54 protein-coding genes and 1 tRNA gene (1 of these 55 cut by a window edge) are annotated in these 56,104 nt (G+C 64.4%); 29 read left to right on the plus strand and 26 right to left on the minus strand.

All coding sequences use genetic code 11. From position 1 onward, the window contains the following. Positions 1-155: 155 nt before the first annotated feature. Positions 156-1,067, minus strand: a complete 912-nt coding sequence (locus KMAL_RS07550; protein ID WP_239020014.1) for an MIP/aquaporin family protein — start codon at positions 1,065-1,067, stop codon at positions 156-158. Positions 1,068-1,409: 342 nt separating this feature from the next. On the opposite strand from KMAL_RS07550, the gene KMAL_RS07555 reads away from it, so the two are divergent. Then, positions 1,410-3,263 carry a hypothetical protein gene (locus KMAL_RS07555; RefSeq protein WP_110095137.1) on the plus strand — a complete coding sequence of 618 codons (1,854 nt, stop codon included), beginning with the start codon at positions 1,410-1,412 and terminating at the stop codon, positions 3,261-3,263. On the opposite strand, the gene KMAL_RS07560 is transcribed toward KMAL_RS07555, so the two are convergent. Continuing rightward, a complete protein-coding gene (locus KMAL_RS07560) occupies positions 3,235-3,789 on the minus strand; it encodes a hypothetical protein (protein ID WP_239020015.1) in 555 nt (184 codons plus the stop codon). The genes KMAL_RS07555 and KMAL_RS07560 overlap by 29 nt on opposite strands. A gap of 271 nt (positions 3,790-4,060) precedes the next feature. Between KMAL_RS07560 and KMAL_RS07565 the strand changes: the two genes are divergently transcribed. Beyond that, positions 4,061-4,288, plus strand: a complete 228-nt coding sequence (locus KMAL_RS07565) for a DUF3126 family protein (protein ID WP_110095138.1) — start codon at positions 4,061-4,063, stop codon at positions 4,286-4,288. A 64-nt stretch (positions 4,289-4,352) separates the two neighbouring features. On the opposite strand, the gene KMAL_RS07570 is transcribed toward KMAL_RS07565, so the two are convergent. Next, positions 4,353-4,976 (minus strand): DUF2939 domain-containing protein, encoded by a 624-nt coding sequence (locus KMAL_RS07570; RefSeq protein WP_110095186.1) that lies wholly within the window; start codon positions 4,974-4,976, stop codon positions 4,353-4,355. Positions 4,977-5,138: 162 nt separating this feature from the next. Here KMAL_RS07570 and KMAL_RS07575 point away from each other — a divergent pair, with 162 nt between their 5' ends. From KMAL_RS07575 to pyk, 4 genes are all read left to right on the plus strand, one after another. Beyond that, positions 5,139-5,972, plus strand: coding sequence for a HesA/MoeB/ThiF family protein (locus tag KMAL_RS07575; protein ID WP_110095139.1), 834 nt, complete (start codon positions 5,139-5,141; stop codon positions 5,970-5,972). Between the two features lie 8 nt (positions 5,973-5,980). Next, entirely contained in the window at positions 5,981-6,379 is a 399-nt protein-coding gene (locus KMAL_RS07580; RefSeq protein WP_110095187.1) for a DsrE family protein, read from the plus strand. 68 nt (positions 6,380-6,447) lie between these two features. Beyond that, on the plus strand, positions 6,448-7,452 hold the full coding sequence (locus tag KMAL_RS07585; protein ID WP_408887904.1) for an SH3 domain-containing protein: 1,005 nt from the start codon (positions 6,448-6,450) through the stop codon (positions 7,450-7,452). Between the two features lie 133 nt (positions 7,453-7,585). Next, positions 7,586-9,040 carry a pyruvate kinase gene (gene pyk, locus KMAL_RS07590; protein ID WP_110095141.1) on the plus strand — a complete coding sequence of 485 codons (1,455 nt, stop codon included), beginning with the start codon at positions 7,586-7,588 and terminating at the stop codon, positions 9,038-9,040. A gap of 111 nt (positions 9,041-9,151) precedes the next feature. Here pyk and KMAL_RS07595 read toward each other — a convergent pair whose 3' ends face one another. Both KMAL_RS07595 and KMAL_RS07600 read right to left on the minus strand, forming a co-directional pair. Further along, positions 9,152-10,057, minus strand: coding sequence for a prephenate/arogenate dehydrogenase family protein (locus KMAL_RS07595; RefSeq protein ID WP_110095142.1), 906 nt, complete (start codon positions 10,055-10,057; stop codon positions 9,152-9,154). A gap of 39 nt (positions 10,058-10,096) precedes the next feature. Further along, positions 10,097-11,167 (minus strand): lysylphosphatidylglycerol synthase domain-containing protein, encoded by a 1,071-nt coding sequence (locus KMAL_RS07600; RefSeq protein WP_110095143.1) that lies wholly within the window; start codon positions 11,165-11,167, stop codon positions 10,097-10,099. Between the two features lie 189 nt (positions 11,168-11,356). Between KMAL_RS07600 and hpnA the strand changes: the two genes are divergently transcribed. The 9 genes from hpnA (at position 11,357) to KMAL_RS07645 (ending at position 23,641) form a co-directional block, all read left to right on the plus strand. Further along, the gene (hpnA, locus tag KMAL_RS07605; RefSeq protein WP_110095144.1) at positions 11,357-12,352 is read left to right on the plus strand and encodes a hopanoid-associated sugar epimerase; all 996 of its coding nucleotides are present in this window, start codon (positions 11,357-11,359) and stop codon (positions 12,350-12,352) included. Between the two features lie 10 nt (positions 12,353-12,362). Continuing rightward, positions 12,363-13,598 carry a glycosyltransferase gene (locus KMAL_RS07610; RefSeq protein WP_110095145.1) on the plus strand — a complete coding sequence of 412 codons (1,236 nt, stop codon included), beginning with the start codon at positions 12,363-12,365 and terminating at the stop codon, positions 13,596-13,598. Further along, on the plus strand, positions 13,595-14,461 hold the full coding sequence (gene hpnC, locus KMAL_RS07615; RefSeq protein WP_110095146.1) for a squalene synthase HpnC: 867 nt from the start codon (positions 13,595-13,597) through the stop codon (positions 14,459-14,461). Before KMAL_RS07610 ends, hpnC begins: the two co-directional genes overlap by 4 nt. Positions 14,462-14,561: 100 nt before the next feature. After that, positions 14,562-15,443 carry a presqualene diphosphate synthase HpnD gene (gene hpnD, locus KMAL_RS07620; RefSeq protein WP_110095147.1) on the plus strand — a complete coding sequence of 294 codons (882 nt, stop codon included), beginning with the start codon at positions 14,562-14,564 and terminating at the stop codon, positions 15,441-15,443. Between the two features lie 2 nt (positions 15,444-15,445). Continuing rightward, positions 15,446-16,744, plus strand: a complete 1,299-nt coding sequence (gene hpnE, locus KMAL_RS07625) for a hydroxysqualene dehydroxylase HpnE (RefSeq protein WP_110095148.1) — start codon at positions 15,446-15,448, stop codon at positions 16,742-16,744. A 145-nt stretch (positions 16,745-16,889) separates the two neighbouring features. Continuing rightward, the gene (shc, locus tag KMAL_RS07630) at positions 16,890-18,923 is read left to right on the plus strand and encodes a squalene--hopene cyclase (RefSeq protein WP_239020017.1); all 2,034 of its coding nucleotides are present in this window, start codon (positions 16,890-16,892) and stop codon (positions 18,921-18,923) included. A gap of 2 nt (positions 18,924-18,925) precedes the next feature. Further along, the gene (locus KMAL_RS07635; RefSeq protein ID WP_110095149.1) at positions 18,926-19,621 is read left to right on the plus strand and encodes a phosphorylase family protein; all 696 of its coding nucleotides are present in this window, start codon (positions 18,926-18,928) and stop codon (positions 19,619-19,621) included. 410 nt (positions 19,622-20,031) lie between these two features. Then, positions 20,032-21,237 (plus strand): acetate/propionate family kinase, encoded by a 1,206-nt coding sequence (locus KMAL_RS07640; RefSeq protein ID WP_110095150.1) that lies wholly within the window; start codon positions 20,032-20,034, stop codon positions 21,235-21,237. Between the two features lie 34 nt (positions 21,238-21,271). Continuing rightward, positions 21,272-23,641 (plus strand): phosphoketolase family protein, encoded by a 2,370-nt coding sequence (locus tag KMAL_RS07645; protein ID WP_110095151.1) that lies wholly within the window; start codon positions 21,272-21,274, stop codon positions 23,639-23,641. A gap of 323 nt (positions 23,642-23,964) precedes the next feature. Here the strand turns inward: KMAL_RS07645 and KMAL_RS07650 are convergent, their stop codons facing one another. The 7 genes from KMAL_RS07650 to KMAL_RS07680 all read right to left on the minus strand — a co-directional run bounded on the left by KMAL_RS07650 (position 23,965) and on the right by KMAL_RS07680 (position 30,265). Further along, positions 23,965-25,482 (minus strand): efflux transporter outer membrane subunit, encoded by a 1,518-nt coding sequence (locus KMAL_RS07650; protein ID WP_110095152.1) that lies wholly within the window; start codon positions 25,480-25,482, stop codon positions 23,965-23,967. Between the two features lie 16 nt (positions 25,483-25,498). After that, positions 25,499-26,410, minus strand: coding sequence for a biotin/lipoyl-binding protein (locus tag KMAL_RS07655; protein WP_110095153.1), 912 nt, complete (start codon positions 26,408-26,410; stop codon positions 25,499-25,501). Between the two features lie 29 nt (positions 26,411-26,439). Beyond that, positions 26,440-26,634: a DUF1656 domain-containing protein gene (locus tag KMAL_RS07660; protein WP_003616576.1), complete on the minus strand. Its 195-nt coding sequence runs from the start codon at positions 26,632-26,634 to the stop codon at positions 26,440-26,442. Continuing rightward, positions 26,634-28,859 (minus strand): FUSC family protein, encoded by a 2,226-nt coding sequence (locus KMAL_RS07665; RefSeq protein WP_110095154.1) that lies wholly within the window; start codon positions 28,857-28,859, stop codon positions 26,634-26,636. The genes KMAL_RS07660 and KMAL_RS07665 overlap by 1 nt, the downstream gene beginning before the upstream one ends. Beyond that, complete coding sequence (locus KMAL_RS07670) at positions 28,856-29,329, minus strand: MarR family winged helix-turn-helix transcriptional regulator (RefSeq protein WP_110095155.1); 474 nt, start codon at positions 29,327-29,329, stop codon at positions 28,856-28,858. Before KMAL_RS07670 ends, KMAL_RS07665 begins: the two co-directional genes overlap by 4 nt. Positions 29,330-29,535: 206 nt before the next feature. Next, complete coding sequence (locus KMAL_RS07675) at positions 29,536-29,976, minus strand: hypothetical protein (protein WP_110095156.1); 441 nt, start codon at positions 29,974-29,976, stop codon at positions 29,536-29,538. A 40-nt stretch (positions 29,977-30,016) separates the two neighbouring features. Continuing rightward, positions 30,017-30,265: a hypothetical protein gene (locus tag KMAL_RS07680; RefSeq protein ID WP_110095157.1), complete on the minus strand. Its 249-nt coding sequence runs from the start codon at positions 30,263-30,265 to the stop codon at positions 30,017-30,019. A 99-nt stretch (positions 30,266-30,364) separates the two neighbouring features. On the opposite strand from KMAL_RS07680, the gene KMAL_RS07685 reads away from it, so the two are divergent. From KMAL_RS07685 to KMAL_RS07715, 7 genes are all read left to right on the plus strand, one after another. After that, positions 30,365-31,486 (plus strand): ATP-binding cassette domain-containing protein, encoded by a 1,122-nt coding sequence (locus KMAL_RS07685; RefSeq protein WP_110095158.1) that lies wholly within the window; start codon positions 30,365-30,367, stop codon positions 31,484-31,486. An 89-nt stretch (positions 31,487-31,575) separates the two neighbouring features. Continuing rightward, complete coding sequence (locus tag KMAL_RS07690) at positions 31,576-32,634, plus strand: extracellular solute-binding protein (protein WP_110095159.1); 1,059 nt, start codon at positions 31,576-31,578, stop codon at positions 32,632-32,634. After that, positions 32,631-33,113, plus strand: coding sequence for a hypothetical protein (locus KMAL_RS07695; RefSeq protein WP_146044176.1), 483 nt, complete (start codon positions 32,631-32,633; stop codon positions 33,111-33,113). Before KMAL_RS07690 ends, KMAL_RS07695 begins: the two co-directional genes overlap by 4 nt. Further along, positions 33,110-33,649, plus strand: a complete 540-nt coding sequence (locus tag KMAL_RS07700; RefSeq protein ID WP_239020018.1) for a YcgN family cysteine cluster protein — start codon at positions 33,110-33,112, stop codon at positions 33,647-33,649. The genes KMAL_RS07695 and KMAL_RS07700 overlap by 4 nt, the downstream gene beginning before the upstream one ends. Next, a complete protein-coding gene (locus KMAL_RS07705; RefSeq protein ID WP_110095190.1) occupies positions 33,649-34,356 on the plus strand; it encodes a M48 family metallopeptidase in 708 nt (235 codons plus the stop codon). Before KMAL_RS07700 ends, KMAL_RS07705 begins: the two co-directional genes overlap by 1 nt. A gap of 113 nt (positions 34,357-34,469) precedes the next feature. Next, positions 34,470-34,557 (plus strand) — tRNA-Leu (locus KMAL_RS07710). Positions 34,558-35,131: 574 nt separating this feature from the next. Continuing rightward, a complete protein-coding gene (locus KMAL_RS07715) occupies positions 35,132-35,764 on the plus strand; it encodes a hypothetical protein (RefSeq protein WP_239020019.1) in 633 nt (210 codons plus the stop codon). 37 nt (positions 35,765-35,801) lie between these two features. On the opposite strand, the gene KMAL_RS07720 is transcribed toward KMAL_RS07715, so the two are convergent. From KMAL_RS07720 to KMAL_RS07770, 11 genes are all read right to left on the minus strand, one after another. Continuing rightward, positions 35,802-36,371: a helix-turn-helix domain-containing protein gene (locus KMAL_RS07720; RefSeq protein WP_146044177.1), complete on the minus strand. Its 570-nt coding sequence runs from the start codon at positions 36,369-36,371 to the stop codon at positions 35,802-35,804. 90 nt (positions 36,372-36,461) lie between these two features. Continuing rightward, positions 36,462-38,216 (minus strand): Hint domain-containing protein, encoded by a 1,755-nt coding sequence (locus tag KMAL_RS07725; RefSeq protein WP_110095163.1) that lies wholly within the window; start codon positions 38,214-38,216, stop codon positions 36,462-36,464. Positions 38,217-38,252: 36 nt separating this feature from the next. After that, positions 38,253-38,600, minus strand: coding sequence for a GntP family permease (locus tag KMAL_RS17565; RefSeq protein ID WP_239020020.1), 348 nt, complete (start codon positions 38,598-38,600; stop codon positions 38,253-38,255). Between the two features lie 42 nt (positions 38,601-38,642). Beyond that, complete coding sequence (locus KMAL_RS07735; RefSeq protein WP_110095191.1) at positions 38,643-40,124, minus strand: M81 family metallopeptidase; 1,482 nt, start codon at positions 40,122-40,124, stop codon at positions 38,643-38,645. Between the two features lie 217 nt (positions 40,125-40,341). Continuing rightward, positions 40,342-40,704, minus strand: coding sequence for a RidA family protein (locus KMAL_RS07740; protein ID WP_110095164.1), 363 nt, complete (start codon positions 40,702-40,704; stop codon positions 40,342-40,344). 137 nt (positions 40,705-40,841) lie between these two features. Next, positions 40,842-41,909, minus strand: coding sequence for a D-TA family PLP-dependent enzyme (locus KMAL_RS07745; RefSeq protein ID WP_110095165.1), 1,068 nt, complete (start codon positions 41,907-41,909; stop codon positions 40,842-40,844). Positions 41,910-42,111: 202 nt separating this feature from the next. Continuing rightward, a complete protein-coding gene (locus KMAL_RS07750; RefSeq protein WP_239020021.1) occupies positions 42,112-42,762 on the minus strand; it encodes a Crp/Fnr family transcriptional regulator in 651 nt (216 codons plus the stop codon). A 47-nt stretch (positions 42,763-42,809) separates the two neighbouring features. Continuing rightward, positions 42,810-43,178, minus strand: coding sequence for a hypothetical protein (locus KMAL_RS07755; RefSeq protein WP_146044179.1), 369 nt, complete (start codon positions 43,176-43,178; stop codon positions 42,810-42,812). Positions 43,179-43,320: 142 nt separating this feature from the next. After that, positions 43,321-43,974, minus strand: coding sequence for a TetR/AcrR family transcriptional regulator (locus KMAL_RS07760; RefSeq protein WP_110095167.1), 654 nt, complete (start codon positions 43,972-43,974; stop codon positions 43,321-43,323). 106 nt (positions 43,975-44,080) lie between these two features. Next, positions 44,081-44,542, minus strand: coding sequence for a hypothetical protein (locus KMAL_RS07765; protein WP_180999765.1), 462 nt, complete (start codon positions 44,540-44,542; stop codon positions 44,081-44,083). A gap of 286 nt (positions 44,543-44,828) precedes the next feature. Further along, complete coding sequence (locus tag KMAL_RS07770) at positions 44,829-45,626, minus strand: deaminated glutathione amidase (protein ID WP_110095168.1); 798 nt, start codon at positions 45,624-45,626, stop codon at positions 44,829-44,831. Between the two features lie 271 nt (positions 45,627-45,897). On the opposite strand from KMAL_RS07770, the gene KMAL_RS07775 reads away from it, so the two are divergent. Then, the gene (locus tag KMAL_RS07775; RefSeq protein WP_338043487.1) at positions 45,898-46,743 is read left to right on the plus strand and encodes an SDR family NAD(P)-dependent oxidoreductase; all 846 of its coding nucleotides are present in this window, start codon (positions 45,898-45,900) and stop codon (positions 46,741-46,743) included. 21 nt (positions 46,744-46,764) lie between these two features. Here the strand turns inward: KMAL_RS07775 and KMAL_RS07780 are convergent, their stop codons facing one another. Continuing rightward, the gene (locus KMAL_RS07780) at positions 46,765-47,352 is read right to left on the minus strand and encodes a hypothetical protein (protein ID WP_110095170.1); all 588 of its coding nucleotides are present in this window, start codon (positions 47,350-47,352) and stop codon (positions 46,765-46,767) included. Between the two features lie 330 nt (positions 47,353-47,682). Here KMAL_RS07780 and KMAL_RS07785 point away from each other — a divergent pair, with 330 nt between their 5' ends. The 3 genes from KMAL_RS07785 (at position 47,683) to KMAL_RS07795 (ending at position 51,395) form a co-directional block, all read left to right on the plus strand. Beyond that, entirely contained in the window at positions 47,683-49,056 is a 1,374-nt protein-coding gene (locus tag KMAL_RS07785; RefSeq protein WP_110095171.1) for a purine-cytosine permease family protein, read from the plus strand. An 82-nt stretch (positions 49,057-49,138) separates the two neighbouring features. After that, positions 49,139-50,257: a histidinol-phosphate transaminase gene (hisC, locus tag KMAL_RS07790; RefSeq protein ID WP_110095172.1), complete on the plus strand. Its 1,119-nt coding sequence runs from the start codon at positions 49,139-49,141 to the stop codon at positions 50,255-50,257. 334 nt (positions 50,258-50,591) lie between these two features. After that, positions 50,592-51,395, plus strand: coding sequence for an NAD kinase (locus tag KMAL_RS07795; RefSeq protein ID WP_110095193.1), 804 nt, complete (start codon positions 50,592-50,594; stop codon positions 51,393-51,395). Between the two features lie 124 nt (positions 51,396-51,519). On the opposite strand, the gene KMAL_RS07800 is transcribed toward KMAL_RS07795, so the two are convergent. Next, positions 51,520-52,419, minus strand: a complete 900-nt coding sequence (locus KMAL_RS07800) for a diacylglycerol/lipid kinase family protein (RefSeq protein ID WP_110095173.1) — start codon at positions 52,417-52,419, stop codon at positions 51,520-51,522. A gap of 235 nt (positions 52,420-52,654) precedes the next feature. Between KMAL_RS07800 and KMAL_RS07805 the strand changes: the two genes are divergently transcribed. Further along, positions 52,655-53,596, plus strand: a complete 942-nt coding sequence (locus KMAL_RS07805) for a cation diffusion facilitator family transporter (protein ID WP_110095174.1) — start codon at positions 52,655-52,657, stop codon at positions 53,594-53,596. Between the two features lie 153 nt (positions 53,597-53,749). On the opposite strand, the gene serB is transcribed toward KMAL_RS07805, so the two are convergent. Then, positions 53,750-54,658 (minus strand): phosphoserine phosphatase SerB, encoded by a 909-nt coding sequence (gene serB, locus KMAL_RS07810; RefSeq protein WP_110095175.1) that lies wholly within the window; start codon positions 54,656-54,658, stop codon positions 53,750-53,752. A gap of 30 nt (positions 54,659-54,688) precedes the next feature. Between serB and miaA the strand changes: the two genes are divergently transcribed. Together miaA and ilvB are read left to right on the plus strand one after the other, a co-directional pair. Continuing rightward, positions 54,689-55,687, plus strand: coding sequence for a tRNA (adenosine(37)-N6)-dimethylallyltransferase MiaA (gene miaA, locus KMAL_RS07815; protein WP_239020022.1), 999 nt, complete (start codon positions 54,689-54,691; stop codon positions 55,685-55,687). Positions 55,688-55,757: 70 nt separating this feature from the next. After that, a protein-coding gene (gene ilvB, locus KMAL_RS07820; protein ID WP_110095176.1) for a biosynthetic-type acetolactate synthase large subunit crosses the window boundary here: on the plus strand, positions 55,758-56,104 show its beginning. It continues 1,486 nt past the right edge of the window; 347 of the gene's 1,833 nt are visible here — the first part of the coding sequence; its start codon is at positions 55,758-55,760; the stop codon falls past the right edge of the window.

Consider the following 56,104-nt stretch of genomic DNA (forward strand, 5'->3'; position numbering starts at 1 on the left):
GCGCATCGCCATGCGAAGCGACAAGACAGACAGATCATTCGCAGCAATGATTTATCTCACCGCCGCTATCATCAATTCACGGTAATTCCCAACAGACCCCAAAAAGCTTCGCAAGACACCGCCTTTTCAGAGACAGGGCGGACACCCAAAAACTCCTATTCCCCCGTCTCCACCTGCTTGCGCGTCGGATGCCACAGGGAGGGCACCCGCCCGTGATGGCCGAAATTGACCAGGCGTGCTTCCTCCACCTCCAGATGGCCGAACAGGTGCGTGCGGATCGCCAACACCGACAGCGACGCCCCCGCGAACGGGCCGATGGCGTAGATCCAGAATGACGTCCATTGTCCCGAGAATACCGCCGGGGCAAAGCTGCGGGCAAGGTTGGAACTGTTGCCCGACAGCCATGCGGACACGGGGTTGAGCAGCAGGAAGAACAGCCCGCCCGCCCATGGCGTCCATTCCTTGAAACGCGGATGCCCCGCCAGCCAGTAGAGCATGAGGATCAGCAGCGCCGTCAGCACCAGTTCCGTCACCAGCGGCCACAGGATGGGCACCTGCTGCGCGGGGACCGTCGCCGCGTATCCCGCCGCCGTCACCAGATGGCCCCAGAAGGGGAACAGTGTCGCGGCACAGGCCAGCAGCCATGTGCCAAGGCATGCGCCGATCACCTGCGCGATGATGTAGCCGCACAGGTCGATCCACCCGAGTTTCCCCGCCAGCGCGAATGCCAGCGAGACCGAAGGGTTCAGATGCGCGCCACTGACCTTGCCGAACGGGGTTATGGCCGCGACCGTGCCCGACAGGCCGAAGAACAGGCCGCACAGCGCGGTCTGGATGACGGGATGGGGGGCAAGCAGACGCCCCACCACGCCCTGCGGGACCGTCAGCACCGCGACGGCGACGATGCCGCAGATCATCATGACCGCCGTCGCCACCATTTCGCAGCCATACAGTGTCCAGTGCAGGGGATGGTCGGGATGGGCGGCCCCGGACAGGGGGCGGTCCTCCTGCGCGGGACGGTTCTTTCCGTGGGGAGCGGGGGATGACGAAGCAGGACTGGTGTTCATGCCGCTTCCTTCCATGCAGTGACAGACCCATGCGCCGGAAAACGGGCGCAGGCCCCTTGTCTACAGGAAGAAATGTTATGAAACATATATAATCATGCGAATATAAGATGCTGAATTCAATAATAATTAAATAACAGTTTTTCTTATTTTTATTGATGGGGCTGCATCCCGCAAAGTGTATGCGACAAAAAAACACGATCGTGACATGAAATACTTGTGCGCGCCCATATTGCCCGCGCCTTGCCTGTCGCTGTATCCGTCAGGGCTGTTGTCACACATGCGATGATGTTCTTTTAGCTGCTTTAGGGACTGCGTGCCGGACCGATGTGCTGTTGGCAGAAAATGCATGACCCTGTCCGCAACCGCGATGGGGAAACGCCCCGCCGGGGAGTGGTGCGTGGCGCTGTCGTGGCGCTGTCTGGAATTGTCGCGGCGTTTGCCGCCCTGCCCGCCCATGCCGATGACCTGAGCGAAATCCAGGCCATCCGTGAGGAGATGCGCAGGCTGGAGGCAAAGGTCGAACGGCTGGAGGCCCACCACGCCCATTCCGGGGGCGATGCCGGTGGCCGCATGTTCGCAGGCCACGGCCTGCGGCAGCACAGCCTGTCGGGCAACGCGCCGGCGCCGTCGCATCCCATCGACCCCAGCGCCGTGCCCGACCTGCGCCACCTGTCGATCGGCGGCCCTGCCGTCTCCGCCGACAGCCAGACGGCGGCGGAGGAAGCGAACGAGGCGCTGCAGGACGCCAATGCGCAGCAGCAGCAGCCACAGCTGAACATGGATTCCTCCAGCCCGCTGTCGATCACCCAGACCGGCGTGGACAGCCTGCCGCCCGTCTTCCGCATCGGCGGCGTGTCGGTGCGTCTTGGCGGGTTCATCGACTTCTCCAACATCTATCGCAGCAAGAACCTGACCAGCGGGCCTGCAACAAGCTGGGGCAGCTTCCCCTATGCCAACAGTCCCAACGCCCATACGGGGGAATACCGCCCATCGGCCCAGCTGACGCGCCTGAGCGTGCTGTTGCAGGGGACGCCCACGGACCACCAGGTGCTCTCGGCCTATATCGAGACCGATTTCGGTGGCGCCGCCGGCACCGCCAACAGTTACCAGACCAACAGCTATACCCCGCGTATCCGCCAGGCCTACATGACCTACAGCGATACGAAATGGGGGTTCCATGTGCTGGCGGGGCAGGCGTGGAGCCTGACGACCGGATACACGCAGGGCCTCCTGTCGCGGCATGAGCAGCTGCCCCCCGTGGTGGACAACAACCAGATCCCCGGCATCGTCTTCACCCGTGTGCCGCAGATCCGCTTCATCAAGGATTTCGGCCGCAAATGGTGGGTCGGCCTGTCGTTCGAGGCCCCGCAGGTCGCCTTTGCGGAATCGGATGGCATGCTGGATGACGGCACGCTGCAGCCGGGCGTGGGCATGCGTGGCGGCACGGATGTGCTGTATAACAATTCAGGTTCGGGGATGCTGAACCCCAATGCGAAATACAGTATGGACGTGGCCCCTGACATCGTGCTCAAGGGCGCGCTGGACACCAAGCTGGCGCATTACGAGGTGTACGGCCTGGCACGCTGGTTCAAGGCGCTGGAGAAGGCCTATGGCACCAACTCGATCCGCGAGCGCGTGTCCTTTGCCGGCGGCGTGGGCGGGGACATTACCGTCCATGCCATCCCGAAATACCTGCAGGTGACGGGCAATGTGCTGGCGGGCAGGGGAATCGGGCGCTACGGGCCGTCGATGATCTCCGACGCCACGTTCAAGGCCGATGGCACGCCCGCCCCCATTCCCGAACTGATCGGCAGCCTCGGGCTGATCGGGCATCCGACGGACAATGTGCTGCTCTATCTCTATGGCGGGATCGAGACGGCGGGCCGCAATACCTATCGGGGCCTCGACGGGCGGCAGTACGGCTATGGCGTCAGCGACCTCGACCTCGAATCGTGCGATATCGAGCAGATCACCACCAGCACCTGCAACGCGCAGACCCGCACCGTGGCCGACATGACGGTGGGCGGATGGTGGCACATGCTGCAGGGACGCTATGGCGCGGTGATGACCGGCGTGCAGTACACCTACGTCCACAAGATCGCGTTTTCCGGCACGAACAACGTGGGGCAGCGGATCGACCCGACCACCGGCGGCAATACGATCTACGTCACTTTCCGCTATCTGCCGTTTCAGTAAGCGGGACGTGCAGCGCGGCCAGGCAGTCATCCACCTGGTGGTTGAGGTGGATGTCATGCACCTTGCGCACGCCCGCGATCACGCTGGTGCGCCAGCGCCGGGTCATGCCGGCATCCGCGCAGATGCGCCCACCGCCCAGCACCGGCCCGTTGCCAGGGTCGAGGATCTGCAGCACCGCATGCGGGTTATGCGCAAGCCCCCGCCGCAGCGCCGCCTGCAGGGCGCTGACATGCGCGCTGTCGGCACTGGCGATCAGGTCGGGCACCAGTTCGATCCATCCATCCCACCCGGCGGAGACGGCGCGGATCACATGTGGCCATGCCTGCTGCCGGTCCAGTTGCGCCACGCTTTCGCGTGCGCCGTTGTCGCGGATCTGCATCGCAAGCCCCCGTGCCGTCAGCACGCGTGACGCCTCCACCGGGGCGCCAGGCGTCGCGGGGGTGCCGGCCGCAAGCGCGGTCAGTCCGATGGGCAGCGCAAGCAGCAGCCAGAGCAGCACAAGGCGGGGGAGGGAGCGTATCAGCAAACTTTTTTCCCATGTTGCTGTTGTTGGACGTGTAAATGGCAAAAGACCGGGACTTCGTGGCAATCACGGGGCAGGGATGGGGAAAATCATGGGCACGGGGCGGTTGCGGGGGGCACGCCATGTGCCTATAGCGTGCGGCAATATCCGTATGTCACCATCCGGCAGCACACGGCCCGGCAGGCCGCGCGACAGTTCCGGCTTTCCATCCGCCCTGTCCTGAGGGCATGTCCGTGATCGCGCCATATCCACCCACCAGGGAGAGACAAGACCCATGACCGCCATTTCCACATCTGAAATCAGCCGCCTGCAGACCTGCCTGCGCCGCCTGCTCGGCTCGCCCGGCCTGACCGTCAACGCCCCGCCGCGCGCGGGCCTGTCGGTCGAACTCGCCGTCAACGGGGAAGTCGTGGGCACCATCCACCGTGACGAGGACGAGGGCGAAGTGTCCTATGCCGTGCACATGACGGTTCTGGAAGAAGACCTGCCGCCCGCGCGCTGAAACCCGCCGCGCATTTCCATGCGGGCGGCCATCGCCCGCCTTTCCCCAGCCTGGCCCGGACGGGTCAGTGCCGGGTGATGGCGGGGGGCGCGGCCTGCGTGGCGGAGGCTTCCATCAATGGCTGGCGCGCGGTCGGCAGGTCGATGCGATGGATCTTCCACTGGAACGCGTGGATGCGCATCTGCAGGCGCAGCGGCGTTTCCTTTTCATGGCCCGGCATGACGATGCTCGTCTCGAACAGTCCAGGCTTGACGAATCGCGCGTGCACCCGCTGCACGAAGGCCAGCGGGGTAAAGGCCGCCGTCGCCTGTCCCTGCGGGACGAGGTGATCGACGATCTCGCCAAGGTTGTTTTCGGTCACGTTCGTGTCGATGGCGTTCGACACGGCGGTGGAGGCGAACGAGGCCCCGAATTCCGGCAGGTCGTCATCGGCCGGCTTTTCACCCAGCAGTTCGCTGACCGCCTGCGTCTTGAGGCTGTCGCGCACGGAACCCCAGCGCAGCGTCTGCCCCAGGCCCTGCATGTCGTGGTTCTGGATGGCGGAGGAAATCGACCACAGCGTGACGAAGGGCGAGGCGGCATACAGCGATGTCGCCGCGGCGAACGTCCCGGCACAGATCCAGCGCGCCTGCTGCCGGCGGAGTTCCGACAGGGCCGACGGGATTTTCATGCGGGAAAGAGAAGACATTGATTTATATTCCCCCATGGTGGTTTCGCGGTTGTCCCGCACTATACTGGAAACATATCGGGCATGCATTGGTTTCATGAAATGACACCCATGACATCACGAAATTGTGATTTTATCAGGCGATCGACAGGCCTTGAAACAACATCGGGCCGGGGATGACGGATGGATTTTTCCGAAGACGAGATACAGCGCTACGCACGCCACATCCTCCTGCCGGAGGTCGGGGGCACGGGGCAGGAAACCCTCCTGAAATCCCGTGTCCTGATCATCGGGGCCGGGGGACTGGGCTCTCCGCTCGCGCTCTACCTTGCCGCCGCGGGGGTCGGGCGCATCGGGCTGGTGGATGATGACGTGGTCGACCTGTCGAACCTGCAGCGCCAGATCGCCCATGTCACGGCGCGGGTCGGCCATGCAAAAGTCGACTCGGCGGCGGAGGCGATGCGCGCGCTCAATCCCGGCGTGTCCGTCGATTGTCATAACATTCGGCTGGGACCGGGCAATGTGCGCGCGCTGGTGCGTGGGTATGACATCGTGTGCGACGGATCCGACAATTTCGCCACCCGCTACCTGCTGGCCGATGCGTGCGCGCTGGAACGCCGCACGCTGGTTTCGGCTGCGGTGCTGCGGTTCGAGGGGCAGCTTTCGACCTTCCGCCCGCATGACGGGGGACCGTGCTACCGCTGCCTGTATCCGTCCGCGCCCCCTGCGGGAATGGTGCCGTCCTGCGCGCAGGCGGGGGTGTTCGGCGCGGTGACCGGCGTGATGGGCACCCTGCAGGCGACGGAGGTGCTCAAGGAACTGCTCGGCATTGGCGAGGGGCTGTCGGGGCGCCTGCTGGTGTGGGATGCGCTGGCGATGCGCTTCCATACCATCCGCCTGTCGCGGGACCCGGACTGCCGCCTGTGCGGGGACCATGCCACCATCCATGACCTCTCGGCCCATCAGGACATGCCCGCCGGTGCGGCCTGCGCGCATGACCCGGTGGCGGCGTCGTGACGGGGACGATGCCCGCCGCCGGCGCCCCCGCGCCGGACGGCCTTGCGATCCTGCTGCTCGACGGGGGGTATGAACGGGCACATTATGCGCTGGTCCTCGCGGCGTCGGGGCTTGCGCTGGGGCGCCCGGTCGTGCTGTTCGCGGCGGGCGGCGGCGTGCATGCGCTGGCGCGGGACTGGCGGGGCTTGCGCGATGCGGGGCAGGATGCGGAAATGGCCGCGCGCGGGGTCGCCACGTTCGCGGACCTGCGTGACGCAGTGGTGGAACTGGATGGCGAACTGCTGGCGTGCGAGGCGGGACTGAGGCTATGTGGTCTGCGGCACGGGGCGCTGCTGGCATCGGTGCGTGTCGCGGGGGTGCCGACCTTCCTGGATGCTGCCCGGGGACGGCAGGTCATAACATTATAAAAGGATCGAGGAACGCGATGGCGCAAGGCACGCGGCATGTTTGTGCACCGCATGTTTCCACCGCGCGGATGGTGGGAAATCTGGTGGTCCCCCGTTTCGGGATGCGACCGCGTCACCTGTGGGGTGCGGCGCATGTCGCGGCCGTGCTGGTGCCCCTTCTGGGGGGCGGCATGATGTCGGGTGGGGGCGTGGCGCTGGCGGCCACCACGACGCAGGCGGCCGCCCACCATGCCCACCATAACGGTGCGCACCACCACAAGGGGACGGCGGCGGAAAAGGAAAAGAAGGAGGCCCATGCCGGGCACAGGGGCGCTGCGTCGTCCGCCCACAGGCATGAACATGCGGGCGCGGCATCCGCCCCTGCGGCCCCCGCGCATCACCATCCCCACCCGGCGGCGGTGGCCGCCCCGGTTGCGGCGGGCGCGGCCGCGGCGGGTGCCACCGCCGCCGCAGCAGCAGCAGGTCCCGGTGCCGCCCTGCCTGCCGGTGCGGCGGGCGCGGCCCCGGACAAGGGCAGTGTGACCGGCCTGCCGCTGCCGCGCTTTGCCGCGTTCCGCGCGGACGAGGTCAACCTGCGCGCGGGGCCGGGGCAGCGTTATCCCATCGACTGGGTCTATCACCGTCGTGGCCTGCCGGTGAAGATCGAGCGGGAATTCGATGTCTGGCGCCTGGTGGAGGACGCGGACGGGCAGAAAGGATGGGTGCATCAGGCAACCCTGGTGGGGACGCGCACGTTTGTCATACCGGGACAGCCAGTCCAGGGTGACGCGCAGCAGGCGGGCCAGCCATCCGAAAAGGAAACGGATGTCATTGGCCGCGCCGACAGCCGCATCGTCGGGCATGTGGCTGACGCCGCGCAGGCGGCGGCCGTGCCCGGTGGCATCATGCTGCGGGCGAAGGCCGATCCCGCGTCCTCCATCGTCGCGGTGCTCAAGCCCGGTGTGGTGGGGACGCTGCGCCAGTGCCCGGCCGGTTCGGGCTGGTGCGAGGTCACGGTCAAGCAGTACTCCGGCTGGCTGGAACGCCAGGCGCTGTGGGGGCTGCTGCCGCAGGAAGTCATCGCGCCGTCCTGATGGCGGTCTGGCGTGCGCGGTGACGGGGCATCCCCTGTTGCCTGCGCCCGTCTCGGGCACGCATCGGGGATGCCGGTTCAGGCAAGGGCCGAGGCAGGGCGCGCAGCACCCGTCCGGCAAACGAGGATTCCCGATGGACCCTTTATTCGCGCCTTTCTTTGCGCATGACCAGCGACGCACCAAGATCGTGGCGACGCTGGGGCCTGCCACGTCCGGTTACGCCACCATCCGCGCGCTTGCGGATGCGGGCGTCAATGTGTTCCGCCTCAACTTCTCCCACGGGTTGCGCGCCGAACATGCGCAGCGCCATGCCACCATCCGCGCGGTGGAGGCCGAGATCCAGCGCCCGCTTGGCGTTCTGGCCGACCTGCAGGGGCCGAAGCTGCGGGTCGGCACCTTTGCCGGGGGCAGCGTCACCCTGCGCGCGGGCGCGATGTTCCGCCTCGACCTGGATGCCCGTCCCGGCGACGAGACGCGGGTCCACCTGCCGCATCCCGAAATCATCAGGGCCGCCGCGATCGGCAGCAGCCTGCTGCTAGATGACGGCAGGCTGAGGCTGGAGGTGCGTGAGAAGGGGGACGATCACCTCCTGACGCAGGTGGTGGTTGGCGGGCCGCTTTCGGACCGCAAGGGTGTCAATGTGCCCGATGTGGTCCTGCCGATTCCCGCCATTACCGAAAAGGACCGCGAGGACCTCGCCTTCGCCCTTGAGTTGGGGGTCGAATATGTCGGCCTGTCCTTTGTCCAGCGTCCGCAGGACGTGCGCGATGCGCGTGAACTCGTGGCCGGGCAGGCCTGGATCCTGACCAAGCTGGAAAAGCCGCAGGCGATGGCGTGCGTGGAGGAGATCGTCGCCCTGTCGGACGTGGTGATGGTGGCGCGTGGCGACCTTGGCGTCGAACTGCCGCCCGAACAGGTGCCGGTGGCGCAGAAGCAGATCATCCGCATTGCGCGGCGCATGGGCCGCCCGGTCATCATCGCGACGCAGATGCTTGAAAGCATGGTCCATGCCCCGACCCCCACCCGGGCGGAGGCATCGGACGTGGCGACGGCAGTGTTCGACGGGGCGGACGCGGTCATGCTGTCGGCGGAAACCGCCGTGGGTGATTACCCGCGTGAGGCGGTGGCGATCATGGACCGCATCGTGCGCAGCGTGGAGGGGGATTCCGGGTGGAACCTGACGATGCAGGCCGCCACCCCGCCGCCCGCCGAAAGCACCGTGGCCGACGCCATTGCCGCGGCATCCCGGCAGGTGGCGGTTTCGGTGGATGCGCCGGTCATCGTAGCCTTTACGCTGGCGGGGCGCACGGCGCTGCGCATTTCGCGCGAACGGCCTGATTGCGCCATCATCGGCCTGACCCCCACGGATGACATCGCACGCAGGCTGTGCATTGCCTGGGGGGTTGTCGCGCTGTCGGCGGGGCAGGAGGTGCCGGTCTATGGCATTGAAACCGTGGTGGACCAGGCGCTGGAGGCCGCGACGCTGTCGCGCTGCGCCGGGCCGGGGGATGCGGTGGTCATTGCCGCCGGCCTGCCCTTTGGCGTGACGGGCAGCACCAACACTCTGCGCGTCGCACGGGTGAAGTAGGGGTTTAACCAACTGATAAGTAATAAAAGTTTTTGGGTGTTGCCTTTTTTCAAAAAGGCAACGTTCTTTGAAGCTTTTTGAAAAAAGCTTCACCAAAAACTTTTATGAATTTCAGGCCTGATGGTTTTCGATCAGGGTGCGGCGGATGGCACGCCCGCGGGCGATGCGATCGACGATGATCGTGTCGTCCCCCTTGCGGATGGCGTCGGCCATGGCCTGCGCATCGGCCATGAACCGGTCGAGCATTTCCAGCAGCGCCTCGCGGTTGTTGAGGAAGATGTCGCGCCACATCGTCGGGTCCGACGCCGCGATGCGGGTGAAGTCGCGAAAGCCCGATGCCGCGAAATCCAGCACTTCGGAACGTGTTTCATCCGCAAGGTCGTCCGCCGTGCCGCAGATGGTGAAGGCCAGCAGGTGCGGCAGGTGGCTGACGATGGCGCAGACCCGGTCATGATGTTCGGGCGTCATGGTGCGCAGGCGCGCGCCCATCGCCTCCCACATGGCGGAAATGCGCGCCACCGCGTCTGGCGGCGTGTTTTCCAGCGGCAGCAGCAGGCACCAGCGGTTTTCAAACAGGCTGGGGAACCCCGCGTCGGGGCCGGAATATTCCGTGCCCGCCATCGGGTGCGCGGGCACGAAGGCGATGTCGGGGCGTGACGCCAGCGCGGGCAGCACGGCGTTGATGACCGAAACCTTGGTCGATCCCACCTCGCTCAGGATCGCGCCGGGCTTCATGGCGGGTGCGACCTGTGCCGCGACCGTGCCGATCACCCCCACCGGCACGCACAAAATCACGCAGTCCGCGTCGCGCACGGCCTCTTTCGCATCCTGCACCACCCGGTCGGCGATGCCGAGTTCACGCACCCGTTCGCAGACCTTCGGGTCGATGTCACTGGCGACGAGTTCGCGCGCGATGCCGCGATCCAGCATCGCGCGACGCAGGATGGAAGAGCCGATCAGGCCCGGTCCGATGATGACCAGCCTGTCGAACAGGGGGGCGGAAGGTGTTGCGGTCATGGCGGCACCGGATGAGGTCTGTGCTGGGGCGGGGAAGGGCTACTTGCCCGGCGGGTTCGTGGTTGTGGCCGCGACGGGGGCGGTGGCCTCCTTCGCATCGTCGCCATCGGCCTGCGGGGCGTTGCGCAGGCTGCGCATTTCCATGGCCTGCCAGCCCAGCAGCATCGGGATGCCGATCACAAGTTCGCGCCCGCGCCGCAGCAGCGACAGGCCGAGCGAGATGGACGGCGCGATGCCAAAGGCCGAGCCCAGCGCGATATAGGCCGCTTCCTGCACGCCAAGCCCGGCGGGGACGAGGAAGGAGACGGACATGATGCCGCAGGCCACGCCCTCGATGGCGATGGCGCCGCTGAAGCTGAGCTTCGCGCCAAGAAAATAATACGCAACCCAGATCGTGCCCGCACTGCCCAGCCAGCCGAGATAGTGCAGGAACGCGGCCTCCGCGATGCGGCGGGGGTGGGACCAGATCTCGTCAAAGCGTTCCTGCAGGCTGTCGGCGCTGCTCATCATCGCGTCCTGCCACTGCGTCGCCATGTTGTGGCCCAGCATGCGGCCCGCGCGCTTGAGCAGCGATCCCCCGTGCTGCTGCGTCCAGATGAACCCGCCGATTCCCATCGTCAGCAGCACGAGCCCGATGATCACCGGCTTGGCGAAGGGGCTGGACTGCTGGTGGGCGACAAGGCACAGCACGGCCGTCAGGATGAACAGGATCTGGCCCATCACCTCCGTCGTGATGTCGACAAGGTTCGCGCATGCCGCTTCCGGCCCGCTGATGGTGCGCCCGCGCCGCCCCGCGAACAGGTGGCTGGAGCATGTCGCGCGGATGCCGATCACCATCCCCCCGAGCTGGGAGAAGGGCAGGCATGACGCCGCCGCATCACGAATCATGCGCGAGACCAGCAGTTGGCGGACGGAAATGTCGCGACAAGCCGCGTGCCATGCAAGACCCAGTATTGCATCGACTGCAAGCTGCGCCAGCACGGTCGCCATGAATCCGACGAAGCCGATCGACACGATCGCCTTCATGACGGAGCCCGCGCCAAGCCACGCCGTGCAACCGGTAAGTAGGGCCAGGCCAAGGAAGGCCAGCAGGATGGTAAGCTTTCTCAAGAAAGATCCGTAATGCGTCTGTTAAGCCGAAAAGCGGTCGCAATGTCCGCCCGAAGTGACAGTGCGGGCCTGACTTACACCACGACAGGGTCTGGCGCCACCGCGAGGTGTCGGGATAAATGGTAATTCCTGCTGGTTGCGAGTCCGTATCGCAATCTTGAATTCTGTCACGGAGTGCTCGTTCAGGTCATGACTGCCCCAACGCTCGTCACCGGTGCAACCGGTTTTGTCGGCTCTGCTGTCGCCCGCAACCTGCTGGAGCGTGGCCATTCGCTGCGCCTGATGGTGCGCAAGGGCAGTGATCTCACCAACCTGCGCGACCTGCCGTGCGAACTGGTGGAGGGGGACCTGTCCACCCCGTCCTCCTTCGACGCGGCGGTGCGTGGATGCCGCTACGTGTTCCACGTCGCCGCGGATTACCGGCTGTGGGTGCCCGATCCCGTGCCGATGATGATCGCCAACGTGGAGGGCACGCGCCAACTCATGCTCGCGGCGCAGCGCGCGGGCGTGGAGAAGATCGTCTACTGCTCCTCCGTCGCGGCGCTTGGCCTGATCGGCGACGGGACGGTGTGTGACGAGGAGACGCCGGTCCATGAACATGGCGTGATCGGGATCTACAAGCGCTCCAAATACCGTGCGGAGCAGGAAGTCCTGCGCCTGGTCCACGAATGCGCGCTGCCGGCCGTGATCGTGAATCCCTCCACCCCCGTCGGCCCGCGCGACATCAAGCCCACGCCCACGGGGCAGATGATCCTCGACTGCGCGGCGGGGCGGATGCCCGCCTATGTCGATACGGGCGTGAACATCGTCCATGTCGATGACGTGGCCGAAGGCCATGCGCTGGCGCTGGAGCGCGGGCGACTGGGCGAGAAATACATCCTTGGCGGCCAGAACTACCTCCTGCGCGACCTGTTCGCCATGACGGCGGAGATCGCCGGCGTGGCGCCGCCGCGCATCCGTCTGCCGCAGGCGGTGATCTGGCCCGTTGCGATCGTCAGCGAATGGCTGTCGCGCCTGTTTGGCATCGCCCCGCGCGTCACGCGCGAGATGCTGGCGATGTCGCACAAGAAGATGTTCTTCTCCTCCGACAAGGCGATCCGGGAACTGGGCTACTCCCCCCGTCCCGCGCGTGAGGCCGTCAAGGACGCCATCGACTGGTTCCGCCAGCATGGCATGCTCGATTGAGGTTCGCGGCATGTTGCTCATCGCCATTGCGGGGCTGGCGCTGGCCATCTGGGGGTGGCTGATCTTCTTCCACGGGCGTTTCTGGCAGGCCGGGCCGATCCTCGCCCCGGTGCCGGGCAAGGCGCTGGGGCGTGGCCAGTGCCCCGATGTCTGTGTCGTGGTGCCCGCGCGTGATGAGGCCCCGTCGATACAACAGTGCGTCTCCTCGCTGCTGGCGCAGGATTATCCGGGGCGTCTGCATGTCATCGTCGTCGATGACGGCAGCACCGACGGGACGGGGAAGCTGGCCCGCAGGGTGGCCGACCCGAAGAAGCGCCTGACGGTGGTGACGGGCAAGCCCCGCCCGGCGGGATGGAGCGGCAAGCTGTGGGCCGTAAGCCAGGGCGTGGCCGAGGCCGCGCGCCTGTGCCCCGGCAATGACGGCTTCATCCTGCTGACGGATGCGGACATCACGCATGATGCGCGCCACGTCTCCACCCTTGTGGCCAAGGCGGTGGGGTCCGGCCTTGATGAAGTGTCGGAAATGGTGGAGCTGAACTGCAAAAGCCCCGCTGAACGGATGCTGGTCCCGGCCTTCGTCTTCTTTTTCGCCCTGCTCTATCCCTTCGCCAGCGTGAACAACCCGCGCAGCAGGACGGCGGGTGCCGCGGGCGGGACGATCCTTGTGCGTCGCACGGCGCTGGCGCGCATCGGCGGGATCGACAGCCTGCGCGGCGCGCTGATCGACGACTGCACGCTGGCCGCGCGCATCAAGCATGGGGGCGGGAAGATCTTCCTGGGGCACAGCTGCCTTGCGCGTTCCATCCGCCCCTATCCCCATCCGCATGACATCTGGCGCATGGTGGCGCGCACGGCCTATGTGCAGCTGGGATATTCGCCGTGGATGCTGGCGGGCACGGTGCTGGGCATGATCGTGGTGTGGATCGTGCCGATGGAACTGGCCCTGTTCACCCATGGCGCGGCCTGCCTGCTTGGCGCTGCCGCATGGGTGATGTCGATGGCGTCGTACACCCCCACGCTGCGCCGCTTCAACCTGATGCCCGCATGGGCGCTGCTGCTGCCGGTCGTGGCCGGTTTCTATACGCTGGCGACCATCGGGTCGGCCATCAATCACCATCGGGGCCGGGGCGTGGTGTGGAAAAGCCGCGCCTATACCGATACGGATGGGGCAATCTCGACCTATATCCGCTCCGAAGGGAACGGTGCGGTCATGAACAGGACGATGACGGGGGATGACATAGGGTGAGTACAGCCGAACACGACGCATGGGGCAGCGAGGACGTATCGTCAGGCAAGGGCGCGGGGGATGAGAACTTTCCCGTGGGTTCCCTGCTGATCAGCCGCGACCAGCGTCCGAATGTCCACGCCTATTACGATTTCGCCCGCGTCATCGACGATATCGTGGACAGCACGAAGCTGGACCCGCAGGCGAAGATCGACCGCCTCAACGCCATGGAGGGCGTGGTGCGCGGCACAGTTGCCGCCCCCGCCCGCGCTGATGCGCAGACGGCGGTGAAGGTGCGCGAGATGTTCGCGCGCACCGGCGTCCCGGTGGAAACCGCGACCGACCTGATCGTCGCCTTCCGCCAGGATGCGGTCAAGAACCGGTATGAGACCTGGGACGAACTGCTGGAATACTGCCGCTATTCCGCCAATCCCGTGGGACGCTTCCTGCTGGCGCTGCACGGGGAGGGGCCGGAGACGGCAGGCCCGTCCGATGCGCTGTGCACGGCGTTGCAGGTCATCAACCACCTGCAGGACTGCGCCGATGACCTGCGTGCGCTCGACCGGTGCTACCTCCCGCGGGAATGGATGGAGCGCGAGGGTGCGAAGGTGGAGGACCTGTACGGCCCCTTTGCCCTGCCGGCGCTGCGCCGGGTGTTCGATGCCATGCTGGACGGGGTGGATGTTCTCAATGACGAGGCCGCCCGCCTGCCCGCGCTGGTGCATGACCGGCGCATGCGCATGGAATGCGCGGTGATCGTCGGCCTGTCGAAGCGCCTTGCTGCGCGCCTGCGGCGCGAGGACCCGCTGGCGGGCCGGGTCAAGCTGTCGCGGGGGGATGTGCTGGCCGCGCTGGGCGATGCGTTGCGCGTCATCCGCCGCTGAAGCCCCGCAGGGGTGCGGGCGGATTTTGCCGTTGGGGTAATTGCCGTTAAAGAACGTCCGGCAGACATTGTGAACCTTGGATTGAACGGAAAACGCGGGGATGGTTTTTTTGCGCGCGCGGCATGATGGCACGACGCCCCTGGGATGTGACCCCACGGACCTGGCGCAGGTCGAGGCGGTGGTGAAGGCGTCGGGCACGTCCTTTGGCAAGGGCATGCAGATCCTGCCGCCGGACCGGCGGTACGGGATGTATGCCGTCTATGCCTTCTGCCGGTTGGTGGATGACATCGCCGATGACGAGGGCGAGGCGCAGGACAAGAGCGACCGGCTGGAGGCATGGCGCGCGCGGATCGCGCGGCTGTACGCGGGGGAGGCGCACGATGCGCTTGATCGCGTGCTGCTGGCGACCATCCGCATGTTCGGCCTGCGGCAGGAGGATTTCAATGCCGTGATCGACGGCATGGAAATGGATGCGCGCGGCCCCATCGTCGCCCCGGACGAGGCGACGTTCGACCTGTATTGCGACCGTGTCGCCTCTGCCGTGGGGCGCCTGTCGGTGCGCGTGTTCGGCGATGCCTCGCCCGAGGCCGACAGGGTTGCCTACCACCTTGGCCGTGCGCTGCAGATCACCAACATCCTGCGTGACGTGGTGGAGGACGGGCAGATCGGGCGGCTGTACCTGCCTGCCGAACTGCTGGCGCGTTTCAACGTCCCGCCCGTCCCGCAGAGCGCGTGTTACGCGGCGGGGCTGGATTCGGTGGGCCGGATCCTCGCGGGGCGGGCGCATGACCATTTCCGTGCGGCCGATGCGGCGATGCGCCTGTGCAACCGCCGGGCCATGCGCCCCGCCCGCGTGATGGGCGCGACCTATGCCGCGATCCTTGCGGCGCAGGAACGCCAGGGCTGGCATGACCCGGCCTACCGGGTGTCCCTGTCACGCCCGCACAAGCTGCTGATCGCCCTGCGCGCGCTGGTGGCCTGAGCATGAGCGGGCATATCCATATTGTCGGCGGTGGCCTTGCGGGCCTGTCGGCGGCCGTCGAACTGGCCGGGGCGGGGGAACGTGTCACGCTGTACGAGGCCGGGCCGGCCTGTGGCGGGCGGGCGCGGTCGTATGAGGACAGGCATCTCGGCTGTCGCATCGACAATGGCAATCACCTGCTGCTGTCGGGCAACCGGGCGGTCAACCGCTACCTTGGCCTGATCGGTTCGCAGGACACGCTGACGGGGCCGGCGCGCCCGGTCTTCCCCTTCATGGACCTTGGGGACAGGGCGCGCTGGACGCTGGACCTGTCGCGCGGGAAGATCCCGCTGTGGGTGTTTTCGCGCCGTCGGCGCGTGCCGGGCATGCGGCTGGGCGAACTGCGCAGCCTGATGCGACTGATGGAGGCGGACCCCGACGTCGTGGTGTCGGAATGCCTGCAGCCCGGCGCGCTGACATCACGCCTGCTGGAGCCGTTCGCGATTTCCGTCCTCAACACCATGCCTGATGTCGGCAGTGCGGCCCTGCTTGGCGCCGTGGTGCGTGAAAGCCTGGCGCAGGGGGGACGGCACTGCCTGCCGCGCTTCCCGCGCGAAGGGCTGTCCGAAAGTTTCGTCGATCCCGCGCTGTCGCATCTCGCGCTCATGAAGGCGCAGGTCCACACCGGCGTGCGCATCAGCGCGGTGGAGGTGGCGGACGGGCGCGTCACGATGCTGCGTGCGACGGGGAAGGATATCGAGGTCGGGCCGGGGGACGCCGTCATCATGGCGACGCCCGCGCCGGTTGCGTCCTCCCTGCTTGACGGGCGCGTGCCCGGTTTCAGCGCCCCGGATGAGTTCGAGGCCATCGTCAACGCGCATTTCGCCCTGCCTTATGCCCCCGTGGCGACCGGCGCGCTGGCGCAGGCGCGTTTCATCGGCCTTGTGGGCGGCATCAGCGAATGGGTGTTCATCAAGGGGCACATCCTGTCGGTGACCGTCAGCGCCGCCAACCGCTATGCCGCATGCGACACCGACGCGCTGGCCCGCACCATCTGGAATGAGGTGCGCGCGGCCCTTGACCCCGCGCTGACCGTTGCGCTGCCTGTGGACATGCCCCCCATGCGCATCGTGCGTGAAAAGCGCGCGACCTTTGCCGCGACCCCTGCGCAGGACCGCCTGCGGCCGGGCACGCGCACGATGCTGCCCAACCTGATGCTGGCCGGGGACTGGACGGAAACCGGCCTGCCCGCCACAATCGAGGGGGCGCTGCGCTCCGGCGTTGCGGCCGCACGGGCCACCCGCCAGCGTCACGGCGGGTAAGGTCCCCTGATAAACTGATAAAAGTTTTTGGGTGCCGGCTTTTTTTAAAAAGGCGGCGTCTTTGAAGCTTTTTGAAAAAAGCTTCACCAAAAACTTTTGAAATCTGGAACAGGCCCCTGTCGCAGGATGGGGGAGACATGGAACAATGGCGCAGAAACCCGAAACGACGACCCGCAAGGCCCCGGCCCGCAAGACCACCACGACGCGCAGGACCGCCGCGACACGTGCGGTGAAGCTGGATGCGCCCCTGCCTGCGGCGGACCTCGATGCCGCCGTCACCCGTGCGCAGGCCGCGCTGGGGCAGCGGCAGGACGCGGATGGGCACTGGGTCTTCGATCTGGAGGCCGACGCCACCATCCCGGCGGAATACGTCCTGCTGGAACATTTCCTCGACCGGATCGACCCGGCGCTGGAAAAGCGGATCGGCATCTACCTGCGCCGCATCCAGGGCGCGCATGGTGGCTGGCCCCTGTATGAGAATGGCGCATTCGACCTGTCCGCATCGGTGAAGGCGTATTTCGCGCTCAAGGCTGTCGGTGACGACCTCAACGCCCCGCACATGGTCCGCGCGCGTGAGGCGATCCTGAGTCATGGCGGCGCGGAACGGACCAACGTCTTCACCCGCCTGCAGCTTGCCCTGTTTGGCGAAGTGCCGTGGCATGCCGCGCCGGCCATGCCGGTCGAACTGATGCTGATGCCGCGCAAGGCGCTGTTTTCGGTGTGGAACATGTCGTACTGGTCGCGCACGGTCATCGCCCCGCTGCTGGTGCTGGGCGCGGTGCGGCCGCGTGCGCTCAACCCGCGCGGCATCCATATTCCCGAACTGTTCGTCACCCCGCCCGAGAAGGTGCGCGACTGGGTCCGTGGGCCGTACCGTTCCCGCTGGGGATATGTGTTCCAGTACCTCGACAGGGTGCTGCATCCGGCGGAACGGTTTTTCCCGCGCAAAACCCGCCGCCGCGCCATCCGCGCCGCCGTGGATTTCATTGAAAAGCGCCTCAACGGCGTGGACGGGTTGGGCGCGATCTATCCCGCCATGGCCAATACGGTCATGATGTTCCGCGCGCTCGGCGTGCCCGACAGCGACCCGCGTGCCGCAACAGCGTGGGAGGCGGTGCAGCGCCTGCTGGTCAACCAGGGCAGGGAAACCTACTGCCAGCCCTGCGTGTCGCCCGTCTGGGATACCGGCCTTGCGGGGCATGCCATGATGGAATCCGCTGCAGGCCCCGATGGCATCGCGCCGGAGGAGACGAAGAAGAAGCTGGCGAAGGCCGCCGAATGGCTGCGTGGTCGCCAGATCCTCGATGTGAAGGGCGACTGGGCGATGAACTGCCCGGATGTGAAGCCGGGGGGCTGGGCGTTCCAGTACAGCAATGACTACTACCCCGACGTGGATGACACGGCGGTGGTCGGCATGCTGCTGCACCGCGAGGGCGATCCCGCCAGTGCCGAGGCGCTGGAACGCGCGCGGCACTGGATCGTCGGCATGCAGAGCAGCAATGGCGGCTGGGGCGCGTTCGACATCGATAATGACCTCGACGTGCTCAACCACATTCCGTTTGCCGATCATGGCGCGCTGCTCGACCCGCCGACCGCCGATGTGACGGCGCGCTGCATTTCCTTCCTCGCACAGCTTGATAACTGGGAAGACCGCCCGTGCATCGAACGCGGCCTTGAATACCTGCGCAGGGAGCAGGAGGCGGACGGGTCATGGTTCGGCCGGTGGGGCACCAACTACATCTATGGCACATGGTCGGTGCTGTGCGCGCTGAACGCGGCGCATGTGCCCAAGGACGACCCGATGGTCATCCGCGCCACCGACTGGCTGCGACGCATGCAGCGCGCCGATGGCGGCTGGGGCGAGGGCTGCGAGTCCTACGAAGGCGGCCCCCATGGCGAATACGGCCAGAGCCTGCCGTCGCAGACCGCATGGGCCGTGCTGGGCATGATGGCGGCCGGCCTGAAGGATGATAAGGCAGTGGCGCGCGGGGTGGCGTATCTGGCGCGCACGCAGGGCAAGGACGGTGAATGGGCGGAAGAACCGTACAACGCCGTGGGTTTCCCCAAGGTGTTTTACCTGCGGTATCACGGCTACCGGCAGTTCTTCCCGCTGATGGCGCTGTCGCGCTATCGCAACCTGCAAAACAGTAACAGTGGCGACGTAGGGTACGGATTCTGATCATGGACAACAGCAGGCAGGCCACGGCGGCAGCCCCCTTTACCCGTCTTGGGATCGTGGTCGGGATGGAGGCCGAGGCCGCCCTGATCCGCCCGTTTTTCCCCACCGCGCGCTTTGGCATCAGTGGCGCGACGCTGGATGGTGCGCGGAGGGCGACCTCCATCCTGCTGACATCCGGGGTGGATGCGGTGCTGTCGTTCGGGCTGGCGGCCGGACTGGACCCGGCGCTGTATCCTGGGATCGTCCTGCTGCCGCGTCATGTGGTGGTCGATGGGACGCGCATCCCCACCGACCCGGCCCTTTCCGACTGGCTTGGTCAGGGGATGCGGACGGTGCGGCGCGGCGACCTGCTGCACAGTGACGTGATCGTCTCCGACCGCAAGGAGAAGGCCGAACTGTTCGCGCAGAGCGGGTGCGAAGGTCTGGATATGGAAAGCGGCGTGGTGGCGACGCTGTGTTCGGAACGCAAGGTGCCGTTCGCGGTCCTGCGTATCGTGTGCGACCCGGCGGACCGCACGCTGCCGCCTGCCGCCGTGGTGGCGTTGCAGCCGGGCGGGGGGATCGCGCTTGGGGCGATCCTGCGTAATGTGCTGGCCCATCCGGGGCAGATACCGGCCCTGATCGCGGTGGGCCGGGACGCCGGCATGGCCCGCAAGGCCGCGCGTGCCATGCTGCGGCGGCGGTTTGATCCGGACTGATGGGGGCTGCCTTTGTCTGGGGAAGGTGGCGTTCTTTTTGAAGCTTTTTGAAAAAAGCTTCACCAAAAACTTTTATTATTTCAGGCAGTTATGGGGACTACCTTTTCAGGTGTTCCTTGACTGGCCGGCTTCCAGGGGGCAAAGCCCTTTGGCGGTTCGGGGGCAGCGCCCTTGAAGATGACGTGTCATCACGCATAGGCGAGATGTGACCTCCCATGCAGGCACCGGGTATCAGCCATTTGTGGAATATCGCGTTGTTTTCGCGGTATGTTTCAAAAAATGACAGCAATCCGGCGCAGGCGCCGCACGTTCGCGATAGGGCGCGGCGATGCGGAATTGATTCGCGTCAATGTGTCGCGGGTTCGATAGTCGATAGGATGGCGCCGGTTGTCGGGAAAGGAAAGACGGGCATGACAAAGGCTGTTCTGGCATTGAATGCAGGGTCGTCCAGCCTGAAATTCGCCCTGTTCCGCATCGACCCGACCGACACCCCAGCCAGTCCCAGCCACCGCATCGCCTCTGGCGAGGTGGAGGGCATCGGCACCCACCCGCATTTCCGCGCCAAGGATGCCAGTGGCAAGGTCCTGATTGATGAAAGCTGGGACGCCCATGCGGGCGGCCCTGATGCCCACCATGGACCCATGGCCACCCTGATGGAGTGGGTGGGGGAGCATCTTGGCGGGGTCGAACTGATGGGGGTGGGGCACCGTGTCGTGCATGGCGGGCCGGACTTCATCCGCCCGGTGCGCATCACGCCCGACGTGCTGGCCGCCCTTTCGGCGCTGACGCCGTTCGCCCCGCTGCATCAGCCCGGCAGCCTCGCGCCCGCGCGCGCGCTGATGGCGCAGCGGCCGGACCTGCCGCAGGTCGCGTGTTTCGATACCGCCTTCCACCACACCATGCCCGCCGTTGCGCAGGCGCAGGCCCTGCCGCGTTCCTATGCGGAGAAGGGCGTGCGGCGGTACGGGTTCCATGGGCTGTCATACGAATATATTGCCAACTGCCTGCGCGAACGCGCGCCGCGCCTTGCGGCGGGGCGCTGCATCGTGGCGCATGTCGGCAGCGGGGCCAGCCTGTGCGCCCTGCGCGAGGGGCACAGCATCGACACGACGATGGGGTTTTCGGTGCTCGACGGGCTGATGATGGGCACGCGCTGCGGTCACCTTGATCCGGGCGTGATCCTGTACATGCTCAAGGAAGAGGGGCTGGGCGCGGCCGAGGTCGAGACGGTGCTGTATCACCATTCCGGCCTGCTGGGCATGTCGGGCGTGTCGAACGACATGCGCGACCTGCATGCCCGCGCCGCCCACGATCCCGCCGTCAGCGCGGCGCTGGACCTGTTCGTCTACCGCTTCGTGCAGGAGGCGGGGATGATGGCCGCGTCGCTGCAGGGGCTGGATGGGCTGGTGTTCACGGCTGGCATTGGCGAAAATGACGCCATCGTGCGGGCCGCGATCTGTGCGCGGCTGCAATGGCTCGGGGTGCGGCTGGACGAAGCCGCGAATACCGCGAACAGCGAAATCATCAGCACATCCGACAGCACGGTCGAGGTGCGGGTCATTCCCACGGATGAGGAAACGACGATCCGCCGCCATGTGATGATGTGTCTGGCGTAACGGACACGGACAATTTGTTTCGAAAGGGACGCAGATGAGTGAGACAGCATCCGCCACGCCGTTATCGGCGCAGGAACTGGCGTTAATGAACAAGTGGTGGCATGCCGCCAACTACCTGTCGATTGCGCAGATCTACCTGCTGGCCAACCCGCTCCTGCGTGAGCCGCTGAAGCTTGAGGACACCAAGCCGCGCCTGCTGGGGCACTGGGGCACGACGCCGGGGCTGAATTTCCTGTATGTGCACCTCAACCGCATCATCCGCGAACAGGACCGCAGCATCCTGTTCGTCGCGGGGCCGGGACACGGGGCGCCGGGCGTCATCGCCAACACCTACCTTGAAGGCACCTACAGCGAGTATTTCCCCGAAGTGTCGCAGGACGCGGACGGGCTGGCGCGGCTGGTCAAGCAGTTCTCCTTCCCCGGCGGGATCCCGAGCCACGCGGCGCCGACGACGCCGGGTTCGATCAACGAAGGCGGCGAGCTTGGCTATTCCCTGTCGCATGCCTATGGCGCGGTGTTCGACAATCCCGACCTGATCGCCGCGTGCGTCGTCGGCGATGGCGAGGCCGAGACCGGGCCGCTGGCGACATCGTGGCACAGCAACAAGTTCCTTGACCCCAAGACCGATGGCGCGGTCCTGCCGATCCTGCACCTCAACGGCTACAAGATCGCGAACCCCACCGTTCTGGCGCGTATCTCGCCCGAGGAACTGGTCTCCCTGTTCAAGGGCTATGGCTACGACCCGATCGTGGTGGAAGGCGACGTGCCCGACGTGGTGCACCAGGCCATGGCAAGTGCGATGAACACCGCGTTCGCCCGCATCGACGCCATCCAGAAGGCCGCCCGCACCGAGGGCAAGACCGAACGGCCCGCATGGCCCATGATCATCATGCGCACGCCCAAGGGCTGGACCTGCCCCAAGACGGTGGATGGCCTGCGGGTCGAAGGCTACTGGCGCGCCCATCAGGTGCCCTTTACCGACATGGGCAATCCCGCGCACCTCAAGCTGCTCGACGAATGGCTGCACAGCTACAAGCCTGAAGAGCTGTTTGACGAAAACGGCACCTTGGTGCCCGAGGTCGCGGCACTGGCGCCCAAGGGCAACCGCCGCATGAGCGCCAATCCCCATGCCAATGGCGGCCTGCTGCGCCGGGACCTGCGCCTGCCGGATGTCGAACCCTATGCCGTGACGGTGGAATCGCCGGGCCATGCGCTGGGTGAGGGCACGCGCGTGCTGGGCACGTGGCTGCGTGACGTGATGAAGGAAAACCTGTCGTCGCGTAACTTCCGCGTGCTGGCGCCGGATGAAAACAATTCCAACCGCCTCAATGCCGTGCTCGACGTCACCAACCGCGCATGGAACGCCGAGACGTTCGATTACGATGACCATCTGTCCGTCGATGGCCATGTGATGGAAATCCTCAGCGAGCATACCTGTCAGGGCTGGCTGGAAGGCTACCTGCTGACGGGCCGCCATGGCTTCATGTCGTGCTACGAGGCGTTCATCCACATCGTCGACTCGATGGTCAACCAGCATGCCAAGTGGATCAAGCAGGCCGATGAGGTGCCGTGGCGTGCCCCGATCGCCTCGCTCAACTACCTGCTGACATCGCATGTCTGGCGGCAGGACCATAACGGGTTCAGCCATCAGGACCCCGGCTTCATTGACCATGTCCTGAACAAGAAGGCCAAGACCGTCCGCGTGTACCTGCCGCCCGATGCGAACACGCTGCTGTGCACGGCGAAGACCTGCCTTGAAAGCCGCGACCGCGTGAACGTCATCGTGGCGGGCAAGCAGCCGGAGCCGCAGTGGCTGGACATGAACTCCGCCATCGAGCATTGCGCGCAGGGTATCGGCATCTGGGAATGGGCAAGCAACGACAAGGGTGGCGAGCCCGATGTCGTGATCGCCTGTGCCGGTGACGTGCCCACCATCGAGGCGCTGGCCGCGACGCAGATCCTCAACGAACACCTGCCGGACCTGAAGGTGCGCGTCATCAACGTCGTGAACCTGCTGACGCTGCAGACCCCGCAGGAACATCCCGACGGGCTGGATGATGCGTCGTTCGACAGCCTGTTCACGGTGGACAAGCCGGTGATCTTCGCCTTCCACGGCTATCCCGCGTTGATCCACAAGCTGATCTACAAGCGGACCAACTGCCGTAACTTCCATGTCCATGGCTATCGCGAGGAAGGGTCGACCACGACGCCGTTCGACATGACGGTGCGCAATAACCTGGACCGCTTCCATCTGGTGCAGAATGTGATCCGTCGCGTGCCGGCACTGGCGGTCAAGGCGGCCTATGCCAACCAGCTGATCAATGACAAGCTGAACGAGCACAAGCGTTACGTCGCGCAGTACGGGCAGGACCTGCCGGAAGTGCGCAACTGGCGCTGGTCGTAAGGCACCAGCGATCTGGCCCGGATCATCCGATCCGGGTCTGGTGACCGGAATACCGGCAATGGGCATGGCCTGTTGCCGGTATTTTTTTGTGGAAAGGCTGCGTGGGAAACGGAAAGGAAATCGTTCAGAAGTTTTTGGGTGCCGCCTTTTTTTAAAAAGGCGGCGTCTTTGAAGCTTTTTGAAAAAAGCTTCACCAAAAACTTCTGAAAATATTTCTGTTTTTTTTGGGGGGGGTAGGCAAAAAATACCCGCCCCCAGTTGTTTTTCGCATAACCGGGAACGGGTACTTCGACCAGTTCGTTACGTATATGTCGTCGTGCGTATTACTGCTGGAACAGATGCGCGAGGAAGTTCTGCTTCTCCAGCGAGATCGGCAGCGTGGTGTTGGTCAGCGCCACACCCTGCCAGCCCGCACCGATGGCGGTGTACAGATCGATCGCATCCTGCAGCCGCTCCAGCCGCGCCATGGCTTCGGCATTCTGCGCGTTCAGGGTGGTGCGTTCCGTGGTCAGGACTTCAAGGAACCCGACCAGGCCGGCGCTGTAGAGCTTGCGGGCGCGCTCGCTCGCCAGGCTGCTGTCCTCGGCGGCCTTGGCCAGCAGTTCGGTATGTTCCTCATCATCATGCCACGCGGCCATCGCGTCCTCGACTTCCTTGAAGCCCTTGAGGACGGTCTGGCGGTAGTTCAGGCGGCTGGCTTCGGCGGCGGCCTGCGTCGCGCGCACCTGCGACGTCATCTTGCCGCCGTGCATCAGCGGCAGCGACGCCATCATCAGGAACTGCCAGCTCATGGTGGCGGCTTCCGTCATCTGCGACATGACCGAGGCATTCGGGTTGAAGCTGATGGGGATGCTGAAATTGGGGTAAAGCTGCGACACCGCCATGCCGATGCGCGCCGTGGCCTCGGCATACTGGCGTTCGGCTGTGCGGATGTCGGGGCGGTTGGCAATGACGATCGACGGCAGGGTGGCGGGGAATTCCGGCACCTTGGGCAGGGGCTTGGGCACCTTCAGCTCGATTTCGGAAGTGCCGGGCATCTGCCCCATCAGCACGTCAAGCGCATGCGTGATCTGGGAGATATGGGTCTTGAGCGGTTCACGCGCGGCGGTCTGGGAATCCAGTTCCGCCTTGGCCTGCGCGATCTGCATGGTGTTGCCAACGCCTTCGAGGTACAGGCGGTTGGTCAGGTCATAGGCATCCTGCGCCACATGGATGTTGTTGTTCGCGATTTCCAGCCGCAACTGCTGATCACGCAGCATCATGTAATCGCTGGCCACTTCCGACAGGATCATGACCATCAGGGCGCGGCGTTCCTCGATCGTGGCCTCGACGGCGTATTTCTGCGCCTCCACGCTGCGGCGGATGCGGCCGAAGACGTCAAGCTGCCAGCTGCCGGCCATGCCATAGGTCAGGTAGTTCGCATCCGGGTGGTTGGCCGGGTTGCCCGGGCGGATCGGCCAGTTTTCGATGTTGATCGAATACCGGACGTTACCGCCGCCCGCATCGGCGTCAAGCTGCGGATACCACTGCGACGCCTGCACGTCGCGGATCGCGCGTTCCGCAAGGATGTGCTGCCCGGCGGCCTGCAGGTCGTAATTGCCCGCGATCGCCTTGTCGATCAGCTTGTCGAGTTCAGGATCCTTGAACAGGTGCCACCACTGTTTCAGTTCCTTGTCGGTTTCCTCGATCTCTTCCTTGGTCGCGGGATGGTCGTCCTCGGTGAAGCGGGCGGGCAGCTTCATGCGGTCGGGCTGGTAACGCGGCCCGACCGTGCAACCGGCCAGCAGCAGGGCAGCGCTCAGGAACAGGCCGGTCTTGCGGGTGATCGTGGTAATATTCATTGTTGTGCCTGGCGCCTTACAGGTGGTCTTGCAACCACGTCGTCAGATGGCCGCGTTGCGTGCGGGACTGTGGGCCGACGCTGATGGTCGCCGTCATGCCCGCGGCAAGGGTGATGCTGTCGGGAACATGATCCAGATGGATGCGCACCGGAATGCGCTGCGCCAGACGCACCCAGGTGAAGATCGGGCTGACGTCCTGCAGGCCAAGGCCGTCGGGCTTGCCGTTCTGGTCATTGATACCGCGTGCGATACTGACGACATGGCCGGGCAGGATGTCCTTGTATCCCATCAGCTTGACGCGCGCCTCGTCACCGACATGCACGCCCCACATCTTCGTTTCCTCGAAATACCCGTTGACCCAGTAGGAGTCGGCGTCGATCACCGCAAGGCGCGCATGCCCCGCCGTGACGTAATCACCCACCCGCAGGTTCAGGTTGGTGATGTTGCCGTTGACCGGCGAATACAGGATGGAGCGCTGCAGGTTCAGCTTTGCCAGGTCGAGGGCCGCGCGCGCCGCGTCAACGGCCGCGATCTGCGTCGCCACGTTGGAGTTGAAGACTTCCTGCTCTTCCGCCGAGACGATACCGCCCAGTCCCATGCGGCGGCGGGCATCGTTCTGCTTGAGCTTCAGGTCCTCGAGCGCACCGTCAAGGCGGGCCTGCGCCTCGCGGATGGCCAGGTGGAAGCGGACCGGGTCAAGCACGAACAGGGGATCGCCCTTGTGGACGTACTGGTTGTCCACCACCGGTAGCTGGACCACCGTGCCGGAAACTTCGGGGGCGACATCGACCACATAGACGCGCACACGTCCGTCACGTGTCCACGGGGCAATCATGTAGGTGTCCCATAAGGTGACGCCCATGACGATGGCCATCGCCACGACCGCCAGGGTCAGTACCACACGGATCAGGGTGCGCAAGAGAGGCATGGTGGATTCTCGAACCTTTTCGGCGACAGTCAGATGTACAGGATCATCAGGCAGAGGACGCAAGTGTAGAGCGCGACCTCGAACAGGGCGAGATGCCAGAACCATTTCATGATACCGCTCCACCACAGGAGGGAGCGCAGCAGCATGGTCACAGGCAGTGCCGCGATGGCATAGACGACAATCGGTGCCATGAAGACACCGAAGAGGTTGAATTCGGTCAGCATCAGGCGGTTCTCATTCCGAACGGGCCAGTCGTGGACGATACGGGCAGGGTCAGGCGGTTGTCGGCGCCGGGCATGTCCGCCGCCATCTGTAGCGGACCATGGCGATGGAAGAAACCGGGGATTGCCCCGATCAGCAGGGAGGCCTGCTCCAGGCAGGCGGCAATGCGGCGTGTGGGCGTATGGGCGGGAAGCCCGCGGCGGTCAAGGTGCGACATCAGCGTAAGTGCGGTCGCGCGCAGGGTCTGGACCGTCTGGGCCGGGTCGGAACGCAGGTAACGGAACGCGCCCAGCGCCTCCATCACGCGCACGCGGTCGTCCTCATGGATCGCGGGGGAGGTGACGAGCGTGCGCAGCCGCACCAGCACGCGCCCCAGCGAAACCGCCATGAACGCCGCATCCGTCAGTTCGTAAACCCGTCCCGGCGGGGAAACGAGGGAGAAACGCTGGATGATGCGCAGTATTTTCTGCATCTGCAGGTTTTCCCACACCGGCCATTCGACATGCTGGCCCAGTGGCTGGCGCGCCAGATGTTCGGTCGCGCGCGCGATCGACGCCACAAGCCGCCCCGAGTCGAGGCGGTGATCGGCCGGCAGGATGACCCGGAACACCAGCGCGATGGACACCACGCCAAGCGCGAAGGCCAGCCACGTATTCATCAGCGACAGGTCGCTGTAGGTGATGGGATTGCGGATCTGCACCATGGCGTTGAAGAACACCGCATAGCCGAATCCGCGCATCGCGTGGCGCGGATGGAACTGGATCCAGATCCCCGGCAGCAGGCACACCGACAGCGACAGCCACAGCAGCGGATAGCCGTCGATGCGCGGCAGCAGGAAGGTCTGGCAGATGAAGGCGGCGGGAATGGCCGCCAGCGTACCGCTTGCGAACATCACGCTGGCGCGCGACGCCAGCGGGCTTGTCGCCAGCAGGCATGATGCCGGGATCAGGTAGGTCAGCATGTTCGCCCCGTGCGTCCAGCGGCAGACATACCAGAACAGGCAGCCCAGCAGTGTCACGCACGCGCCGCGCGTGCCGTTGCGCAGGGCGGCGGGCCAGTCGAAATACAGTTTCAGCCCGATGGGACGGACATGTTCCTGCGGCCCCATGAAATCATCAAGCGCCGCGCACAGCTGCGCCAGGACGTCGCGTTCATTGTCGATGAAAGCGATGGTCGGCAGGTCCTGCGTCTGTTCGCCAAGCTCGTCGAGTTCGGCCATCGCCGCGCGGATGCGCCGGCGGATGGGGCGCATGTTGTCGCGTGCCTCCAGGTGCAGGTCCTCTGGCGGGAGGGTCGCGAAATAACGCATGATGTCCTGGCGGATGTGACGCGCCGTGCGTGCCTGCGATGTCAGCGGCGGCTCATCCTGCCAGATGGGGTGATGCGCGCTCAGCAGCCCGAGCAGGCGCGCCACCCCCCCGCGCAGCCCGCGCGCGCGCAGGCTGACGCTGTAATTGTCGGCGGCGGCGTATTCGATCGCCTCCACCAGCGCATTGGCCTGCGACAGCAGGCGCGCGCGCTGGTCGTATGACGTGATGGACATGGCGCGGAAGGACAGTGGCTGTCCCGCGTCATCGGGCATGGTGGTCGCGTCGTTCCATGACGCATCGGTCGGCTGCGCAAAGTGCGAGGTGATGTTGCGCAGCACCTGGTCGATCTGGCGTATGACCTTTTCCGGGTGGCTGATGTTCGTCAGCAGGAAGACGAACGCCGTGCTCAGGATTCCCACCGTCACCGCAGACAGGCGCGACATCGCGGCCATGAAGATATGGTCGGGTTCGCTGAAGGCGGAGACGGAGATCAGGATGATGGTGTAGCCCGTCAGCACCGCGGCATAGGCCTTGTAGAACCGCAGCAGGGTGGACACGCAGCATGCCAGCCCGATGATGAACGACAGCCCCATGAAATACAGCACGGGCGATTGCGGGAACAGCGCCATCAGCGTGATGGCGGATGTGGCGCCGATGATCGTGCCGAAAATGCGCCACACACTCTTGGACACCATCGCGCCGACGACCGGGTTGGCGACGATCAGCACCGTCGTGACGGAGGACATCGGTGTCTGGAGTTGCAGGTCGAAGGCAAGGAACAGCGCAAGCCCCACCGCAAGCAGCGTGCGGATGCTGTAGGCGATCGTGGGGCGCACCGTTTTCCAGTCGGGGAAAACGAATGTTCCCAGCCTGAGCAGGGGCTGTGACAGCGCGCCGTGGGGTGGGATCAGCCTCATGAACGGACGGAGGCCTCCGTCGCCATGCGGCCGCACAGGTTGGCTTCGATCCGGTCGAATACGGAATAGCACGCCGTCAGTTCGGAATCCGAAATCCCCGACAGCAGCCGGTGCGAGACGGCGTCCACCGCGTCACGCACCTGGCGTTCGATGCGCTCGCCTTCCGTCGTCAGGCGCACCAGCTTGGAGCGGCGGTCCTCCTGATCGCGGGAGCGGAAGACGAGGCCGCGGCGTTCAAGCACGTCGAGCAGGCGGGCGACGGACGGGGCCTCGATCTCCAGCGCGCGGGCAAGGTCGGTCTGGCGCACCGGCGGCAGCAGGAGGCCCAGGTACAGGACGGGGCGCCAGGTGGCTTCGGTCAGGCCGTAATCGCGCAGGTCATGGTCCACCTGCCGCCGCCATGCCGTGCCAAGGCGCGCCAGCCTGCGTCTGAAGGACCGTTCTCGTTCAAGGCGCTCGGTATCGGCCATTGCATCCTGCCAGCCGGGTTGGAAAAAATCATGAGCATGCAAACTATTTGCCTGCTTACGATTGCGTGCAGTCGCACGTTTCCAGAAAAACAGTCCGGGAGCCAATGCAATTTCGTCATGGATACCATCTGACAATGATGTGCATCAATGATGATGGCCGGGATGTGACGGTCACGATGGCGGGGGCGGCGGCCCCCGATGTCGCGTCAGGCGCGGGGGCGACGTCCCGTCATGGTGCGGAACAGGTTCCAGATCGCGCGGCCGGTATGGCGCGTGACCGGGCCCGCGACGGTGCCGACCACGGCGGACAGGGCCACCGTCTGGCGCAGTTCGTTAAGGGCGTGTTCGCGGGCGAAGCGGACACGGATTTCCTCTGGCGTCATGTAGGACCGCCGTCCCATGAAGGCGAACATGCAGGCGGCGATGATATCCACCGCAAAGACGGCGCCTGACGCACCGAGCACGCTGAAGCCGAAGGTCTGGTAGAAGAAGGCCCACAGCAGGGCATGGCCGGTTATGGTCGCGAAACCGCCGAAAACGGCCGCGACAACCAGAAAGGCAGCCTGGCGGCCAAGGCGGATGGCCATCAATTTGCGTAGGGTAAGCTCCCCATCGATGATGGTCTTGCCGATTTCGCCTATTCTCATTGCTGTCGCGTGTCCTCTGGTTTCGTCAGGCTACCAAGCCTTATTTCGTGGCGCGGCCCAGAAAGTAGCCGATTGCCGAGAAAATGGCGATAGCCAGAAAGGAACGTCCGCGCGAGCGCGACTTGGTGGGCGCCTCGGCGATTTCGCGGGCGTTGGAGGCAAGGTGTTCCGCCTTTTCCACGGCGGTGTGCAGGGCCTGCTTGCCATGCGTCTGCAGCAGGTTTTCGACGTGGGACTTCAGCGCCTGGAGGTCTTCATGCGTGACGTGCTTGATGTCTGTCTTGGTCATTTTCTTGTCCTTGCAAAGGGGCGGGCCCGATGATCCTCTGGTATGGAGGAAGGAAACACTTATAACCTTTTCCCTGAATAGTCAGGTTTCTGTTATCGCATGCCTCCTTTCTCCTCACGACTGGTTGTTCGCAATTTCACCGCACTGGCGGGGACCCGGCCTTTCTCCTTCGGGGTCGGGGCCGGCGAATGCCATGCCCTGCTGGGAACCCGGGGGGAATACCTGTCGATCATGGCCGATGCGCTGGCCGGTCACCGGCCCGCGCTGGACGGCAACGTGGTTGTGGGGGGGATCGATGTCACGGATCGTCCGCCCCTCACGCGGATGTGCGGGTTATGGAGCGCGCGCGACCCCCTGTTCGCGCACATGACGGTGTTTGCGAACCTGCTGTTCCCGCTGCGCGTGCGGGGGATCGCCCGGGCGGAGGCCACGGACCGCGCGCGGCAGGCCGTCGCGCTCCTCGGTCTGGAGGGGCTGGAGGAACTGCGCCCGGCCATGCTGGATGAGGAGCAGGCCCTGCGCGTGGGGCTTGCGCGCGTGATGGTGACGGCGCCGCCCGTCATCGTGCTGGACGATCCCTTTGCCGCGTTGCCGCCGGACCGCCGCCGGAGCATGCGCGGCTTCCTTGGCCGACTGGTGCGCGCGCGCGACCTGTGCGTGGTGATGACCACCTGCGACCGCGACGATGCGCTGGTGATGGCGGAGCGTATCGGATTCGTCCATGGTCCCGACCTGCTGCAGACGGGCACGGCTGCGGACCTGTTCGACCGTCCGTCATGTGATCGCGTCGCCACCGGCTTTGCCGATGCCAACGCCCTGACCGGGCGGGTGGAGCAGATCGAGGAGGACGTGGCCGTCATCCACCTTCCGGGGGGGCTGACGGTGCAGGCCATGGCCGCCCCCGGCCTGGTGGAGGACAGCCTGTGCACCGTGTGCGTGCGTCCCGACCGGATCGCGACCCTGTTCCCCGCGCGGCCGGGGGCGATGGGCGGCATCGCGGGCGAGGATGGCGAACCGGCGATGCTGCCGGCGGTGCTGGTGGATATGCGGCACATGGGCACCTACATCCGCATGCGGCTGCGACTGTCGAACGGTGACGAGATGCTGGTGCGCCGTCCCCCGCTGCAGATCGTGTGCGGGGTGGAACCCGGCCGCCCGGCGCTGCTGGCGTGGCAGGCGGGGCAGGCTATTGCCTTTCCGTTCCGCCATGAAATGCGCTAGCGTCCGGTGTGCCGTATCCCTGTGACCGTACCGGTGGTCATGCCGTCTTGTGAAGGTTCTTTCCGCTGTCTTTCCTGCTGTCTTTCCCGATGACCCGTACGCGTCTTCCCACCCGTCCGTTACTGCGCCGCATGGCGTGCCTTTTCACCATGGCGGCGCTGGCGGGAGGGATGTCCGGCGCAGCATCGGCAGCGCATGCCCGTGTGGTGTCGTCCACCCATCACCGGCGCCTTGCCGTCCTGACCGTCGCGACGCAGGATGATGCCTTGGGCCGGGTGCAGGACCGCGCCTATTTCCAGCCCTTTGCCAGAAAGGCGGGCATCCGTGTCGTCCGCCGGACATGGGACGGGCAGGCGGCAACGCTGGCCGCGCATGCCGCGACGGAGTCCGCCCCCGCCACATGGGCGGTGGTGTTTGGCGAGGACAGCGCGATTCGCACGGCGTGCATGCAGGGCAGCCTGGCCCGCCTGGCAGGCAGCGTGGACAACCCCGACGGGTGTGGCGTGGCGGCCCTGCATCCGGCCATCGTGCTGGCATGGGATCGCGGCTGGCGTCCGTCGTCGCCGCGCTGGGCGGATTTCTGGGATGTCGTGCGCTATCCCGGCAAGCGGGGATTGCGGCGTGACCCGCGCTCCACGTTGGAAATCGCGCTGATGGCCGATGGCGTGGCGCCGCAGGACGTCTATGGCATGCTGTCCACCGGGCCGGGCATCGACCGGGCGTTCCGCAAGCTGACGCAGTTGCGCCCGTACATCACATGGTGGTCCACGCCGGAGGAATCCGCCCGTCTGGTTGAAAATGGCAGCGTGCTGATGGGCAGCGTCTTCAGCAATGAAATCGCGGCCCTGCCCGCGCGCCGCCATGATATCGGCGTGCAGTGGGCGCAGAGCCTTGGCGAATGCCTGTCATGGGCCATGGTGCAGGGCGTGGCCCCGGCCATGGCGGGGCAGGCGCGCGACCTGCTGCATTATATAGTGCAGCCCGAACAGAAGGTCCGCTTTGCCGCCCTGTATCCCATGGGGCAGACGGCTGCCGGGTCGCCGGTGGGGGAACCCACGGTCGACCTGCCCATGAACCCGGACTTCTGGGGCGCGCACCTGCCGGACCTGTCACAGCGTTTCGCCGACTGGCTGCACGGGCCGGCATGATGCCACGCCCACCTGTTCCCGATGGCCGCGGCATGCTGTTCCTCATGGCGGGGGAATGCGCCCTGACGGCGTTTGCCATGGCCGCGCTGATTGTCGTGGTGTGCATGCTCGCGCGGCGGCGCATGCCGTGGGGGCCTGCGGCAGTGCAGGCCATGCTCCTTCTCCTGCTGCTGCCGGGGGTGGGTGGCGCGCTGTGCCTGCCGCGCCTGTCCGGGTCGGCCATCGGGGCGGGGGCATGGCCGGTGCTGCAGGGAATGCTGCTGTGTCCGCTGGTGACGGTGCTGCCGCTGCGGAGCCTGCTGCGCGTACCTGCCAGCATCTCGCGCACGGCATGGGGACTGGGGGCGGGGACATGGATGCGCGCGCGCCTGTTGTGGCTGCCCCTCCTGGGACCATCTCTTGTGCTGTCGGCCTGTGCGGGGCTGGGGATGGGCGTGCTGGCCGCCATGGCGGACGTGGGGCCGGGCGTCGGGACATGACGGAACGGGATATGGGGGAAATGGGCATGGAAAGCCGTAATGACGGGGGGGAGCGTCCGTTCTGGATGACCGTGCCGCTGTCGCGCATGACGCGCGCGCAGTGGGAGTCCCTGTGTGACGGATGCGGGCGGTGCTGCCTGCACAAGCTGCGCGATGACGAGACGGAGGAGATCGTCTTCACCAACGTGGCCTGCCGCCTGCTGGATACGATGACGTGCCTGTGCACGGATTATCCCCGCCGCCAGCGCAAGGTGCAGGACTGTATCAGCCTGACGCCAGAGATGCTGGAGGAGATCGACTGGCTGCCGCCCACCTGCGGCTATCGCCTGATCCATGAAGGCAGGCCCCTGCCATGGTGGCACCCGCTGGTTTCGGGACGGCCCGAAACCGTGCATGAGGCCGGGGTATCGGTCAGTGGCCGCGTCATCAGCGAGCGTCGTGCCGGCGCGCTGGAGGACCATGTCGTTGAATGGCCGGGCGAATGTCCCCCCGGCGCCGACAGCACACGGCCACCGGATCCATCGTCGCGCGGATGATGGCGGCGGATGGTCCCGAAACCGTGGCCATCGCCAGCGGGCAGGTCCCGGTATGCTGGCGTCGTTCGGCGCGGGCACGGCGCATTTCCATGCGGATCGACGCCCGCAGCGGCCATGTCATCCTGACCCTTCCGCCACGCGCCCGGCGCGAGGACGCGCTGGCCCTGCTGCGGTCCCATTCGGCATGGGTCGCGGCCAGCCTTGCCCGCATGCCACAGGCCCCGCGATGGCATGACGGTGGAGAAGTGCTGATCGACGGTCGGCCGCACCTCATCCGCCACTGTCCCGATGCCCGGCGTGGCGTATGGATCGAAGATGATGTGGTGCATGTCAGCGGGGACGCCGCCTTTCTGGTCCGGCGCCTGAGCGCCTTCCTGCGCGAGGAAGCGCGCGTAAGGCTGGGTGCGGCACTGGCGGCGCTGGCGCGGCAGGCGGGACTGCGCCCCACGCGCCTGTCGATCCGTGACACCCGCAGCAGGTGGGGCAGCTGCACCGCCGATGGGGCGATCATGCTGTGCTGGCGCCTGGTCATGGCCCCGCCACCGGTGCAGCATTACGTGATGGCCCACGAACTGGCGCATCTGCGGCACATGAACCACGGGCCTGATTTCTGGATGCTGGTGGATCGCCTGACGCCGCACCGGCGCGCGGCTGAAACCTGGCTGCGCCGCGAGGGAGGCGCCCTGCTGCGCGATATGCAGGAATGAGCCCCCCATATGGGGTTTTTGTGCCGAAATATCTTCAAACCATGCCAGCCTGAGTTGTCGTGCATGCTGTGTGTGCTAGAAGATGCCTGCGATGCATGCATGCATGCATGAGTGCGAGCTTGGCGGAATGGTAGACGCACGAGACTTAAAATCTTGCGCCCGCAACAGGGCGTGCGGGTTCGAGTCCCGCAGCTCGCACCATATGGAATTCTCGATCTGACCTGTTTTTCCGGATTTCTGCAGCAGGTGCCTGCTGTGCCGGGTGCTGCGGCATGGGGGCGTGACCCGCAAGGAGCCGGGATTACTGCTTCAGCATCACTCTGGTTACGGTTTCGTGTGTCGGGTTCCGGCATGCCTGTCCGAAGGCACGGGCGGGCGGGGGATATGGCGTCCGTTCAGATAGTCAGCCATCCGGATATGGTTTTAGTTTAGTCCTTCTGGATACATGAAAACTGCTCGGTTCCGCCTCCGCCTCCGCCTCCGGCATGGCGCAGCATCGGGTGATCTGCGGAAAGTATCACGTCTATACCTGAATAAAACACCAGGTTCCTTGAGACCGCATGGTGTCTTTTATGGTCTTCTTATGGACAGGGGCAGTAACAGGAAATATATTTCTGGAAATTGTTTTTCAGGTGTTTTTTAGATGACAAGACATGTCCCGATTGTTCTGGCTGCCATGATATGCTGCGCCGGGTTGGCGCCTGCCTGGGCGGGGGAGTGTTATAACCTGGGCAACGGGCAACCCTCGGAACTGACCGGGACGCTTGAATATGTCATGTTTCCCGGCCCGCCAAATTATGAAGATGTGCAGACAGGCGACACGCCGGAACCTTCATATGTGCTGAAACTTCATGATCCCATCTGCCTTTCTGGCGATGAGGCCGCAGACCCGAGCAAGTCTTTCCAATATGTCCAGCTGGTCTCGGGGCAGGGAATTGATGAACAGTTCCGCCATCTGCTGCATAAGGACGTCACGGTCCATCTGACGGATGCAATGGCGGCTGTAACCGGGCATCACCATGAACCACTTGTCGCAACCGTCACCTCTGTCAGTCCCGTGCAGGCAAAGCCCATGGAGTTTACTGACGAATACGGCACTGCGGCAACGACGGTACAGGCGTTCTATGCGGCACTGGGGGATGGGCAGGGTGCGGAGGCATCAGCCATGGTTATCCCGGAAAAACGCGCCGCACCGGCATTTTCTCCGGCGAATCTTACCCGGTTTTACGGGGGGCTGGCGGACCCCATACGCGTGGTGGGCATTGCACGGGAAAATGACAGTACTTTCATTGTAAATTACCACTACGCAACAAAATCACATGTCTGCAATGGCCGGGCAACGGTGACCACCACCATGCGTGATGGCCGGAATTTCATACAGGGCATCCATGCGCTGGATGGCTGTTAGGCCCCGTCCGGCCTGACCCGGCCGGGTCTGTTCCTTTTCAACGCCTTGCGCGCCGTTCGGCATATTTCTGGACCTCCATCTTGCGTTCCGTGGGCAGGCGTCGATACAGGTCGATAAGGTCACGTTCGTCGGGGGACAGGTCCATGGTCATGGCCTGTTCCACCATGCCCCCCAGAAACAGTTCGAGCGGCACTTCAAAAAGTTGGGCGAGTTTCGGTAAATGCCTGTTGGCGCTGCTGGTGCGGCCTGTTTCCAGGGCGGCGATCGCGGAGCGGCTGAGGCCCATTGCTGCGGCAAGCTCGCTCTGGCTCATGCCGCAGGCCTTGCGCAGTGTGGCGACCTTCTTGGCCAGTTCAATGGCAGGCGCGGCCCTGGCGATGGCCTGCCCGCTCAGGGTGGCCCGGCTTTCACGGATCCAGCGGCGGAAATGGGACTGGCTGACGGCATGGGCGTCGTTTTCGCATGATGTCCCGTCATGCCGCGCCGCATGGGCCATGAGGCCGTAGGCGAGCACGCCTTCCGAAAGGTCGACGATCCGGCGTCGCGGCAACCGGGGATCATCGGGTGCCCATATCTGCCCCGGCTGGAGGAGGATGCGTGGTGCCATGTCAAACCCGATAAATGGCAGGACCCCGCCGCCCGCGAAAGGCGCGCGAAGCCCTGCCGTGGTCACGTCAGTGCGCGGACTGTGTGCGGATCAGGCGCGTTTTGCGACCTGCATGCCCTCCGGTTCCGCAACCAGGTAAGGGCCTTTTTCCCTGATCTGGATGGCGAGGAGTGCCGCGCTGTTGGGATGGCGCGGCCCGAGGGGAAGCAGGGCGTTGCCGGAGGTCCAGCGCATGTCTTCGCGTTCCAGCGCGTGCCAGCCGTCGAGCGCCTGTTCGCAAAGGTGGGGCGTTAGGGCATGGCAATGGGCCGCCTCGAACATCGTGACCGTGCCGATTGCCAGGCCGAGTTGGCGGCGGTCATCGACGAAGGGCCCGATCACGTCGCTGGGGCGACTGGTGCGCGAGACGATGCGCACGCTCTGCACGCCGGTCGGGATCATGAACATGACCTGGCCCTCATGCTCGCGCGCCTGCCGGATCACGGCCCCCGTATCGGTGATGAGGTGCAGGCTGGCGTCGTGCGTCAGTTCGGCAGCACTTTCTTTCCGCGCGGTGCCTGCGGCCTGTGCGCGGGCGACGATCTGATGGAACAGGGGTTCGACGAACGCGCGACTGACGCCAAGGGGGGCTGCGGCATCCTCTGTCCAGTTCCGGGTGGGGCGTCCGATGCGTACGATATTGTCGGTCTGGCGGAAGCCGCGGCGATTCCCGGTGTCGAGATAGCTTTCGGTCAGCATGCCATCCACGGTGATGATGGAATGTTCCGTGGTCTCGATATGATGGTAATCATAGGATGTGATCGACCTGTCATAAAAGATGGAGCGGCCGTTCACCAGCATGCGGACAGGGATGAACTTCCCGTCAAGGAACAGGCAGTGTTCCGCCGTGATGAGCATGTCCTTGTACGGGACGCCATCGCTGATCGCATCCTTGAGGATACGGACCGGATACCCGGCTTCATCATCGGGAAGGTGGGAGCGGACCCTGACGGACTGGCTGCCGGTCCACACGACCTCGCGAACGGTCTGCGCATTGTTCCCGCAATCCAGCGCAAGAACCGTATCCCCGATCCTGATGTCTTCGACAGCCACGTCGCCTGTCGGTGTCCTGACCATGCTTCCGGGCAGGAAGCAGACCAGAACGCCAGTGGAGCCCGAACTGTTTGCAGAGGATGCGCTTATGTACAGGTTTCCGTCACTATCCTGTTGGTAAAGAGTGTTTTGTGACGTGGTATAGTCACCATTGACACTGATGGTGATGCCGGTATTCGTCGTGATGCTTGTATTTGTTCCATCATATGTCGCATTCGTGACATAGGACGCGCCGGGTATTTCAATGGTGGCCCCGGTGTTGCCAAACCCTGAGATGTTATTGAAAGTAAGGACATCCACGCCACTGGCCGGGGTGACAACAAGCGTCCCGCCCCCCGTCCCGAAGGTGATTCCCGTCCCTGAAAGTGCGGAGATTTCAGCAGTGCTGAGAGTACCAAGGTTGATGGTACCGCCGTTTTCTATGGTGTAGTTGGTGCCACTCAGGGCAGTAATGATATTGTCGCCTGCGATATTGATGGTTCCACCATCGGCGGTGAAGTTGGAACCCGTCAGAAGGCCAAGAACGGTTGATCCGACGTCAACCGTAACATTGGCCCCATCTTCTGAAGTTACGGTATACGGATTGATCGCCCCGATAAGTGTGGGTGCGAAACTCAGGCTGTCTGTAATATCCCCTTTGAATGTAACGCCAGCGCCCCCCAGCGAAGCAAGCCCCAATACCCATCCGACAGGAAATATCGTGTAGCTCCCGCTGGTGGTGACAGTATTTCCATAGCCATATAAGCCGGACATTCTGTTTTTCTTTCATGATAATAATGCGTATTTATCTCATATGAAGTAAAAGTAAATTTTCTGTATATGATCGTAAAATAAAAACATTATCGGGACTCCCATGGCAGGAGATCCGGGAATATTGAATAATACATTGAAGATAAAAGGTTTTGGGCGCTGCCGTTTGGCCTGAAAACATCCACGGGGTTTGCCGAACATGGTGCCGAAGGCGATCCGGAACCTGATGCTGCCCAGCGCATTGCCCGCCCCGTGCTGGAAACTCGCGACCGCCTGCATCGGGCCGTGCCCTGCCGCCAGCATGAGTGCGATGGCCACCCCGAACAGCACCACAAGCGCGTTGAGGTGAAAGCGCGCGATCAGGACAATGGCACAGGTCAGCGACATATCAGCGGCCTTTCACGGGGCATGCCGTGGGGGCGGGAGGGATCAGGTCATGTCATGGGGGTTTTCCACGATGGGCCAGATCCTGCGTGTCAGCCGGGTATATTTCGTGCGCTTCGGGTCGGAGGGGTAATGCGTGCCCGCATCGACATAGAGGATTTCGGAGGCGATCCCGACAAACCCGGCATGGAAATGGTTGGTGGATTTTACCACCAGCACATCCTTGGCCACGGGGTCGATGCCAAGGTTGGAGAAGATGTCCGGCTCGAAACACTGGGTGCGGTTGGTGTTGAGGATGATGTCGATCCGCGTGCCCGCGATGCGCACGACCGCACTTGCGCCCAGTGGCACCTGGCTTTCGCCAAAGCTCTGCCACGCGGCGGATGTGACGTTGCGGACTTCGACCTCCACGTCGATCGGGTCCCCGCCGCCGGGGCCTGCCTTGCCGCCGATGCGCAGGTGGAGGCACGCGCCAATGCCTGCCGCCTCGCAGAAGGAAACGGCGATCGGGTCCCAGATGGTCGCAACGCCGGCATTGTCGATGCCGGCATGGATCAGCGCCGCCAGCAGGATCGTCCCGTCACCTGCCACGCCGCCACCCGGATTGTCCCATATGTCCGCAAGGACGACCGGCGCGGTGATGGCGGGATCGGCAATCGCCGCCTTTGCCCGTTCGATCGCCCGTTGCGGTGACAGGGTGTGCATGCGCGTGCTGCCGCGAAAGCCGAACACCTCCATCCCCAGTTCATGGGCCAGGTGTTCGCCGCCGCGCGGGTCATTGTCGGTGACGACCACGACCTGCGTGCCAAGGTCCGCCACGTTCCCTGCAAGGAACCCATGGATGAGCGAAATGGACAGGACCCGGCCCGTGCCCTGCATGGCGCGGATCCTGTCCACGAACCCGCGCAGCGGTTGCTGGCTGGTGGGCAGGACGTCGATCATCCGGCAGTCGAACGTCGAAATCACCGGCCTGATTTCATGGCGCACCGTGCGCAGCACGATATCGACCAGTTGTTCGGCGCGTTCCATGAAATCCGTATGCGGAAACTCCAGAAACGCATTCATGACGTCCAGATTGCGCACGCGCAGCGCGGTCAGGTGGCTGTGCGGATCGAACGTCGCCCCGATCACCACATCAGGCCCCACGCAGTCGCGGATATGCGACAGCAGGTCGCCTTCGCAATCCTCATACCCCTGCGCCACCATGGCGCCATGCAACCCCATGACCACCGCGTCCACCGGCAGGGCGGCACGCAACTGTCCCACGATTTCGTCGCGCAGTTCTTCATAGGTCTGGCGTTTGACCAGCCCACCGGGTTCCGCCCATGTGCAGGTACCTTCGATCAGGTCGAACTCCTGTTCCCCGCGGCGCCTGCGCAGGGCGGGGACAACGGCGGAACACAGCGTCGGGGTGGGCGGATGCTGCCCCGGCGGGGCGTAGAATGCGCCCCTGAACGCCGACAGGTCGGTGGGGACCGGGGAAAATGTGTTGGTTTCGGTGGCAAGAGAGGCGACAAACACACGCATGTTCATTCTCCTCCGGGCGCCATGGTTCTGGAAAGCCGTTTCAGGATAGATCACTGAGAAGAATAAAAGTTTTTTGGTGAAGCTTTTTCAAAAAGCTTCGAAAGACGCCGCCTTCTTGAAAAAAGTCGACACCCGAAAACTTTTATTCTCCCGGGGTGGATTCTGAAAATGGTCTTCGGGTATCATGGCGCGCAGGATGGTTTTATGCAGGGGGAACTCAGCCGAGCGGCCTGTAGGCGATGGCCTCGATCTCCACCATGATGTCGGCCATCAGGCCAGCCTCGATCGTGGTGCGTGCGGGCGGTTCGACCGGGAAATAGGTCGCATAGACCTTGTTGAATTCCTCGAAATCCCCGGCATCTGTCAGGATGGCGAAGGTCTTGACCACGTCGCCCATCTCGCACCCGGCGGTCTTGAGAACGGCTGCGACGTTATCGAGCACGGCGGCCGTCTGCGCCACGATCCCGCCTTCGACAACAGTGCCGTCCACCACGGGAACCTGCCCCGAGACATAGACATAATCCCCCGCACGCACCGCCATGGACAGGGGAACGGCGGCCTTGCCATACACTTTCTTCATCGCGTCTTTCCGTTTTGTCTTGTCTGTAAAAAAGACTGTAAAAATTTCAGAATTTTTTGGTGAAGCTTTTTCCAAAAAGCTTCAAGGGAACGCAGCCTTCCTGAAAAAGGCTGAACCCCACAACATCTGTTCCAATCTCAGCTCACGCCCCCACGCGCGACGACCGGCAGGCGGTCAATGACCCTGCCGTCCGACACAAGGTAGACATGGTCGAACATGTTCGTGACCACGCAGGCATGGTTGGGAATGATGCGGACCTTTTCCCCGATGGCGGGCAGGGATGCGCCCTCGCCGGAACGGATCGTGCCGTGTTCCTCGCTCAGGGCGGTGATGCGGCTGTCCTCGTGACCGATGATGTGACCGTACCCGTCCTGTCCCAGCAGGTCGCTCGTCAGGGTCTTGGTGCCCGCGTCGATGATCACGCGGTTTTCGGTGGGGCGGCTGATGACGGTGGCCAGCACGCTCAGTGCGCATTCCTCGATCGTCGCGGCCCCTGCGGCCACCTGGGAACGGTCCATGTAGATGTAGGTGCCGGGACGGTATTCGGTCATGTTGCGCATGTCGCCCGCCGTCCACATGTCGGGCGTGCCCCCCACCGTGATGGCCGGAACGCCGATCCCGGCCGCGTCGAACGCCGCGCGGGCCTGGCCCAGCCATTCATCCGCCTGCGCCTGCTTCCCGGAGGCGGGATAGGTCATCAGGCCACCGAAGCACAGGTTGGGGGCCGCGAGGATCCGTTGCGCGAGGGTCAGGGCCTCCTGCGCGGTCTGCACGCCGCAGCGGTTGCCACCGGTGTCGCATTCGACAAAGACCCGCAGCGCCGGGATGTCCGCGCCCGCCGTGACACGGTCATATCCCTCGATCACCGGCAGGTTGTCCGCCACGACCGACAGGTTGACCTGGCGTGCGAGGTTGACGAGGCGGCCGAGTTTGTGCGCGCCGATGATGTTGTAGGTCAGCAGGATATCCGACAGCCCGGCCTGCGCCATGATCTCGGCCTCGGTCAGTTTCTGGCAGGTGATGCCGACTGCCCCTGCCTCCACCTGTCTGTGGGCGAAAAAGGACAGTTTGTGCGTCTTGATATGGGGGCGCAGGCAGAAACCGTGCGCGCTGGCGTAACGCTGCGCCCTGTTGATATTGGCCTGCGCCTTGTCGAGATCGACCAGAACGGCCGGGGTGTCGAGCATATCGATGGAAATTGGCATCGTCTTCCCGCGTTTCAGGCGGATGGGCTTGCCCCACCAACCGTTATCGATAAATAATCATCCCGAAACATAATACCGATCCGAAGTCGTGTAAAATTGTTAACCATCACGAAAAAAGTATAAAATCCTTGTCCGGTGTGATGTCAGGGCATCCGGGCACCGGTTTTATTTCTCTCGTGATGGGCTGGTTGTCGCTGGAAATCTATTGGGAGATCATGATCCGGATCTGTTCCGTATTGATCTGCATCCGTTGCGACGACAGGCGTTTGATCAGGTCCATGTCTTCGAGAACCTTGAGCGTACGACTGGTTGTTTCAAGCGCGATGCCGAGATAGTCGGCAATGTCCTTGCGATCCATCGCCAGGGTCAGGATGTGTGAGCGTCGGTCAAAGAAATCGGCCTGCTTGCTGCATTCCAGAAGGAAGCCCGCAAGCCGTTTCGTCACCAGTGGATAAGTCGCCAGCAGGACATGGCGTTCGGTCGCCCTGGTGTATTTCAGGGCATGCTGCAGGAACAGCGTCTGGATGCGCGGGCGGAATTCGATCAGCGTGCGGAGTGCGGGATACGGGATCTGGAAAAGATAAGTGTCAATCAGCGTCACGGCGGAGGCACGGTACAGGCCGTTTTCGGCCGTGCCGAACATGTTGTCCGCCCACAGGAACGCAAAGATCTGGTTGCGGCCATCTTCACGCTGGTATTCCAACCGGACTGCGCCGGAGCGGATGATGTAGAGATAACGTGCAGGTTCGTCCTGCGCGTAGATACGGCATTTCGCGGGTTTGTGTATCTTCGAGGAAATGGCGTTCAATGCCTCACGTTCCTGCGCATCAAGTCTGAAATCACCGAACATCATGAATGCCTGTTTCGTTATAAATCATGCTATATATTCGTATTTTCGGACTATATGGCCTGTGCGACCCGTGCATCGCCCCCCGGCGTGCTGACCCTGTTCCCGGCCTGCGGCACGTGGGGCGATATTGCATATGTGCCTGCCCGGGCAGGTGTTTTTGTCTTCCTGCCCAGGGAAGGTGCGATACCGCGCGCGGTCATGACCGGACGGGCAGCGTGCGTGCGTGTTTCCCCGTGGCATCCCGTCATCAGCAGCAGGATGCCGATGACCAGCAGCAGGGGGGAGGGCCTTTCCGCCGGGGGGCAGGGCGTGGGGGATGGGTGTTGCGTGCCCCCGTGGGTCAGTCGCATGACCGTGGGGCAGGCGGCAGGCCTGCCGTCGCGCTGGGACGCGGGTTTTTCAGGGCACGTGGGTCGCATGGATCCGGATGGTCCTCATCAAATCATGGCTCCTGGTGAGGGGACAGCCTGTGATGACCGGATATATACGAAACGGTATCGTATCTCAATATGTCATATGAGGTATTCGCCTGGAACAGATGGGTTCCGGCAAGGGGGCCTGTCAGGGCGTGGTGCGGATCCCGCACATGAAAATCTGCCATGCGCGGTCAAAGAAATGGTCGCGTGCCAGCGGGTCATGCAGGCTGTTCTGGCGCAGCATGGTGTTCTGCAGCGGCCATCCCAGCACCAGGCTCATCAGGGCCCGTGTCGTTTCCTCGTGATCGGTGGCGCTGATCTGTCCCGCATCCTCCGCCGCGCGGAGCAGGCGGCCGATGCTCGCCATGAAGGGGGCTGCGATGTCCTTCATGATCTCCTCGACGGCGCTGGGAATGCGGTGCCCGTCGGCAATGACGATACGGTAGGTCTCCAGCGTTTCCGGCCGCAGCATGAAGTCGAGGAAAAAACGGGCGATTCCACGCATCGCCTCCAGCGGGTTTTTCGGCGTCGCCTCCATGGCGGTGGTTTCTTCAAGCAGGAGCCGCCCGCGTGCGGCAAGCACGGCCCTGAACAGGTCTTCCTTGGAGGCGTAGCGCCGGTACAGGCTCGCCTTGCTGCATCGTGCGACACGGGCGATCTGTTCAAGGGAGGTCGCCGCAAATCCCTGTTCTATGAAAAGTGCCGTTGCGACCTCAAGGACATGCCGATCAAGCTGTGCCGATCCTTCCGGTGTCGGGCGTCCACCCGTATGTGGCGGCCTTGGTGGTACGTCAGCCATGTTTCATCCCCCAGCACTGCGCGGTTGGTCGCGTCTGCCATGGGGCATAGCACGGGATGTCCGCCATGCACCATGAAGGGCCGGCGTGCAGGATGCGCGATGCGGGTCAGGGGGCGGGTGGTTGCGGCGTGAGGCGGAAGGAAAGCCGCGAGACCTGGCCCGACAACTGCGCGCCGCGTGTGCGGGCATGGAAATCAATGTCGATGCCCCTGCCATTTTCCATCACGATGCCCGCCGTGCCGCGATGGAGTGTGGCCGTGCCGCCAACGGTCCAGTACGTGCCGTTGAAATCCTGCACCCGTGCCAGGTTGCGCACGCATCCACGTCCCGACAGGGACGCACCGCCAAGGCTGAGCGCACCGCCACCGCGCACGGTGAAGCGATAGACATGCGTGCGGTCCGACAGCGTCCCGTGCCCCCACAGGTAGCCGATGCCTATGCCCACCTGCCGGGCGGACATGTCGATCACGGCGTCGGCGCGCGTGCATTGGGCCTGTGCCCGTGTCGTGACGCCAAGCAGCAGGGGGATCATCAGGGCAGACAGGTGGACGGGTCTGGGAAGGATCATGGCGTGCGGGTCCCGGCAGGCATGGCCCGCACGGGGCGCGCGCCTGCCTGATGAAGTTCTTGGCGGGCGGGTTCCCATTATTGAACGAACCCGTATCGTTCCTTATTTGGGCGCGCAGACGATGTCAATCCAAAAGGAAATCCCCCGCGCCACGGCCTGCCGCACCGCGCCCCTACGAAACCGATGGGGGTGTTGGGTGACGCATCCTGTCAGGAAGCTTCAGCGGGTCACGCCTTTTTGGAAAAGGCGCCCCGGAAGATGCCCTCCCGTTTTACGGGGGCGTGGTTCAGTCGCGCCGCAGTTCCGGCGTGGCAAACCGTCGGTTCTGCAGGACGGGGACAATCCGGCGGGCATGGGCGATACGTTCATGCGAAATGGTGCAGAATGTCAGGGTCGGGGCTTCCCCGGCCTGCACGATGGCCACGCCAAGCGGGTCCACCACCATGCTGGAGCCGATATTGCGGTTGCCACATTCGCTGACGGCGATCATGTAGCAGGTGTTTTCCAGTGCCCGCGCGGTGACAAGCACTTTCCAGTGCTCCTCCTTGAGCGGGCCGCGCACCCATGCGGCAGGCAGTACCAGCGCATCGGCACCATCGAGCGCCAGTCGCCGGGCAAGTTCGGGGAAACGCACGTCGTAACAGGTCATCAGCCCGATCCGGAATCCCGCCACATCAATGATCGGCGGGATGTCCTGGCCGGGCGTGACATTGCGCGATTCCTGCACGGCAAAGGCATCATACAGGTGGAGTTTCCTGTACTGCGCGATGATCTTCCCCCGGTGGAGCACGACCAGCGTATTGTAATGGCGCCCCTGTCCGTCCGGGACATGCAGGCACCCCATGATGGTCGTGTCCACGTCCCGGCTTTCATGCAGGAGGCGCGACATGAAGGGGCCATCAAGGGACTGCGCGGTTTTGGCGATGATGTCGGGATCGGCGATGTCATGCGCCAGGATCCCTTCGGGCAGGACCAGCAGCCCGGCCTTCTCCGTCGCCGCCTGCCTGATCAGGCCAAGGATGTGCTCAAGGTTGGTTTCCCAGTGCGGGGAAACGGCGAACTGTCCAAGGGCGACTTTCAGCATGATTGGTCCATGTCGGTCTGTGTTGGCCGGTGTCCAGCGTAGTCTAAAGCCCTGTTGCGGTAAATGTCCCCGTCCGTTGTCGGGCATGTCCGCCCGATCGCAGGGATGGGGCTGGTGACGTCTCCCGCCAGAAAGCTTCCGCAGGGCTGCCTGCCGAAGCTTTTATTGTATTTCAATATGTTGTGTCGGTCTGTCTGCCTGTGTGTCAAATAAAGGCGGGTGGCCTGAATTCATTTCCATTGCTGCGGCGGCGCATTGTATCAATACCGGCATGACCGACACGCAAGCGACTGGTAATCCGGGTTGTCCATTCACGGGCCATGCGCGCCCGGCGGGGGAGCAGGTTCGTGAAGACATCACGCCGATGCGTCGGGAGGATGACGGCGGGCCGCCAGCCCTGCTCCTGACCGGGGCCAGTCGCGGGATTGGCCATGCCACCGTCAAGCTGTTCCAGGAACGCGGGTGGCGGGTGCTGACGGTCTCGCGGCAGGAATTCTCCCCCCTGTGCCCGTGGCGCGCGGCGGGCGATGGCCATATCCAGGCGGACCTTGCCGATCTTGACGCCATTCCCGACCTTGTGGCCGCCGTGCGGCGGTGCCTTGGCAACGGCAGGCTGCATGCCCTTGTCAACAATGCCGGGATTTCGCCCAAGGGACCGCATGGCGAACGCCTTGGCGTGATGCGCACGGATGCGGCGCTGTGGACGCAGGTGCTGAACGTGAACCTTGTCTCGACGGCGCTGCTGGCGCGGGCGCTGATGCCCGAACTTGAACGCGCGGGCGGGGCGATCGTCAATGTGACCTCCATCGCCGGTTCGCGCGTGCATCCGTTCGCGGGCGTGGCCTATGCCGCGTCAAAGGCGGCGCTTGCGGCGCTGACCCGCGAAATGGCGCATGAATTCGGCGGGCGCGGGGTGCGCGCGAATGCGATCGCCCCCGGGGAGATCGATACCTCCATCCTGTCCGAAGGGACCGACACGCTGGTGGCGACCGGGGTGCCGATGCGCCGCCTTGGCAACCCGATGGAGGTGGCGGAGACGATCTATTTCCTGTGCATGCAGGCGTCGTCCTACGTCAATGGATCGGAAATCCACATCAATGGCGGCCAGCACGTCTGATCCGCCATTTCCCGGCCGGGGTCATTGCCCGCCTGCGGAATCCGCTGTCGCCGGGTCGCGTGGCGTGTCCGGTGCGGGCGGCGTGGTGGTCGAAGGCCCCAGTGTCTGGTGCATTTCCTGGCGGATCTGGTTGCATTTCCTGGTGTAGATGCCCGCCTGCGACGCGGTCATGAAATTGATGATGAACGCCCCGATCAGCGAACAGAAGGACAGCCCGATCACCGCCTTGCCCGTCACGCTGATGACGTCGTCGTAACACTGCGCCGAATACCACAGCAGCACGAGGCTGAGTGCCGCGCCGAGGAAGCCGAGGATCCCGGTATAGTGGATCAGGGAGTCCTCCTCGTTGCTGAAGGCAAGGGACTGCTGCCACAGCAGGTAGAGCTTCTCGTTCATCTCCTCCACCTGGCAGTCATGTTCAAGCTGCGCGGCACTGGTGACCTTGCCCGGGGCGCTGCGGTGCATGTCGAGTTCCTGCTGGGCCTTGGCGAAGGTGCGCCGCCGTTCCTTTATGGCGGGCAGGCTGATGTCCACAAAGCTGAGGATGGCAACATTCAGTCCCGCCGACAGCTGCACGACGGCCTGAAAATCACCCCATGTCTGGCTCACGTGCTTCTCCCCCTGTTTTCACACGCCCGTGATGTGAATCATAGCAGGATGGGAGGACCGCGCGAGATTGCAAAACCGGTAGGCTGAATTGCATATTCCCGCTGTGTCGTGCCCATGGTCCGCGCATGGCCATGTTTTGCCCGCGCAAGGGGGAGGGCAGGGATGCGCGCGGGCTTTACTTCATGCGACATCCGGTCATACCTGCATACGTGATGTTGCTTTCGGGCGTGATGTCTTCATAACGGACATCGAAACGGAAAAAAGCCATTGATGCGGTTGCCGTATCATTGGCCGACCGTTTCATCGAAAGAATGAAGGGGGGCCGCGCCCATGGCCGGGACGTTTGAGACGCACACGATCTACCAGATACCCGAAGACCAGCGTTACGGCCGTGTCAGCGATCTTTTCAGCGTCTGGTTCAGCACCAACATGACCCTGCTGACGGTTGTCACCGGCGCGCTGGGGCCGACCGTCTTCGGGCTGTCGTTCGGGTGGTCCATGCTGGCGGCGGTGGCGGGCAACATGGTGGGCGCGGTGTTCATGGCGCTCCATGCGGCGCAGGGGCCGATGCTGGGCGTGCCGCAGATGGTGCAGAGCAGGGGCCAGTTCGGGTCCTATGGCGCGGTGCCCATCGTGATCCTGGTGATCGTGATGTATGTCGGTTTTGCCGCGTCCAACTATGTCGTGGGGGGGCAGGCGCTGGTGCAGGCGATGCCGGGCCTCAACCGCACGGTCGGCGTGCTGACCATCGCGATCGTCAGCCTTGTGCCGTGCTGCATGGGATACCGCGCGATCCATGTGATTTCCAAGATCGTAAGCTGGCTGGCCGGGGGCGTGGTCCTTGTGTGTATCGGCCTGGGGCTGTGGCGGTTTTCGGGCGGGATGCTGATGGACATGCACGGTTCGGTCGCGGGGATCTTCAGCGCGTTTTCCGTCTCCGCGCTGTGGCAGGTGGCCTATGCGCCCTATGTCTCGGACTCGTCGCGCTACCTGCCCAACAGCGCGTCTTCCGTGCGCAACACGTTCATCGCGACCTATGCCGGCACGGTCCTTGGCACCATCCTGCCGATGATGCTGGGCATCGTGCTGGCGTGCCAGTGGTCGGACCTGACCACGGTGGAGGGGCTTGCGCGCCTGTGCGGCGGGGGCGCGGGCATCGTGCTGGTGGTGCTGTCGCTGGCGATCACGCTGGGCAATGCGATGGGGGTGTATTGCGGTGCGCTTTCGACCATCACGGTGGTGCAGACCTTCTGGCCCGACTGGCGCCCGGCGATGATAAGCCGCGTCGTCGTGACGCTGTGCCTCGTGGCGCTGGCGCTGGTGATGGCCTTTGGCATGAGCGCCAATTTCATGAAATCCTATGCCGCGTTCCTTGACATCCTCATGGCGGTCATCGTGCCGTGGACGGCCATCAACCTGACGGATTACTACCTGCTGCGCCATGGGGAGTATGATGTCGCCTCCTTCTTTCGCGCCGACGGCGGGTGCTATGGCTATTTCAACATGCCGGCCGTGGCCTCCTATGTCGTGGGCGTGCTGGTGGAACTGCCGTTCCTCAGGAACGACCTGTACACCGGATTCCTGCTGCCCTACCTGCACGGGGTCGACATTTCGTGGCTGGTCAGCCTGATCGTCACCACGGTGGTCTATGTGCTGCTCTATCGCGGGCAGCGGCAGCGCGCCGCCCGGCGGCAGGCCGCCTGAGGCGGGGGATGCTTCCGGCCGCGCCGGGATGTGACGCACATTTCCGCCCGATGCACGGGCACTGAAGGGAACAGGACAGACAATGCCGGAGACGATCGACCACCAGACCCTCTGCCGCCCCGAAGTCAGGACGTTGCCGCGCTATAACGCGGGCCTGTCCGAAGAGGCCGTGAAGCGAAAGTTTGGCGTGTCGCGGATCAGCAAGCTGGGCAGCAACGAGAACCCCTATGGCCCCTCGCCGGAGGTGCTGCGGCAGTGGCCCGCGCTGGCGCACCGCCTTTTCCGCTATCCCGATGCCGGCGCCACCCGCCTGCGCGAGGGGATCGCGCGGTTCAACGACATCGCGCCCGACCAGGTGGTGATCGGCAACGGGTCGGAACAGATCATCCGCATGATCGCGGAAGGTTTCCTGTCGCCGGGGGATCGGGTGGTGACGGTGCGCCCCGCCTTTGGCCTGCATGAGATCCATCCGCTGCTGATGGGGGCGGTGGTTGATGCGGTGCCGGTTACGGCGGGGGCGGAGTTCGATGTCGATGGCCTGTGCCGCGCCCTGTCGCGCCCCACCAAGGTCCTGATCTTCTCCAACCCGTCCAACCCGGTCGGCTGCATGATGAAGGCGGACGCCCTGCGCCGGGTCATTGCGGCATGTCCGCCCCGGACGCTGATCGTGGTGGACGAGGCATATCGCGAATATGCCGAAACCGACGGCGATTATCCCGATGCCCGCGCCATCCTGCGTGAACAGGGGCGCGCGTGGCTGTGCCTGCGCACATTCTCCAAGGCCTATGGCCTTGCCGCCCTGCGGATCGGCTATGCGCTTGCGTCCTCGGCACAGGTCGCATCGGTGCTGGAGACCGTGCGCGATACGTTCAACACCACCATGCCCGCGCAGGAAATGGCCACTGTCGCCCTGACGGACCCCGATCACATGCGGCAGTGCGTGGCCCGCACGGTGGCGTCGCGCGCGCGCGTGGCCGCCGCCCTGCGCGCCATGGGCCTGTTCGTGGCCCCCACCCATACCAATTTCGTGTTCTTTCGCACGCCGCGCGACGCCATGGAGGTGGCGGGCGACCTGCTGCGCCATGGCGTGATCGTCAAGCCATGGAAGGAAAAGGGGTTCGAAAACTGGATCCGGGTCAGCATTGGCCTGCCTGAGGATAACGAACGCTTCCTGAAACATCTGGCCGAAGTGCTGGGGTGAATAAATTTTTCAAAGTAACCACCTGATATAATGAATAAAAGTTTTTGGGTGCCGCCTTTTTCCAAAAAGGCGGCGTTCTTTGAAGCTTTTTGAAAAAAGCTTCACCAAAAACTTCTGGACAATTTTCAGCAGGTTTTCAGGCAGCCCGTGCGGATGTGTTGCGTAACCGGATTGGCGCATCCTACTATCACCCGCCCTGCTGGTGGTGTTGCATTCCCTGTCCTTTTCCCGCGCCCAGCCTTATGGAGTTTCCGATGCGCACGACCTTTCTTCCGACGCTTCCGGCCATGGCGGCGCGTGGGATGCCGTGCATTCCGGCGGGGTGGCATGCTGCATGAATGAAACCGTCCCTTCGCGCTGGCTCGACGGGCGTGTGCCCACGCGCCTGTCCTTTGTCGCGGCCCCCAATGAAAGCGCGCAGGCGTGGCTGGAACGCCTGACCCATCGTTACGGGCAGACACCGCCTGCGCAGGCCGATGCCATGGTCTGCCTTGGCGGTGATGGTTTCATGCTGGAGGTCCTGCATACCACGCTGGACCGTGACATTCCCGTCTATGGCGTGAACTGCGGCACGGTCGGCTTCCTGATGAACCCGAACGTGCCCGATGACCTGCCGGCCCATCTGGCCACGACGCAGGAGGCGGTGCTGCATCCCCTGCGCATGCGCGCGACCAACCGTGAGGGCGAGGTGACGGAGGCGCTGGCCCTCAATGACGTCTTCCTGTTCCGCCAGACGCGGCAGGCGGCGAAGATCCGCATTGATGTCGATGGCCGCCAGCGGCTGGCCGAACTGATCTGCGACGGGGTGCTGATCGCGACGCCTGCAGGATCGACCGCCTACAACCTGTCGGCGCATGGGCCGATCGTCCCGCTGTCGGCCAACCTGCTGCCATTGACGCCCATCAGCGCCTTTCGCCCCCGGCGCTGGCGCGGCGCGCTGCTGCCGTCCTCCGCGCAGGTCAGGTTTACCATCCTGGAAACCGACAAGCGCCCGGTGGCGGCGGTTGCGGACTTTACGGAGGTGCGCGACGTGATCTCGGTTGAAATACAGGAAGACCGCACCCGACATACGACGCTGCTGTTCGATCCGGGGCAGAGCCTGTCCGAACGGATCATCGCCGAACAGTTCACGACCTGAAAATGATCAAAAGTTTTTGGTGAAGCTTTTTTCAAAAAGCTTCGAAAGACGTCGCCTTTTTAAAAAAGTCGACACCCAAAAACTTTTATTGCTTTGAAAATGACTTTTCCAGCAATGGAGAGGATTAGGCGTCGCGACCCACCGCAAGGCGCAGGGGGCGTCCGGCATCGCGGATGCGCACCGGCGTCATGCCAAGGACATCGCCATCCACCTGCACCGGAACCGGGGTTGCGGCATGGACGTCCACGCAACGCCCGGTCACGATCCGCACATCGCGCATGTGCGCCACCCGTCCCAGAAGCAGCGCGCACCCCATGCGCAGGGTGGCGAGGACCCCCGCCGTTTCCAGCATGATGACGCGGAACCCTGCCTCATGCTGCATCCCGTGCGGGCAGATGACGAACCGTCCGCCATACAGCCGCCCCTTGGACACCACGACGCCATGTGCGCGATAGGCGTTCCCGTCCACCCGCACATCAAGCGTCGTGAAGCGGTATCGCAAAGCCGCGCCGAGCATGGTCAGCACATAGGCCGTGCGGCCCACCATGCGTTTCAGGAGCGCGGGCAGCCAGTGCACCACGCAGGCGTCGAAGCCGATTCCCGCCATCTGGACGAACAGGCGGGGGCGCCCTGCATCCTCCACCACGCCGGGCCAGATGGTGGTGCCTGCCCCGGAGAGGATCAGTCGGGCAGCGGTTTCCGGCGCGAAGGGGATGGCGAGTTCACGGGCCAGCACGTTCGCGCTGCCTGCGGGAAAGATGCCCATGCGCTGTGGCGTGCCCGCGATGGCCTGCGCGACCTCCGCGATGGTGCCATCCCCACCGGCGGCGATGATGCAGTCGGTCGTGCCATCACGCATGACCTGCCGTGCCAGTTCCTCCGCATGGCCTGCATGACGTGTCGCCAGGACCTGCACGCTTGCGCCGCCCGCGCGCAGGGCGGCGATGAAGCGTGCCAGTGGCGCGCGCCGCCTGCGTCCTGCCGTGGGGTTGACGATGATGCAGGCGCGCATGCCCTCAGCCATGGTCTGGATGGTACCCGATAATTGGAAAGTGTTTCAAAATAACCTATTGATATAATTTACAAAAGTTTTTGGGTGCCGCCTTTTTCCAAAAAGGCGGCGTTCTTTGAAGCTTTTTGGAAAAAGCTTCACCAAAAACTTCTTATCATTTTGTGGGATCGATCACATGGTGGCCGATACCCTGTCAAAATAATGGTGCAGGCGATAGGATGCGCCAGCTTTTTTATATGGGACTGTCATGGCGCATTCTTCTTCCTCCCGCCTCGTGATCCTGGCGGCTCTGGGGGGTAATCTTCTCGTTGCGGCGACCAAGTGCGTCGCGGCCTACATCTCCGGCAGTTCCTCCATGCTGAGCGAGGCGATCCACTCCCTGATCGACACTGGCAACCAGGCGCTGCTGCTGGTGGGGATGCGGCGTGCGGCACGGCCGGCCACGCTGGCGCACCCGTTCGGCTATGGGCTGGAACTGTATTTCTGGACCTTCGTCGTCGCCCTGCTGATCTTCGGGCTGGGGGCGGGTATCTCCTTCTTCGAAGGCGTGATGCACATCCTCCATCCCCAACCCATGGCGCATGTGCTGGTCAATTACATCGTGCTTGGGCTGAGCATCCTGTTCGAGGGATCGGTCTGGGTCATGGCGCTGCGGGAGTTCCGCCAGCATGGCAAGGGGCGCCTTGGCTGGGTGGAGGCCGTGCAGCGCAGCAAGGACCCCACCGTCTTTACCGTCCTGTTCGAGGACACGGCGGCCCTTGCGGGCCTGTTTGTCGCGCTGGTGGGCAATGTCCTGTCGGAGACGCTGGACATGCCGGTGCTGGATGGCGTGTCGTCCATCATCATCGCGATGATCCTTGCGGTGACGGCCACCTTCCTGGCGCGGGAATCGCAGTCGCTGCTGACGGGGGAGGGGGTCGCGCCGGAAGTGCTGGCCGCCCTGCGGCGCATGGCGCTGTCGGCGCGCGGGGTGGATCGCCTGAACGAAATCCGTTCCATGCATTTCGGGCCGCGCGACGTGCTGGTGGTCATCAGCATCGATTTCCACAACAACCTGTCCGCAGGCGATGTGGAGGCGACGGTGTCGGACCTGGAACGCCAGATCAAGAAGACCTATCCCGAAGTGACCCGTGTCTTCATCGAGGCGCAGGACAACCGCAGCCAGCCCCCCGCCATGCCCGTATCGTGAAATATGGATTGAGGAATAAAAGTTTTTGGGTGTCGCCTTTTTAAAAAAGGCGACGTCTTTCGAAGCTTTTTGGAAAAAGCTTCACCAAAAACTTTTAAGACTTTTCAGCATTTTGCCGGGGCTGTCTTTTCAGATAATCACTGGGACGCAGGATCAGGCGACGAAATCCGCCGCCGCGTACCCTTGCGCAAACAGCAGCGTGCGCAGCGTGGTGTGGTTGACCTGCGCCGCGATCTCCTTTCGCACGGCGGGCTTGGCGTGGAACGCGATGCCCAGCCCGGCCTCACGCAGCATGGCGAGGTCGTTCGCGCCGTCGCCCACCGCCATCGCCTGCCCCATGTGCAGGCCGTGCCCCTGCACCAGCCTGCGCAGGTGTGCAAGCTTGGCATCCGGGCCAAGGATCGGCTGTCCCACCTTGCCGGTCAGGTGCCCCTCCTCGATCAGCAGGGTGTTGGCGTGCTGTTCGTCAAAGCCGCATTTCTCCGCCACGCGGGAAGTGAAGAACGTGAACCCGCCCGACACCAGCGCCGTATGCGCGCCATGCTTTCGCATCGTGCGCACCAGTTCCAGCGCGCCGGGATTGAGGCGGACGTCCTTCCATGCCGCTTCCAGCAGGGTGGCGGACATGCCGCGCAGCAGGCCGACACGCTCACGCAGCGCGGCCTCGAAATCCATTTCGCCGTTCATGGAGCGGCGGGTGATCTCGGCAATGCGTTCGCCGATGCCCGCATGGCGCGCAAGGTCGTCAAGGGTTTCGCAATCGACGATGGTGCTGTCCATGTCCGCGACCAGCAGGCGCTTGCGCCGTCCCTGCGCGGCCACCACGATGGCGTCGATGTGGCGGCGCGAAAATTCCTCGCGCAGGGGGGCGATATGCGGCATGTCGCCCGTGCCGGGTGCGGGGCAGGGGATCTCGACCGCCTCGCCCTCCGACAGGGTGACGGGGGCCGCCCCGCCGCTCAGGTCGCGCGCATGGGCGATGTCCGCCGTGCCGAGCGATGTGGCGTCGCGACTGGCGACAAGGACGAGGATATGGGTCGGGGAAGGGGAGGAATCAGCCATGATGTCCGGGCATGTGGCAGGGATGGGGAAATGACGCAAGGCACCGAAACGGGGCTGCGTCCCGCCGTAATCGTGGCAGGCCCCACCTGTTCGGGCAAGTCCGCGCTGGCGCTGGCGCTGGCGCGTGTGATTGGCGGCACCATCATCAATGCCGATTCGATGCAGGTCTATCGCGAACTGCGCATCCTGACGGCCCGTCCCACCGTGGCGGAGGAAGCGCTGCTGCCCCACCGCCTGTATGGCGTGCTGCCCGCGGCACGGGCGGGGTCGGTCGCATGGTGGCGCGAACAGGCCCTTTGGGCGGCGGACGAGGCATGGCGCGCCGGGCGCATCCCGGTCTTCTGCGGCGGGACGGGGATGTATTTCCGTGCCCTGACCGAAGGGCTGGCCGATATCCCGGACCCGCCGCCCGAAATCCGGGCGGAGGCCCGGGCCGCCGTGATGGCCGAAGGTGGCCCCGCGATCCATGCCCGCCTGATGGCGGTCGATCCCGAAACCGCGTCCGCCCTGCGTCCGGGCGACACACAGCGCATCGCGCGCGCGTGGGAGGTGTGGCGCGCGACGGGGCGGGGCCTGTCATGGTGGCGGACGGAGTCGGTGCTGCCCCCGCTGGCGGCGCGTTTTGCCGCCGTGCGCCTGTCGCCGCCGCGTGACCTGCTGCGCCACGCCATCGCCGCGCGGTTCGGGAACATGATGGACCATGGCGCGGTGGAGGAAGTGCGCGCCCTGCTTGCATGCGGGCTGGCGCCCACCCTGCCCGCGATGCGTGCGCATGGCGTGCCCGAACTTGCCGCCATGCTGCGCGGGGAGATGACGCGCGAGGATGCCATCGCCCGTGCGGTGCAGGTCACGGCGCAATATACCAAGCGCCAGTCCACCTGGTTCGCCCATCACCCCCTGGCGGCCGGGGCGCAGACATACCTGCATGACGGGAGAATCGCGTCAGATGCGCAACAAATGGAAAGGGACGGGCGGAAAATTATTTCTTTTGTTATTAATTGCATTGACGCCGGGGGCGGCTTTGCTTAAACCCGGCCCACATTTCGCCCATTGGGGGCACCGTCCTTCCTGACGGGGCCGGGGCGAAGGAGCCAAGGACATGAACGCACCAGTGCAGCATACCGCCATCCGGCCCGACGCCCGCGCCACGACAGTCGACCCCACGGTCATGTCGGGTGCGGAAGTACTGCTGCGCGTTCTTCAGGATGCGGGGGTGGAGGTCATCTTCGGCTATCCCGGCGGCGCGGTCCTGCCGATCTATGACGCGCTGTTCCGGCAGGAGAAGATCCGCCACGTCCTCGTCCGTCATGAACAGGCCGCCGTCCACGCGGCGGAGGCGTATGCCCGCTCCACCGGGAAGGTGGGCGTGGTGCTCGTCACCAGTGGGCCGGGAGGCACCAATACCGTGACCGGCCTGATGGACGCGCTGCTGGATTCCATCCCGGT

The sequence above is a fragment of the Novacetimonas maltaceti genome, from assembly GCF_002906255.1.
Lineage (GTDB): Bacteria > Pseudomonadota > Alphaproteobacteria > Acetobacterales > Acetobacteraceae > Novacetimonas > Novacetimonas maltaceti.

What these genes read in the sequence shown, in the direction of transcription:
- KMAL_RS07640 (WP_110095150.1), top strand. Translation starts at nt 20,032, where the DNA reads ATGACAAAGGCTGTTCTGGCATTGAATGCAGGGTCGTCCAGCCTGAAA.
- KMAL_RS07635 (WP_110095149.1), top strand. Translation starts at nt 18,926, where the DNA reads ATGGACAACAGCAGGCAGGCCACGGCGGCAGCCCCCTTTACCCGTCTT.
- KMAL_RS07715 (WP_239020019.1), top strand. Translation starts at nt 35,132, where the DNA reads ATGTTTCCCGGCCCGCCAAATTATGAAGATGTGCAGACAGGCGACACG.
- KMAL_RS07580 (WP_110095187.1), top strand. Translation starts at nt 5,981, where the DNA reads ATGCCCGCCGCCGGCGCCCCCGCGCCGGACGGCCTTGCGATCCTGCTG.
- KMAL_RS07705 (WP_110095190.1), top strand. Translation starts at nt 33,649, where the DNA reads ATGGCGGCGGATGGTCCCGAAACCGTGGCCATCGCCAGCGGGCAGGTC.
- KMAL_RS07585 (WP_408887904.1), top strand. Translation starts at nt 6,448, where the DNA reads ATGGTGGGAAATCTGGTGGTCCCCCGTTTCGGGATGCGACCGCGTCAC.
- KMAL_RS07785 (WP_110095171.1), top strand. Translation starts at nt 47,683, where the DNA reads ATGGCCGGGACGTTTGAGACGCACACGATCTACCAGATACCCGAAGAC.
- KMAL_RS07565 (WP_110095138.1), top strand. Translation starts at nt 4,061, where the DNA reads ATGACCGCCATTTCCACATCTGAAATCAGCCGCCTGCAGACCTGCCTG.
- KMAL_RS07745 (WP_110095165.1), bottom strand. Translation starts at nt 41,909, where the DNA reads ATGCCAATTTCCATCGATATGCTCGACACCCCGGCCGTTCTGGTCGAT.
- KMAL_RS07795 (WP_110095193.1), top strand. Translation starts at nt 50,592, where the DNA reads ATGAATGAAACCGTCCCTTCGCGCTGGCTCGACGGGCGTGTGCCCACG.
- KMAL_RS07555 (WP_110095137.1), top strand. Translation starts at nt 1,410, where the DNA reads ATGCATGACCCTGTCCGCAACCGCGATGGGGAAACGCCCCGCCGGGGA.
- KMAL_RS07660 (WP_003616576.1), bottom strand. Translation starts at nt 26,634, where the DNA reads ATGCTGACCGAATTCAACCTCTTCGGTGTCTTCATGGCACCGATTGTC.
- KMAL_RS07675 (WP_110095156.1), bottom strand. Translation starts at nt 29,976, where the DNA reads ATGAGAATAGGCGAAATCGGCAAGACCATCATCGATGGGGAGCTTACC.
- KMAL_RS17565 (WP_239020020.1), bottom strand. Translation starts at nt 38,600, where the DNA reads ATGTCGCTGACCTGTGCCATTGTCCTGATCGCGCGCTTTCACCTCAAC.
- KMAL_RS07650 (WP_110095152.1), bottom strand. Translation starts at nt 25,482, where the DNA reads ATGAATATTACCACGATCACCCGCAAGACCGGCCTGTTCCTGAGCGCT.
- hpnD (WP_110095147.1), top strand. Translation starts at nt 14,562, where the DNA reads ATGGTTTTTTTGCGCGCGCGGCATGATGGCACGACGCCCCTGGGATGT.
- KMAL_RS07575 (WP_110095139.1), top strand. Translation starts at nt 5,139, where the DNA reads ATGGATTTTTCCGAAGACGAGATACAGCGCTACGCACGCCACATCCTC.
- KMAL_RS07550 (WP_239020014.1), bottom strand. Translation starts at nt 1,067, where the DNA reads ATGAACACCAGTCCTGCTTCGTCATCCCCCGCTCCCCACGGAAAGAAC.
- KMAL_RS07765 (WP_180999765.1), bottom strand. Translation starts at nt 44,542, where the DNA reads ATGATCCTTCCCAGACCCGTCCACCTGTCTGCCCTGATGATCCCCCTG.
- KMAL_RS07800 (WP_110095173.1), bottom strand. Translation starts at nt 52,419, where the DNA reads ATGGCTGAGGGCATGCGCGCCTGCATCATCGTCAACCCCACGGCAGGA.
- KMAL_RS07655 (WP_110095153.1), bottom strand. Translation starts at nt 26,410, where the DNA reads ATGCCTCTCTTGCGCACCCTGATCCGTGTGGTACTGACCCTGGCGGTC.
- KMAL_RS07680 (WP_110095157.1), bottom strand. Translation starts at nt 30,265, where the DNA reads ATGACCAAGACAGACATCAAGCACGTCACGCATGAAGACCTCCAGGCG.
- KMAL_RS07735 (WP_110095191.1), bottom strand. Translation starts at nt 40,124, where the DNA reads ATGCGTGTGTTTGTCGCCTCTCTTGCCACCGAAACCAACACATTTTCC.
- KMAL_RS07700 (WP_239020018.1), top strand. Translation starts at nt 33,110, where the DNA reads ATGACGGAACGGGATATGGGGGAAATGGGCATGGAAAGCCGTAATGAC.
- KMAL_RS07770 (WP_110095168.1), bottom strand. Translation starts at nt 45,626, where the DNA reads ATGCTGAAAGTCGCCCTTGGACAGTTCGCCGTTTCCCCGCACTGGGAA.
- KMAL_RS07670 (WP_110095155.1), bottom strand. Translation starts at nt 29,329, where the DNA reads ATGGCCGATACCGAGCGCCTTGAACGAGAACGGTCCTTCAGACGCAGG.
- KMAL_RS07725 (WP_110095163.1), bottom strand. Translation starts at nt 38,216, where the DNA reads ATGTCCGGCTTATATGGCTATGGAAATACTGTCACCACCAGCGGGAGC.
- hpnA (WP_110095144.1), top strand. Translation starts at nt 11,357, where the DNA reads ATGACTGCCCCAACGCTCGTCACCGGTGCAACCGGTTTTGTCGGCTCT.
- serB (WP_110095175.1), bottom strand. Translation starts at nt 54,658, where the DNA reads ATGGCTGATTCCTCCCCTTCCCCGACCCATATCCTCGTCCTTGTCGCC.
- miaA (WP_239020022.1), top strand. Translation starts at nt 54,689, where the DNA reads ATGACGCAAGGCACCGAAACGGGGCTGCGTCCCGCCGTAATCGTGGCA.
- KMAL_RS07570 (WP_110095186.1), bottom strand. Translation starts at nt 4,976, where the DNA reads ATGTCTTCTCTTTCCCGCATGAAAATCCCGTCGGCCCTGTCGGAACTC.
- KMAL_RS07740 (WP_110095164.1), bottom strand. Translation starts at nt 40,704, where the DNA reads ATGAAGAAAGTGTATGGCAAGGCCGCCGTTCCCCTGTCCATGGCGGTG.
- shc (WP_239020017.1), top strand. Translation starts at nt 16,890, where the DNA reads ATGGCGCAGAAACCCGAAACGACGACCCGCAAGGCCCCGGCCCGCAAG.
- KMAL_RS07695 (WP_146044176.1), top strand. Translation starts at nt 32,631, where the DNA reads ATGATGCCACGCCCACCTGTTCCCGATGGCCGCGGCATGCTGTTCCTC.
- KMAL_RS07595 (WP_110095142.1), bottom strand. Translation starts at nt 10,057, where the DNA reads ATGACCGCAACACCTTCCGCCCCCCTGTTCGACAGGCTGGTCATCATC.
- KMAL_RS07610 (WP_110095145.1), top strand. Translation starts at nt 12,363, where the DNA reads ATGTTGCTCATCGCCATTGCGGGGCTGGCGCTGGCCATCTGGGGGTGG.
- pyk (WP_110095141.1), top strand. Translation starts at nt 7,586, where the DNA reads ATGGACCCTTTATTCGCGCCTTTCTTTGCGCATGACCAGCGACGCACC.
- KMAL_RS07720 (WP_146044177.1), bottom strand. Translation starts at nt 36,371, where the DNA reads ATGGCACCACGCATCCTCCTCCAGCCGGGGCAGATATGGGCACCCGAT.
- KMAL_RS07685 (WP_110095158.1), top strand. Translation starts at nt 30,365, where the DNA reads ATGCCTCCTTTCTCCTCACGACTGGTTGTTCGCAATTTCACCGCACTG.
- KMAL_RS07760 (WP_110095167.1), bottom strand. Translation starts at nt 43,974, where the DNA reads ATGGCTGACGTACCACCAAGGCCGCCACATACGGGTGGACGCCCGACA.
- KMAL_RS07690 (WP_110095159.1), top strand. Translation starts at nt 31,576, where the DNA reads ATGACCCGTACGCGTCTTCCCACCCGTCCGTTACTGCGCCGCATGGCG.
- hisC (WP_110095172.1), top strand. Translation starts at nt 49,139, where the DNA reads ATGCCGGAGACGATCGACCACCAGACCCTCTGCCGCCCCGAAGTCAGG.
- KMAL_RS07755 (WP_146044179.1), bottom strand. Translation starts at nt 43,178, where the DNA reads ATGCGACCCACGTGCCCTGAAAAACCCGCGTCCCAGCGCGACGGCAGG.
- KMAL_RS07645 (WP_110095151.1), top strand. Translation starts at nt 21,272, where the DNA reads ATGAGTGAGACAGCATCCGCCACGCCGTTATCGGCGCAGGAACTGGCG.
- KMAL_RS07805 (WP_110095174.1), top strand. Translation starts at nt 52,655, where the DNA reads ATGGCGCATTCTTCTTCCTCCCGCCTCGTGATCCTGGCGGCTCTGGGG.
- KMAL_RS07665 (WP_110095154.1), bottom strand. Translation starts at nt 28,859, where the DNA reads ATGAGGCTGATCCCACCCCACGGCGCGCTGTCACAGCCCCTGCTCAGG.
- KMAL_RS07775 (WP_338043487.1), top strand. Translation starts at nt 45,898, where the DNA reads ATGACCGACACGCAAGCGACTGGTAATCCGGGTTGTCCATTCACGGGC.
- hpnE (WP_110095148.1), top strand. Translation starts at nt 15,446, where the DNA reads ATGAGCGGGCATATCCATATTGTCGGCGGTGGCCTTGCGGGCCTGTCG.
- KMAL_RS07750 (WP_239020021.1), bottom strand. Translation starts at nt 42,762, where the DNA reads ATGATGTTCGGTGATTTCAGACTTGATGCGCAGGAACGTGAGGCATTG.